The following is a 57671-nucleotide window of genomic DNA, read 5'->3' as shown; positions in this document are numbered from 1 at the left end:
CATGCTGATGACGGGCATCGTGGGGCTTTACGTGGGCCGCATCCATGCCGAGGTGAAACGCCGCCCGCTCTACGTGGTGCAGACGCGCGCTGGCTTCGACCGCAACGACGCGGCGGCCGCACCCGCGATCCACGCCGTCAACGAGTGACCGAGCTTTTCGACGACTGTCACGATCACTACCGTGACGTGGTCCCAATCCTCGATCGGCTTCTGCGGTTTGCCGCATTATAGGCGCCGCCTTGAATACCGTTTGACCTATCTTTGCGGCGTATCTCGCCGCTTGTGCACAACCGCCACATCGTCGCTGTAGACGCGCTGCCACTGGGGCAGCCGGTCGAGCATCGCTATCGCCGGTGTCCGCGGTGCGAGCAGCGTCGCGCCGATGTTGTATTCGTCGAGCAACTTGAGGAAGTCTCCGAGGTCGACCAGCGCTATGGCACGATTGTAGCGGTCGATGAAGGGTCCCCCGTACAGTTCGGCACGACCATCGATAAAGGTTGGAATGCCGGCAAAGATCAAATAGCCGCCGAAGGAATAATCGTTGAGCACATGCCCCGTCTTGGCGAGGTTGGCTTCAGCGATGGCAGTTCGAGGGGTGATGACCGGAGCCGGCAGTAGGTCACGCGCCAGCGCCGCCCCGCTCGCCACGATCAACACACCGAGCGCGGCCAGGCTCAGGCCGCGCGACGAACCGGCCGCATCGTCCCTGGTCGGGCCGCCGAACTTCCGGCCCAGCGGGGCCGCCAGATAGAGCGGCGCCAGCACGGCCAGCAGATCCGCATTGCGTACTTGTGCTAGCGAGAAATGGAGCAAGCCGATCACCACCAGGGCCCGCACGACCGGCAGCGTCACGCCGCCGCGCGCGAGCGCAAAGATGCCGCCCAGCAGCAGCAACTCGAAGCCTCCTACGTGGCTGAAATCTTGCGGCCGCCATTCCGAGATCCAACCGAGCGCGGGGCCAAGGCCGAGTGTCGTCAGCGGCATCAGCAGCGGTTCCGGCCCGTGGGGCGTCAGGCAGGACACTGCGACTGCGAGTGCCGTGAATGGTATCCACCGCAGGATCACATGCCGCCATTCGCTACGCTTCTCGCGCAGCAGCGCCTCGATCACCGCAGGGCCAATCAACCCAAGCGCCAGCACCCCGCTGCCGTGCAGATTGGCCCACAAGATCAGCAGCGGCAGGGCCCAGTACGGCGGCGGCCCTTCACGATCCATGCAGCGCACCAGGGCAGCCGCCCAGGTCACCATCACCGGCAGCACCAACACGTGTGGCCGCGCCAGCATATGCGGCGCCAACAGGATGACGGCCGCGATCACCATGAGTAGCGTATGGGTTGGCGAAAGCTCGCGCAGCAGGAAGGACGTGAACAAGCCAAAGGCGAGCGCTATCGCCGCCGCGGCGACGACGACGACGCCCGGCCAGCCGGCAAGCGCGTAGGCTCCGGCATAGATGACCTCCGAGAGCCATTCGAAGGTGATCCAGGGCGCGCCGTGCCTCGAAAAGGAAAAAGGGTCGCTCGTCGGCAGGGTGCCATGCGCGATGATCCAGCGCCCGAGCTCGACATGAGAATAGCTGTCGGGATCACTGAGCAGCCGCGGTCCAAGGATCAGCAACAGGACATAGACACCAAGGCCCACCAGCCAGGGAAGCGCCGCACGCGCCGAAAACGGTTGAACCTCGCTGTGGACGATTTGGTCACTCATGGCGAGCGCAAGTTAAGGCGCAAGCGTTAAATTCCTCTTTGACACTCACCGCGCCTGGCCCTGTGCGGGCGGGCCGGTCACTCTTTGTGAACCATATTCCCGGCAGCGAAATTCGGGCTGCGGCGCTTTGACGACCATGTGAGTCCTGATACCCTTCGCACCGTCGATCGACGAACCACAGCTGCTTGAAGGATGCGGATGAGAAGCGTGATGCTCTTGGCTTTCACCCTCATCTTTGTCGGCGTCTGGTCGCAGGACGGCGCGAGAGGGCAGACTTCGGTCACCCCTCCAGTTTCCCTTGTTCCGCCCAATGCATCGCCGCCGCATGTTGGCGCCAAAAATTCCAGACCTCCGCCGGCAGCATCCATCAGAGAGGCTTCGCCGCCGGTGATCGGCGGGCTTCCATCGGCGCCGAACCCGGCCGCCGACTACGATGGCTTCAGCGCAGGCGCCGGCGACGACAATGACATCTCGAGTCAAGTAGTCCCGCCTGTGAGGTCACACACTGCAAAGCGCTCCAGGGCCGATCAGGGTCCTAAAGGCGGCGCGGCTGAGCAATTGATCGATCAAGAAGACGAGGCGTTGAAACGCAAGCTGATGATCTGCCAAAGCTGCAAGTAAGCGGTCGTAGTCCGGATGGAGCGCAGCGAAATTCGGCTCCGATCTATCCGGGTGGAATGGCCCCCGAATTGCGCTGCGCTCCATCCGGCTACGGCAGCTCGCTGCATAGCTGATCTACCGCGGCTCTCATCCGCTCGCGCTTTACCCTCTCCCCGATTCCTGATCCTCTATCCCTAATCAGCCGGATCAACCGGCCTGCCCAGGGAGAGAGACGCCATGAAGCTCGGCACCGCGATTGCGGAAATCATGAAGCGCGAGGGGATCGAGATCCTCTGCGGCTATCCCGTCAACCATTTGATCGAGCATGCGGCGAAGGCCGATATCCGCCCGGTGATGGTACGGCAGGAGCGCGTCGGCATCCACATGGCGGATGCGATCTCGCGGGTGACCTCGGGACGCAGCATCGGCGCGTTCTGCATGCAGCATGGCCCCGGTGCAGAGAACGCGATGGGCGGCGTCGCGCAATGCTACGGCGAATCCGTTCCCGTGCTGGTGCTGCCAATGGGCTATCAGCGCCGGCTTGCGCATATCGAGCCGAACTTCAGTTCCAGCGAGGCGATGAAGCCATTTTCGAAATCATCCGAGCCGATCATCCTGGCCGCCGAGGTCGCCAATATTTTTCGCCGCGCGTTCACGAAACTAAAGAACGGCCGCGGTGGTCCCGTCATCGTCGAAATTCCTGCTGACATGTGGAACGAGGAGGTGCCGGAGCCGCTGAACTACACGCCGGTGCTGCGCACCCGCTATGGCGCCGATCCCGTTCATGTGAAGGAAGCTGCCGCGCTGCTCGTCAACGCCAAGCGCCCGGTGATCTATGCCGGCCAAGGCGTGCATTACGCCCAGGCATGGGCGCAACTGAAACGGCTCGCCGAGCGGCTCGCCATTCCCGTCACCACCAGCCTCGGGGGCAAATCGTCGTTCCCGGAAACCCATCCGCTCTCGCTCGGCTCCGGCGGCCTTGCCGTGCCGCGCGCGGTGCCAAAATTCCTCGCCGAGGCCGACGTCATCCTCGGTATCGGGTGCTCCTTCACCGAAACTAATTTCGGCATCGCGATGCCGAAGGGCAAGACCATCATCCATTCGACGCTCGATCCGAACCATCTCAACAAGGACGTGGAAGCCAGGATCGGCCTAGTCGGCGATGCTGGGCTCGTGCTCGACGCGCTGCTAGAAGAGATCGGCAGGACCGTCACCGCGGATCGCGACGCATCGGCGGTCGTAGCCGAAATCGCGGCCTCGCACGAGGCGTGGCTGGCGAAATGGATGCCGAAGCTCACCAGCAATGACGCGCCCTTGAGCCCCTATCGCGTGCTGTGGGACCTGCAACACACCGTCGACGTCAGCAACACCATCATCACCCACGATGCCGGCAGCCCGCGCGACCAGCTCTCGCCGTTCTGGAAGTCGGTCGAGCCCCTCACCTATCTCGGCTGGGGCAAGACGACGCAGCTCGGCTACGGCCTTGGGCTGGCAATGGGCGCCAAGCTCGCAAAGCCCGACAAGCTCTGCATCAATGTCTGGGGCGACGCGGCGATCGGCTTCACCGGCATGGATTTCGAGACCGCAGTGCGCGAGCGCATCCCGATCATGTCGATCCTCCTGAATAATTTTTCGATGGCGATCGAATTGAAGGTGATGCCGATCTCGACCGAAAAATTTCGTTCGACCGACATTTCCGGCGACTACGCCGCGATGGCGCGCGCCTTCGGCGGCTATGGCGAGCGGGTGACGAGGCCTGAGGACATCATTCCTGCGATCAAGCGTGGCATCCAGAAGACGCGGGAAGGCGTTCCGGTGCTGCTGGAGTTCATCACCAGCAAGGAGACCGAGGTGTCGCGGCCGGGCACGTGAAGCGGGCCGTGTTTTGGCGACAAACTCACTGGGGCGGGCGCTGGCTCCGGCCGCAGGAGATGTGATAATCCGCCCTGGTGCCGCGCATGTCGCTGCATCAAGCCGGATTGCGAATGACCAGCCCTACCAACGACATCGAGGAACTCGAGCGCCTGTTACAATCGGCCTCAGCCGAAAACGCGCAGCTTCGCAGCGAGCTTGCGACTGCGCGCGATCGTCAGCGCGCCAGCGCCGGGATCTTGCGCACCATCGCGGCCTCTCCGTCCGATGCCCGGCCGGTCTTCGAGGCGATTGCGTCCAGCTCCAGGCATTTGCTCGGCGGCTTCTCCGCCACCGTGCTTCAATTCATCGGCGACGAGCTGCACCTCGTGGCGTTTACACCAACGAGCCCCGAGGCGGACGAAGGGCTCAAGGCCTCGTTCCCGCGCAAGATTGCCGACTTTCCAACCTTCGCCCTGGTGCGTGGCGGCGAGACGATCCAGTTTCCAGATAGCGAAGCTGCGGACGTCCCGGAGCTGAACCGGAGCCTTGCACGGCTGCGTGGCTTCCGCAGCGTGTTGTTCATGCCGCTGATGAACCGGGGTGCCCCGGTCGGCATGATCAGCGTCACGCGCGCCGAGCCCGGCGCGTTCGCGGCCGACCTCGTGCAGCTGCTCCAGACCTTTGCCGACCAGGCCGTGATCGCGATCGAGAATGCGCGCCTGTTCAACGAGACGCGCGAGACGCTGGAGCGCCAGACCACCAGCGCCGACATTTTGAAAGTGATGGCCGCTTCACCGTCCGACGTACAGCCGGTGTTCGACGCCATCGCCGCCAACGCCAACCGGCTGATCGGCGGCTTCTCCACCGCGGTGCTGCGCTATATCGACGGCGCCGCGCACCTTGCGGCTTTCACGCCGACCGATCCGGCCGGCGATCGCGTGCTCCAGTCCTCGTTCCCGGTGCCCTTCGCGCAGTTCCCGCCCTACCAGCTCGTGGCCCATGGTGCGGCGGCGCAATTGCCCGACACCGAGCTCGAACCGGCGGCCCGCGACATCGCGCGCGCCCGCGGCTACCGCAGCATGCTGTTCGCACCCTTGATGAGCGACGGCGAGGCCATTGGAATCATCATTGCCACGCGGCGAGCGACGGGCGCTTTCGGCGAGCATCATGTGCGGCTGCTGCAGACCTTCGCCGACCAGGCGGTGATCGCGATCAAGAATGTCAGCTTGTTCAACGCCACGAGGGAAGCGCTGGAACGGCAGACCGCGACCGCCGACATCCTCAAGGTGATCGCGGCCTCGCCCGCGGACGTGACGCCGGTGTTCCAGGCGATCTCCGACAGCGCCAAGACGCTGATCGGCGGACATTCCTCCACTGTCACCCGCGTCATCGACGGCCTGCTGCATCTGGCGGCCTTTACCACTGACGTTGAGGCCGGCAACGCGGATCTGCTCAGCTCGTTCCCCGCGCCGCTGTCGGCATCCGGCATTCACAGCCGGGTGGCGACGAGCGGAGAGTTCGCATTCCGAAGCGACATGCAGAACGAGCCCGACCTCACGGACGCCATGAGGGAACTGGCGCGGACCAGAGGTTATCGCAGCATCCTCGTGATCCCGATGCTGCGCGACGGCGTTGCGATCGGCACTATCGGCGTGACGAGGCCGGAGGCCGGTCCTTTCCCGGACAAGGCGATCGCCTTGCTCAAGACCTTTGCCGACCAGGCCGTGATCGCCATCGAGAACACGCGGCTGTTCAACGAGGTGCAGGACCGCACCAGGGAGCTCGCCAAATCGCTCGACGATTTGCGCGCCGCCCAAGACCGGCTGGTCCAGACCGAGAAGCTGGCCTCGCTCGGCCAGCTCACTGCCGGCATCGCGCACGAGATCAAGAACCCGCTCAACTTCGTCAACAATTTCGCGTCGCTCTCCGCCGAGCTGACCGACGAGCTGAACGAGGCGCTCGCGCCTGTCCCGCTCGCGGACGACGTCCGTAGCGAAGTCGACGAGCTGACCGGGCTTCTGAAGGACAACCTCGCGAAAATCGTTCAGCACGGAACGCGCGCCGATTCTATCGTCAAGAACATGCTGCTGCATTCCCGCGAGGGCGGCGGCGAGCATCGGCTGAGCGACATCAACGCGCTGGTCGAAGAGAGCCTCAACCTCGCCTATCACGGCGCCCGCGCCGAGAAGCCGCAGTTCGACGTGACGCTGAAGCGCGAGCTCGATCCCGCGGCCGGGCAAGCGGAAGTGTTTCCGCAGGAGATCACCCGGGTGCTGCTGAACTTGATCTCGAACGGTTTTTACGCGGTCGCCAAGCGCAAGGCGGATAATGGCGCCGGCGACTACGACCCGATCGTGACCGCGACGACGCGCGATCGCGGCGACAGCATCGAGATCCGCATCCGCGACAACGGCACCGGCATCCCGCACGAGGTGAAGGAGAAGATGTTCAATCCGTTCTTCACCACCAAGCCGGCCGGCGAAGGCACCGGCCTCGGATTGTCGATGAGCCACGACATCGTGGTAAAGCAGCACGGCGGCACGATCGACGTCGCGACCGAGCCCGGCGCGTTCACGGAGTTCAGGATTCTGCTGCCGCGCAAGAGCCGCTTTGCGGAGAACAACAAGGGATAGCGTTACCGGGAGGGTGTCTTGAAGGGTCTCGCGTGGTTCTTTCGGCGGCAACTGCTCTCGCTGTCCGGCGTCGGCCTCATTCTGGGCGCGCTGTTCTTCGCGGCCGCGCTCACGCCAACGCTGATCCCGCGCAGCTATCTCACGCAAGGTGCGCTTGCCGGCGGCTGCTTCGCGATCGGCTACCTCGCCGGCGTCCTGTGGCGCCGGCTGTGGCACTATCTCGAATTGCCCGAACCGTCGGCGCGCGCACGAACAATTGCGAATGCGCTGGCGGCAGTCGGCTGCCTGCTCCTCGTCATCGTCTTCCTCTGGCGCACAACCGAATGGCAGAATTCGATCCGCAGTGTGATGAAGATGGCCCCGGTCGAGACCGCGCATCCACTCAAGGTCTGCGTCATTGCCATAGTCACGTTCGCGGTGCTGCTGGCGCTGGGGCGGCTGTTTGTGCTTGTCGCCCGCTTCCTTGCCGCACGCAAACGGCGCCTCATGCCGCGGAGGATCGCGAACGTCATCGGCGTGCTCGTTGCAGGCCTGCTGTTCTGGGCGATCGCCAGCAACATCCTGGTCCGCATGGCGTTCAACGCGCTTGATTCGTCCTTCCGTGAACTCGACGCCTTGCACGAGCCCGAGCGGCCGCAGCCGACCGATCCCGGTCGAACAGGAGGCGCGGCATCGCTGGTAAATTGGAGAGAGCTCGGGCGTACCGGCCGCCGATTCATCGCCTCAGGTCCGACCGCAACAGACATCGGTGCAATCACGGGAAGGCCTGCGCAGGACCCTCTGCGCGTCTATGTGGGCCTCGGCAGCCGCGACACCGCGCAGGCGCGCGCCAGGCTTGCGCTCGACGAGCTCAAGCGGCAGCACGGCTTCGACCGCAAAATCCTGATCGTCATCACGCCGACCGGCACCGGCTGGATCGATCCGTCCGCAATCGATACCGTCGAATATCTCCACCATGGCGATGTCGCAAGCGTCGCAATGCAATACTCCTATCTCAATAGCCCGCTGTCACTGCTGTTTCAGCCAGAATACGGCGCGGAGGCTGCGCGCGCGCTGTTTGCGGAAATCTACGGCTATTGGACGACGCTGCCGAAAGAAAAACGGCCGAAGCTGTATTTGCATGGGCTTAGCCTTGGCGCCATGAACTCGGAGAAATCGGCAGAACTGTTCGAGACGATCGGCGATCCCATCGCCGGCGCGCTCTGGAGCGGGCCACCGTTCGAGAGCCGCATCTGGCGCTCGGTCACCGCGAACCGCAATCCGGGCTCGCCGGCATGGCTGCCGCAATTTCGCGACAGCCGCTTCGTGCGCTTCATGAATCAAAATGGACCGACGGTGCCGGTTGACGCGCCCTGGGGTCCGATGCGGATCGTCTATCTGCAATATGCCAGTGACGCGATCACGTTCTTCGCCTACCGCGACGCCTATCGGGCCCCGGCCTGGATGAGCGCACCGCGTGGGCCGGACGTGTCGCCGGAACTGCGCTGGTATCCCATCGTCACGATGCTGCAGCTCGCCCTCGACATGGCGGTCGCAAACGGCACGCCGATGGGCTTTGGCCATGTCTACGCGCCCGAGCATTACGTCGATGCCTGGGTCGCGGTCACCGAAGTCCGTGATTGGTCCGCCGACGCACTGGCGCGGCTTAAAGAGCAGCTTGCGGCGAAGGCGCGGAAGACGAGTGAGGGCGACGCCGGAGACGATCCCTACGACGATCGCGGTGGCTAGGTGGCTAATCCCTACTCCGCCATCTCGACCTGCTGGGCGACGGTGGGGCCGGCCAGCGGCCGCTCTTCCATCATGATCAGGCAGAGGGCGGCGCCGGTCATCAGCGCCGTCGCGGCGCCGAAAACGTAGCGGAACGCGTGGCGCATGTCGTCGGCCGGGATTGCGACGCTCCCCGCGACGTGATGCTCGCCAGCGAGCGGAATGTCGGCACCGAGCGCGATGAGCAGGATGGCCGCGAACGCCGCGACCGTGAACGAGGACATCAGCGAGCGGAAGAAGTTCAATGCGCCGGTGATGGTGCCCACCTGTGGACGCGAGACCGAATTCTGCACCGAGACCACGCAGACCGGAAAGGTGGTGCCGAGGCCAAGCGCAAACGCAGCCATCAGCGTCAGCAGTGCCCATAGCGGCAGCGTCGTCAAGGTGAGGCCGAGGCCGCACAGCGCAGCCCAGGACGTGCCGACGATGGCGACGCGCTTGTAGTGCTTGGCACGCGCCATGGTGCGGCCAGCGACGGCCGCACCGATGGTCGAGACTGCCGCGAGTGGAATCAGCGCAAGGCCCGCTTCGCTGGCGCTGAGGTGATAGACCGCCTCGTAATAGAGCGGGAGCTGCACCGTGAGGCCCGTGATCGCACCGAGCGCGCAACCGCCGGCAGCCAGCCCGAACGGGACAACCGATCCTCCTAGCAGCGGCAGCGGCAGGAACGGCTCGTCCGCACGACGCGCATGCCACACGAAGGTGACCGCGAGCGCGACGGCGCCGCCCACCATCGCAAGCACGGTCGGCGAGAGCCACGGGAAGCGCGTGCCGCCCCAGGTCAGCACCAGCATGAAGACGACGGCGGAGGCCATCAACAACACGCCGCCGAGCCAGTCGACCTTGCGCTTGCGGTGGAACACCGGGATCTTCTTCATCCTCGGCAGCAGCAGCGCGATCGCCGCGGCCGCGAGCGGCACATTGATCCAGAAGATCATCGACCAGTGCAGATGCTCGGCGAACACGCCGCCGATGACCGGGCCGAGAATGCCGCCCACCATCCAGACGCTGGAGAAATAGGCCTGGTACTGGCCGCGCTCGCGTGGGCTCACGACGTCGGAGATCACGGTCTGCACGACAGGCATGATGCCGCCGCCACCCAGTCCCTGAAGACCGCGCGCAAGAATCAGCATCGGCAGGTTCGGCGCGATCGCGCACAGCACGGAGCCCGCGACGAACAGGCTGAGCGAGATGATGATCATGACGCGGCGGCCGTAGATGTCGCTCAGCGACCCGAACACCGGCGCAACCGCGGTCGAGGCGAGCAGATAGGCGGTGATGACCCAGGAGAGATTGGAGACGTCGTGGAACTGGCGTCCGATGGTCGGAAGCGCGGTGGCGACGATGGTCTGATCGAGCGCAGCCAAAAACATCGTCAGCATCAGGCTGATGACGATGGTGCGGACTTCGTCCTGTGACAGCGGCGCCGGCGGCGCCAGTGACGGAGCGTCATCAACGCTCAAGACCTCGGACGGCAGGCGGGACAATTCCTCGGCGATGTCGTCGGGCAATGTCTGGATGTCGGCAGAACTGCTCTGCCGCTCGAACTTGTTCATCTCGATCGGAAGCCATGAGGCGGCGCAACGCCGCGAAGGATTCGTTCTATGCAGCCCAGTGTAGACAGCAAAGTTCTTCTCAGGCAGGCACCGCGGCGCATGGGTGCATCCCACCTCACGGTCTTCCCGAAGACGTGATCCGAATCCCCGCCGGATCAGTCCTTCGGACGTCGCTTCAGGCGCGCCCGCTTCGGCAGTTGCGCCGGCCATTGCACGATGTGGTTCTCGAGCTCGTCGTCCGGGATCTGCTCCTCGCTGCCCTCGACCCGGCCGCGTACGGAGACGCCGGCCTCATGCACCGTGTTCGGATCGCCTGACACGAGCGGATGCCACCAATAGAGGTCGCGCCCTTCGGCAACGAGCTTGTAGCCGCAGCTCGGCGGCAGCCAGTTCAGGGTGCGGACATTGGCGGGGGTCAGGCGAACACAGTCAGGAACCTTGTCGGAACGATTCGGGTAGTCCTTGCAGCCGCAGGTCGCCCCATCGAGCAGCTTGCAGCCGACATGGGTGAAATAGATGTCGCCGGTGCCCTCTTCCTCGAGCTTGTTCAGGCAGCAGCGGCCGCAGCCGTCGCACAGGCTTTCCCATTCCGGCTCCGACATCTGTTCCAACGTCTTGGTTTTCCAGAAGAATCCTTCCTGGCCTGAAGGTCGTTTGGGAGCTGCGGTCATGGGCCTCAACAAAAGTTCGAAAGAGCTACGGTTCATGTCATCTAGGGCGTGCGGCCGCGGGGCTGCAAGCAACGCCAGCGTGAGGCCCGTAATGAACCGGGGTCAATTAGGCCTGTTATTCAAAATCGCGAGCGTGACCATTGGTTTATAGGCCCTGCTCGGCTAGAAGGAACAGCAAGTCCCCCGAGGCGCTAGCCGGGCGCCTTGGGTTTGCCGCAACACTCCCGCAAGACGTCTCGATGCCGCCCCGGCCGGGTGCTTGAACGCTTTCGAACCAAGCCTCAAGGGTTCTAGGTGCGCCAGATCATACCATCGCATTGGAAGCAGAAAGTCCGGAATTTCTTCCTGGACCTCGATGCGCGCATCGACTCCTCGCTGTTCTCCTCGGCCAAGGGCATCCGCGAGCTCTACGAGCGCTACTCGACCTTCATGGATCGCTTCTATGTCGGGCGGTGGAAGCGCTGGGTGTTCATCGAGCCGCTGTCGGAGGCTGCGACCATCGGACTCGGCGGCCTGGTCGTGATGCTCACGCTCGCCATTCCCGCCTTCCGCGAAACTGCGGACGAGGACTGGCTGAAGAAGTCCGACCTCGCGGTGTCCTTCCTCGACCGCTACGGCAATCCGATCGGCAGCCGCGGCATCAAGCATAACGACTCGATCCCGCTGGAAGATTTTCCGGACGTGCTGATCAAGGCGACGCTCGCGACCGAAGACCGCCGCTTCTACGAGCATTTCGGCATCGACATCGCCGGCACCGGGCGCGCGCTCGTCACCAACGCCCAGGCCGGCGGCGTCCGCCAGGGCGGCTCCTCGATCACGCAGCAGCTCGCCAAGAATTTGTTCCTGAGCAACGAGCGCACCATCGAGCGCAAGGTCAACGAAGCCTTTCTCGCGGTCTGGCTGGAATGGCGCCTGACCAAGAACGAGATTTTGAAACTGTATCTCGATCGCGCCTATATGGGCGGCGGCACCTTCGGCGTCGACGGCGCCGCGCATTTCTACTTCAACAAGTCGGCGCGTGACGTGACGCTTGCCGAAGCCGCGATGCTCGCCGGCCTGTTCAAGGCACCGACCAAATACGCGCCCCACATCAACCTGCCCGCGGCGCGCGCCCGCGCCAACGTCGTGCTCGACAACCTCGTCGATGCCGGCTTCATGACCGAGGGCCAGGTGTTCGGCGCCCGCCGCAACCCCGCCTTCGCGGTCGACCGCCGCGATGAGGCGTCGCCGAACTATTATCTCGACTACGCCTTCGACGAGATGCGCAAGCTGGTCGACACCTTCCCGAAATCCTACACCGAGCGCGTCTTCGTGGTTCGGCTTGCGATCGACGCCAATGTGCAGAAGGCGGCGGAAGACGCGGTCGAGAACCAGCTGCGCCAGTTCGGCCGCGATTATCACGCGACCCAGGCCGCGACCGTCGTCTCCGATCTCGACGGCGGCATCCGCGCCATGGTCGGCGGCCGCGACTACGGCGCCAGCCAGTTCAACCGCGCCGCCGACGCCTATCGCCAGCCGGGCTCGTCGTTCAAGCCTTATGTCTACACCACCGCGCTCCTCAACGGCTTCACGCCGAATTCGATCGTGGTCGACGGCCCGGTCTGCATCGGCAATTGGTGCCCGCAGAACTATGGCCATTCTTATTCCGGCGCGGTGACGCTGACGCAGGCGATCACGCGCTCGATCAACGTGGTGCCTGTCAAACTGTCGATCGCGATCGGCCAGAAGGAGCAGCCGAAGGCGCCGAACCCGGCCAAGATCGGCCGCGCCAAGATCGTCGAGGTCGCCCGCCGCTTCGGCCTCAAGGCACCGCTGCCTGACACCCCGTCGCTGCCGATCGGCTCGGACGAAGTCACCGTGCTCGAGCATGCCGTCGCCTATGCGACGTTCCCGAACCGCGGCAAGGCCGTGACGCCGCATTCCGTGCTGGAAGTGCGCACCGGCGCCGGCGATCCGGTCTGGCGCTGGGACCGCGACGGTCCGAAGCCGCGGCAGGCGATCCCCGCCTCCGTCGCCGCCGACATGGCCGGCATGATGAGCCACGTGGTCAGCGAAGGCACTGCGCGCCGTGCAGCCCTCGACGGCATTCCGACCGCGGGCAAGACCGGCACCACGAATGCTTATCGCGACGCCTGGTTCGTCGGCTACACCGGCAACTTCACCTGCGCGGTCTGGTACGGCAATGACGACTATTCGCCGACCAACCGCATGACCGGCGGCTCGCTGCCGGCGCAGACCTGGCACGACATCATGCTCGCAGCGCATCAGGGCGTCGAGGTCCGGGAAATCCCCGGCGTCGGCATGGGCCAGAAACTGCCGCGGGAGCCAATCGCCAACGCGCAAGCCAACGCGTCACCGAAGGTGCTGGAGACCAAGCCCGGTCCGCCGCCGGTGCTGACCAAGCGCGGCGCCGACGTCCTTGTTCGTGTCGAGAAGCTTTTGGATGACGCCGCCAAGACCGCGACCAAATCAACCAGCAACGACCCCAAGGCGGCCAAGCCCGCCTCGGCGACGAGCGCGCTCGCCTTCCCGCAGAACTATGCGGAAGAGAATGCGAACGCATCCGTCCCGCGCAAGAACTGATCGAAACAAGTGCGGCTGATCCTGATCACATTGACGGCCCTTCTGCTCGCAACCGTCGTGGGCGTCGGCGCGACCTGGATGACGACGACGCGCGGCACCGAGATCGGCGCGCTGACCATCGGCCCCTGGACCGCGCGCCCGCGCACCGGCACTGCCGACGTCGATCCCTATTCGCGCGCCACCATCGTGCGCAACGGCGAGCTGCCGATCGGTACCGGCGACGGCGTCGCCTTCACCGCAACCGCCGACGACAAGAAGAAGGGGCTGGACGGCCGCTGCGATGTCGTGGTCTCCGGGGTGACGCCGCCGGCGCGGTTCTGGACGCTGACGCTGTACGACCGCAAGGGTCATCTGGTCGCCAATTCGCTGCAGCGCTACGGCTTCACCAGCCAGGAGATTGTGCGCCAGTCCGACGGCTCGTTCGAGATCCACATCGCCTCGCGCTCGCGCGCCGGCAACTGGCTGCCGACCGGCGGCATCGAGCGCTATGCGCTGATGCTGCGGCTCTACGACACCCCGGTCGGCGTTGCCACGCGCACCCAGCGCGATGCGCCGATGCCCACGATCACGACGGTGGGCTGCTCATGATCCGGCTGCTGTTCACCATCGTCACCGGCGTGGTGCTAGGCCTCGTGGTCCATCTGGTCAGCGTGCTGGCGCTGCCGCGGATCGCGACCCAGGACGCCTATTCGCGGCTGACGCCGATGACCAAGCTCAACGCCGTCACGCAGCTTCCCCTCGCCGATCCCAACACCTCGCCGATGCCGTTCATGGACCCAGCCTTTGCGCTCGCGATCTGCCGCTACGACCTGTCGAACGGACCGATCAAGCTGACCGTGCCCGTCAGCCAAGCCTACACCTCGGTGTCGTTCTACACCCGCAACGAAATCGCCTACTACGCCATCAACGACCGCTCGGCCGGCAAGAAGGTGATCGAGCTCGACCTGATGACCGAGCCGCAGCACAACGAGCTGCCCGAGGACGAAGAGATCACCGCCGCCGACCGCCTGATCATCGATTCCCCTGCTACCACCGGTCTGATCGTGATGAAGGCCTTGGCCCCCGAGCCCGGCCTGATGCAGCAGGCGCAGGCAACCCTCGCTGCCGCAAGCTGCGGACCGCAGACCGAGCAGCCGGCCAAGGCCGAGGCGCCGCGCGGACGGCGCTGACGCGCAGCGCTTCGGCACCGCAAAAATAAAAACTGAAAAACAACCCCATGCACAGTAGCGCGGGCACTGAAATCATTTGCAATTCTGAGCTCGTGCCGAGCACCCGGTCTCGGACTAAGCCGGCAGTGCAGACCGCCGCGCCGTTCAGCTTTGACACGTCGGGCAAAACACTGGCAGAATGGCACTATCGAGAATTCGTAGAACCCGCGCGGAGAAATCCGCCGCGGGTTTTTTCATGCCGGGGCAGCTCCAAGGTGATGTCAGCCATTGACCCGAACCGGACATTGAAGCGTTCGCTCATGGCCCTCGAACGATAATTATGTCGTCGGCCGAAAATGCATAGCCCCGGAAGGCGGTTGTCCTCCATCATTGCTGCGGCCCGCGGGCATGGCCGCAGCGCTGCCTCCTCAACGTTGCGGTTTTTTTCCGAAGCGCAGGAGTTCGGTATGACCATTCCTCGACGAGGCTCAAAGATGGTTCTGATTGCGCATGTCCTTCGTGAAACCAAAGCGCACCCCGTATTAATCCAATCCTCGGCTGGCTCGGTCGACGGGATTGAACTGCGAGTAATTGCGCCGAATCCGATGGCTTAGTCCTACTTGGAGTGCTGGCAGTGGATTCTTCGTTCGGTGCATTGGACGCATTCGCGTTTGTCGTATTCGCTGTTCTGATCTTTGTTGGCGTCCTAATCGTCGTCAATCTAGGCAAACTTCCAGGCCAGCTCGCTCGCAAATGGAATCACCCCCAGGCCAGCGCGATCAATGCCATGAGCTGGGTCGGGATCGCGACTGGTGGGTTGCTGTGGCCGGTAGCTTTCGTATGGGCGTTCACGAAGCCGTTCGGACTGAGGTCTGGAAGGAACACCCCTGAGCTGGGTAACGTCGAAAGTGACGCCGTGGCAGCCTCACGGCAGCACTCGGTGGAGAGGGAGACACGACCGTGATCGCAATCCTGATCATCGTCTACGTTGCACTCGTTCTCGTACTGTTCAAGGTCCTGCGCCTCAAGCCCACGGCCTATCTGATTGCAGGCTTGATCGTCGCAGGTGTGTTCATGATCGGCGGCGTCGTGGTGGTCTGGACGCAGTCGGCGCCGATTACGGACAAGATGGTGACCAGCCAGTACGTGGTGCAGCTCGTCCCTTACGTCAAAGGGCAAGTCAAGGTGATCCACGCCGAGGCAAATCAACGAGTGAAGAAAGGTGACTTGCTGCTGGAAATCGATCCGGCGCCGTACAAGTACACGGTGAACCAGGTCGAGGCGCAGTTGGCTGCATCGAAGGCCAACGTAAGGCAAGCCGAAGCTGCGCTCGCGACCGCAAAGACGGCCATACCGAATGCGCAGGCCAGTCTCTTAAAAGCGAAGGCTGCTGACGAACTTGCAAAGACCCAGGAGCAAATCGCCCTCAACATTCAGCGCGCGGACAAAGCGGCCATTAGTCAGCTTAACGTAGCCAAGGCAACGCAGGAACGTCAGGAGGCGGAAGCCGCCGTTCAACAGGCCGAAGCGGCCCTTGCGCAAGCGGAGGCTTCTGCGCAACAGGCCGAAGCCGTTGTGCAAACGGCTCAAAGCAACGTTCCGGCCGTTGAAGCGCAACTCGATGACGCGCGGTTCAACTTGGCCCAGTGCAAGATGACGGCGCCAGGCGATGGATATGTTACCAATTGGCAGGTGCAGATCGGAACCATGCTTGTGCCGATGCCGCTTGCTGCAGCCGGAACATTCGTCAACGTGTCCGATACGGCCGTAGCCGCCGTGTTTCCGCAGAATTGGCTCTCGAATGTCGAGCCCGGCGATGACGTGGAAATGGTGCTCAACCCGTATCCGGGTCGCCTGTTCCTTGGAAAAGTGGACTACGTGATTCCGGCAACTGGGGGAGGTCAATTCACAACCAGCGGCACAATACCGAACGCAGCGCGGATCGGATCTGACGGGCTTTATGCAGTGCGGATCAATTTCAGCGACGATGCCATAGCCCGCAAGCTGTCGCTTGGGTCAGGCGGATCAGCGGCGATCTATACGCAGAAGGGCAAGGCCACGCACGTCATTTCGAAGGTCACGATCCGAATGAAGAAGTGGCTGCTGTACGTCATGCCCTCTGTGGAAAAGCCGCCGTCCTGACGTGCAATACAACAACAAGAGATACACACGAGTCTGGCCGACGCGTGGGGAGAGAAAATCTTGGTGACTCAGCATCAGGCAACGTTTGGGCGGCCGCACGATGCCGGCGCTATTGCTGGCTGGTCAATTCATGGGTTGCTTGTGGCTGCGCTTCTCCTGCCAACCGTCGCATGTACGATTGGGCCGGATTTTACAGCGCCTGTCGCTCCGCTTGCCGAAAAATTTCGTGGCGCAGGCAATCGCGCGGTTAAATCCGGCCCGCTCGAGTATGAACCCTGGTGGGAAGGCTTTCGCGATCCGACGCTCAATCAGCTAATAAAAATTGCGTATAACCAAAATCTGACGCTGGAGAGCGCGGGGACCAAGGTGCTGCAAGCACGTGCCGTGCTGGGAATAGCCATCGGCATAACCTATCCGCAGGTCCAACAGGGAGTGGGGTCGGTCATTTACAATCGGACCAGTGCCGCGACGCCGCTGGCCGGTCCAAATGCGACGCCACAGTACTTCTGGACCGATGGCCTGGCCGCACAGGCGGCTTGGGAGTTGGACTTCTGGGGCAAGTTTCGCCGTGGAGTCGAATCCGCCGATGCCGTGTACCTGGCGTCGATTGCGACTTATGACGGCGTTCTGGTGTCGCTTCTAGCCGATGTTACCGCAACTTATATCGGTATACGCACAATAGAGCAGTTGATCGGGATCGCACGGGCCAATGTCCGCAGGCAGGAACAGGCGCTTAGTATCGCAAAGGCGAAGTTCTCGGGCGGCGGAACTTCGGAGCTTGATGTTTTCCAGGCGACAAATGTCCTCGAGCAGACCCGTGCGGCAATACCCCAATTGACGATACAATTGCAGCAGGGACAAAATGCGCTCTGCGTCCTGCTCGGCGTTCCGCCGCAGTCGCTCGGCATGATGCTTTCACGCTCGATCGGCCGGATACCGTTGCCGCCCGCCTCCGTCGTTGTCGGTATACCCGCGGATCTGTTGCGCCGGAGACCGGACGTCCGAGCAGCAGAGCTTGCCGCCTTGGCACAGAGCGCGCAGATTGGAATCGCCACGACGCAACTCTATCCGGCAATCAGTATTACGGGCACGTTCGGCGGCTCGGCGAGCACCGCCAATGGCCATAATCTAGGCCAGGTCGTCAGTTGGAAGGGCGTGGCGTATGCTGCGGGCCCATCGTTTCAATGGAATCTTCTGAACTACGGGCAAATCACCAACAACATCCGTTTGCAGGATGCCAAGCTGCAGCAATTGCTGATCGACTATCAGAACACCGCGTTGAGCGCCCAGCAGGAGGTGGACAACGGTCTTGCGACATATCTACAATCGCGAAACCAGGCCGCGTATCTGCGTCGCAGCGTTGAAGCGGCAAAGGGAGCCCTCAAAATCGCACTTGAGCAATACGAGCAGGGCGGGACATCATTTACCACCGTACTGACGGCGGAACAGAATCTCCTTCAGGCACAGAACAGCCTGGCCGGCGCTTCGGCCAACGTTCCGCTTGGACTGACCGCGGTGTTTCGGGCGCTCGGTGGCGGATGGCAGATACGGGAAGGTGGCAACTTCGTCACCGCCGCAACCCTTGAACGGATGCGTGCACGGACGGACTGGGGAAATTTGCTCCCGCCGGCAAACGAGCAACAACCGCTGGCGCCGGGTCTGCCTGGTCCTCAGGATATCGGGCCGACGATCCGGCCTCCCGAATGGTGATGGGCCTGTGAACCGCGCGGCGGCCGTGTCGTGGGGATTGCGTCAGCAGCCAGGAAGATGGATGCGATGCGAAAACACCTGTCCCGCTCCCGCTGGCCTGCCATTTCTGTCCGATGCGCGACACTCCAGACTTCGCCGTGTTTTTCAACCCAGAAAGGACCCAGAGCCATGACCTCTAGCAATCGAACGTTTGCCGTCGCCTTCGTGCTGCTTGCATTGCTTCTCTCATTAGGTTCGGGAACGCCCTACGCGCGCGACGCCGATCTCGCCTCTTTCACCTTCGCGGCGGCACACACCGCTAAACAGCAATGCCTAAACATCTGTCGTGCGCGATATCGCGACTGCCTGTCCTTGAAGCAAATACCTTCCTTCGAGTGTCGCGGCATATACCAGGATTGCAACCGTTTCACTTGTTATGCTGTGCAGGGATGACCGACGTGCCTGTGACTCAGCGAGCCAGCGGCGGGCACCAGCGCTCAGTTCACTATTCCCCCGACCTTGCTCACCGACAATGATCGCGTGACTATGGAGGCGCCACTTCCGATCATGGCCCACTGAATGTGATCATTATCACAATACAGAAGCTTGCCTTTTGGCAGGCTCCCTCTACGCTGCGGACATGCTATTCGGGGCTGCGATGGGCATCTTTCGGCTGTTTTCGTTGGTTTTTGTTATCTTGCTGGCTTGTGGTTCAGCGCATGCTGAGCGGCGCGTTGCGCTGGTGATCGGCAACTCCAAGAGCGTGCCTAGACTCGGCAACCCGGTGAACGACGCGACCCTGGTCGGTGGCATGTTCAAAAAGGCCGGTTTCGACTGGGTGGACATCAAGACCGATCTCAATATTGCCGAGATGCGCAAAGCCCTGCGCGAGTTTGGTGGACCGTGCGCAAGATCGAGCGCCAGTTCCGGATCGAGTGATTTGAACGCGACCAAACCTTCTTCCGCCCGTAGTGGGCAGATCGACGCAATCAGCAGGGCCGTCGCAACCGACAGGCATTGAACATTCTTGGCAATCTCCGGCGTAGGTGACCAAACGCCTATTTGATCTCACCATATGTCAGATCATCGAACAGGGTCACGCTATCCGCCTTGGTCCACAGGCCGATCATGCCCGCACGCGCAATCGTGGCGTCCTCTACCTCGAACAACGGCTGTCCGTCATAGGTCACCTTGAACCGACTTCCCGCGAAGTCGCAGCGCAGCACGTGCCATTGCCCGGATGACACCGGCGCGCTGACGCCATACCCGCCTCTGCGACCCACGATCTCAAGTGACCTTCGAACGCCATTGATCGTCTTGTACAGCACGACATTGTCCTCCAGCGCGTTGGCGCGGACCACATAATAATTATCGGCATCCTTCGCCCGCCAGATGACTCCCGCTGCGCGATCCTCGGACCCGGCGACGGCCTTGAATTTCACCTCAACGAAGCCGTCGCGGATGTTGGTATCGCGCTTGATGGCGAGGGGAAACGTCGCCCGTCCGGATTGCTTGAGAACGTTCGGCTTGCTTGGCGCCGTGGACTCGGCCTCGACGGTCCATTTCGGTCCTCCCTTGCCGGTCATCGTGAAAGTCCACCCGTCAGGCGAAGTTCCGGCAGCAGCATTGTCGAAATTCAGGGTCTCGGCCACCGCGTTCCCTCCCCCTAACAAAGCCAGCATAAATGCCAGTGCAAGCCTTCCCATGCCTCAGCTCTTCGTGCTCGCCGTCTTGTCGAGCGCCGCACGGAGACCTTCAGCAAGCTTGACGGCATCGTCGTTCGCCCAGAAATGCATGAAGAAGAGCCGCGGCTGCTCATCCAGCATGTGGCTGTGCAGTGCCGTCACCTCGATGCCGTGCGTCCGAAGCGCCAGGATGACCGGGTTTACCTCGTCGCTGGTCAGCACGAAGTCGCCGGTGATGGCCGCCTTGCCTTCGCCAACCGGCTGGAAATTGATACCGATTGCGACGCCCATCGCGGCGACGGGGGTCAACAACATGCCGTCTTCCGTTATCGGGTCGCGCCGCTTCACGTTGAACTGGTAGACGCCGCCATTCGCTTTCCCGTTCACTCCGATGATCCGGTCGAGCTTCGCCGTGTCGAGGTCGACGGCAGGTGGCGGGTTCGCCGGCGCCGCGACCGTCAGCGGGGTCTTGCTTTCGGCGAGCGCATCGCGGATCGCGGAGGCCAGCTTGACGGGATCGCCATGGCCGGCGACGTGCATGTAGAACGTTGCCGGGCTCGCACGCAGCAGATGATTGTGCACGGCGGTGATTTCGAGGCCGCTCGCGATCATCTTCGCCATCACTGGATTGATCTCGGTCTCAAGCAGCACAAGGTCGCCCATGACCATTGCGCCGCCATGCGCAGGCTTGAATGCGACCCAGCCGCCCAGCGCCAACGCCGGCTTGATCGTGACGCCGTCCAACGTCACGGAGAGATCGCTGCGGGGAAAGCCGTAACGGCGGACGTCGTCCGAGACGGCAGGCTTGCGGCCCAGGGTCTCGTCCACCTTCTGCCATTCGGCATCTTGGGCGTATGCCCGGATGAAGGGGCCGAAACCAAATGCAAGAAGGCAGATGCCAATGCCGACCATGGCCCAGATGATTCTTTTCATCGTGCTACTCCTCGCCTTCAGTTTCGCTCTTTGATTTGGCCGCTGCTGTCGACGACGAGCGTCACAGCCTTACCGTTCCTCGCCGCCTTTGCGGTGATGCCTTCGGCCGTCGACTTGACGTCGCTCACCTGCGAGTAGCCTGCCGCCTGGATCTTGGCGATCAGCTCCTCCTGGGTCAGGGCGTGGACCGGCGACAGCCCGCCCGCGAGCGCCAACAGCAGGACCGTGTGAAAAATTGTGCACCTTCGCATGTTCATTCTCCTGGTTGTGTCCCTGCCCCAGGTGAAGTCCGTTCACGAGCTTGTCCCTATCTGGCGCCCAAGGGGCGCGGCAGGACGCCGGCATCGACGCGCATGTCGACGAGCGTCGGCGCGGCCAACGTGCCGACAGGTCGAGACAATCTGTGGGATGAAATCCGGATGTATGATGACATGCTGCGCCCTTGCTGATCAGGACGCGATTCTTGGGCATGTCGCCTCGCGAGGAGATCGCACTTCCCCGTCCCGCAAATAGAAAGCCTCGAGCGCGAAGCTGTCAACCGTCATGTGTTCGGGCGTCACGAAGAGTTCACTGTCCGAGCGGAACCGCGCCGACCACCGTCTTGAAACTTGCGGATGGCCTCATTAATGTCGCTCACGAGGGGACGAAGCAGACTCCCCGTGAGGCCTCGGTCCAAGCTCTGCGCAGCACGCCATTCGTGGAGCTTGCGCATGGATACCGAACGACACCCTTCTCACCAACATACCGTCGCCATCCTCTCACGCGGAGACGCTGCCGCGCGGCAGGATGCGACGGCGCAAAACAGCCGCTTCGTCCGGGTCTTCGAAGCACTTGCCGCCGTCGGCATCGAAGCCCGGCCGGTGATCTACGACGAAAGCATTGCCGAGGAGGTCCGCGATCAATTGCTCGCGACCAGCGGCGTTCTCGTCTGGGTCGATCCGATCCATCAGGGCAAGACGCGTGCTGAGCTTGATCCCCTGCTCCGTGATGTTGCGGCGCGGGGATCGTGGGTGAGCGCGCATCCGGACGTCATCCTGAAAATGGGCGTCAAGGACGTGCTCTTCCGCACGCGTCACCTCGGCTGGGGCGCCGACACGCATCGCTATGACACCGCGGCATCCTTCCGCGCCGAATTCCCGTCGCGCCTCCTTGCGCACGGCCCGCGCGTGCTGAAGCAAAATCGCGGCAACGGCGGCCAGGGCATCTGGAAGGTCGAGGCTCTCTCGAACGCGGACGCCATGGTTCGGGTGCTCCATGCGCAGCGCGGCAGCCAGCCCGAGGACGTGCCGCTCGACGCCTTCCTCGCCCGATGCGAGCCGTATTTCGGCTGGGGCGGCTGTATCATCGACCAGGCGTTTCAGCCTCGCCTGCCCGATGGAATGATCCGCTGCTACATGAGCGGGTCGAAGGTCGCGGGCTTCGGGCACCAACTGATCAAGGCCTTGATCGCGCCGCCGCCGGAAGGTGCGACCTCGCCCGAGGCCCAGCCGGGCCCGCGAGTCATGCACGGACCCGATGCTCCGCAATTCCAGGTGCTGCGAAGGATGATGGAGGACGAGTGGACCCCGGGAATGATGAAGACGCTGGACATCGACGACGGCTCGCTCCCGGTCATCTGGGACGCGGACTTCCTGTACGGTCCGAAAGATGCGGCCGGTGCCGACACCTACGTCCTGTGCGAGATCAACGCGAGCTCATGCTTTGCGATCCCCGAGGAGGCCCCGGCGGCGATCGCGCGAACGGCAAAACATCGGCTCTCGCGGACGCAAAGGGCTGGTTCGGCCAAATAGAAACGCCGGGGCGAGCGGCGTCATCTCGCGCTGCGGCTCAGGGACGGTCGCGCCCGCGCCCAGAGCAGCGCCAGTGGACCCACCGCGATCCCGGCCGAGAGGACAATGAACGCCAGCAGCCAGCCGTTGGCGCTTTGCGGGCCGCCGGCTGCGTCGAGCGCGGCGCCGGTTCCCCAGGCGCCGACAGCCGACAGGCCGAAGCCAACGGTGGAGTGCAAGGCCAGGGTCGCGCCGCGATGTTCGGACACTGCCGCGGCCGACATGCCGGCGGTCAATGCGCCGGAATCGGCCGGCACCGTCAGGCCATAGATCATCAGCAGCAGCGCGAGCAGCCATGCCGGGGCGGTCGCGTTCAGCCCGATGACCAGCGCAACACAAGCCGATGCAATCATCACAATCGTGATTGCCCGATGACGCCCGAACTTCAGCGCAGCCTCGTTGCCGAGGATGCTGGCGGGCATCGAGATCACCGCGAAGCAGAAGCTCAGCACAACGGGGCTCAACCAGGAAGGCGCGCCTTGATGTGAGATGACGAAGGTCCAGAACCCGACCAGCCAGGTGCGAATGCCGTAGAGCTCGAAGCAATGGGCGCCGTAACCGAATATGTATCCGAGCGCCTCGCGATTGGCGAAGACGGGCGCGAAGTTCAAAAGACGTCCCGTCTTCGGCGCGGGGCGCTGCTCCTGCATCAGAAGGCACGCGACAACCATCGCAATGGGACCGAAGCCAGTCACGAGGAAGGCGGTCCGCCACCCCCATTCGTCAGCGATGATCTGCGCCACCAGGAACGAGAGGCCGACACCAACTGAAAAGCTCGACGTGTACAGAGTGACGGCCCGTGAAGTGTCGCCGGCGGGAAGCCGGTCCGTCAGCGCCTTCAGGCCCGGCATGTAGGCGCCCGCAAATCCAAGTCCAGCAAGGGACCAGATCGCAGTCGCGGACCAAAACCCTTGCGCGAAGATTCCGAACGCCAAGGTCGCCAGCCCGCTGAGGATCGAGCCGCAGAGCAGGACGAGTCGCGCATCGATCCGGTCGGTCAACGTCGTCAACACGGGCACCGCGAGCATGTAGCCGAACGCATAACCGCTTGCCATCAGCCCGCCTTCGGCGGCGGAAAGCCCCCAAGCCGGCATCAAATGCTGCGCAAGGTTCGCGGATAGCGTCACATGCGGCAGCAGATTGCCGACCTGGCCGATGCACATCACCGCGATCAGCGACCGACCGCTCAAGTTACGAATGCTGTCCTCCCGCCCCCAAGCCGAAACGGCGCACGAACCACGGTGGGAGAATCTCCTGCTTCATCTGCAAGAACCAAATTCATGAACAAGCGCACCCCGAAGCGCCGGCCTTCTTCGCCGTTTCATCGGCCGCGCAACAGGCCGTTGGTTCCTGCTTCGCCGGCCCACCGCAGCATCCTGATGCCGCTTCAGTGGACTCGACGCCGCCGCGCGTGCAGACGCCGGTCTCCGGCAGCACGAGTTCCACCCTTGCGGCGGCTTCCTTGTCGCCGGCGAGATCGGCCGCAATCGAGCGGACCTGTTCATACCCTGTCATCATGAGAAAGGTCGGCGCGCGGCCATACGACTTCATGCCCGCCATGTAGAAGCCCGGCTCATCGTGCGAGAGCTCGCGCGCGCCGTGCGGGCGCACCGTGCCGCAGCTGTGCTCGTTGGGATCGATGAGCGGCGCCAGGGCGACCGGCGCCTCAATGGCGGGATCGAGCCGCAGGCGCAATTCGGACAGGAACGAAAAATCGGGACGAAAGCCCGTCGAGACGATCAGCTCGTCCACGATCACACTTCGCGCGCCGGCGCCGGCCGCGATCTCGAGGCAACCTTCGGATTCCGAGAGATGCGTGACGCCGAATTCGGATTCGACCTTGATCTTCCCGGAGGCAACAAGCGCAGCGAAGGCGCTGCCGAGCTGTCCGCGTGCAGCAAGCTTGTCATTCCGGCCGCCGCCAAAAGCCTTGGCGGGATCGGCGCCGCGCAACAGCCAGATAGCTTGCGTCCCCGGCACCTCGTCGGCGAGTTGCGCGAGATCGATCAGCGTGCCCACCGCGGAATGGCCGGCGCCGAGCACGGCAACGGTCTTCCCGGCATATCTGGCGCGATCGGCGCTCCGCAGATCCGGCATGCCGTAGGCGATGTGGCCGGCGCATTCAGGCTCGCCGATCGCCGGCAAGCCGTTGCGGCCCGCCGGATTGGGCGAGAACCATGTGCCTGATGTATCGATCACGGCATCCGCGCGCAGCACTTCCGGACCTTTGCCGTTCTGATAGCGGATTTCGAAAGGCTCCTGCTCTCTTCCCCTGGTCTTCACCTTGTCGAAACCGACGCGGCTGATGGCCGAGACGCGACTGGATGTCCGGATCACCTCGCGCAGTGGCGTTCGCGTCGCAAGTGGCATCAAATATCGATCAAGCAGTTCGCCACCGGTCGGATAGGCGCTTGGGTCCGGCGAATTCCATCCGGTCGGCGTCAGCAGGCGCGCCGCGGCCTTGTCGACATTGTACTCCCACGGGGAGAAGAGCTGGACATGCTGCCATTGACGCACCGCGTGCGCGGCTTCGGGCCCGGCCTCCAATACGACGGGCGACATGCCGCGTTCGAGCACGTGCGCGGCCGCAGCCAGGCCGACGGGCCCTGCCCCGATGACTGCAACCGTTTTTCCACCGCTCATTTCACTTCTCCCATCATTCTAGAAGCATCGAATAACTGAGACCAAAAAATCACGCCGCCGTTTTGGCATTCTTGCATTCGGTTTCGTCGGCACAGCATTCGGACACCAGGAAGTCCACCAAGCCACGCATGCCGTCGTAGTTTGCATGACAGACCAGGGTCGTGGATTCCCGAACCTGACTGATGAGCCCGACTGCGACCAGAGACTTGATGTGATGGGACAGCGTCGATGCGGGGATCTTCAGCTTGTCCTGCAAGCGACCAACGGGCATGCCCGATCGTCCAGCCCGGACCAGGGCCCGGTAAATCTGAAGCCGTGTCCGGTTGCCCAAGGCTTCCAGGCGTGCTGCTGCGTCGTCAATCTTCATGAGCGCCAACATGCGCCGATCGCCAGTTGCTGTCAACGATATTTCTAGAATGTTCGAAATATAACTTCGATCAATCTGTGTGGAGCGGCACGGATTTACGGATTGACTTCCTCCAATATTTCCATAAATCTGGATATATGGAAACCGAAGAAGCCGTTCTTGCGCTCGCAGCCCTCTCGCAGTCGACCCGTCTGGAGGCCTTCCGGACGCTCGTCAGGCACGAGCCCGACGGCCTTCCGGCCGGCGATCTCGCCCGCCTGCTGGAAGTCCCGCCGAACACGCTGTCGGCCCATCTGTCGATCCTGACACGCGCGCGCCTTGTCACCTCCGAGCGACACAGCCGCTCGATCGTGTACCGCGCCAACCTCGCCGAATTCCGGGACGTTGCGGTCTTCCTGCTGCGGGATTGCTGCGGCGGGCGGCCGGAAGTTTGCGAGCCGGTCGTCGATAGCCTTCAAGCCTGCTGCTCGCCAAAACGAAAGGAGCGAAGCCGTGCCTGACCAGATGTTCAATGTGCTGTTCCTGTGCACCGGCAATTCGGCGCGCTCGAGCTTCGCCGAGTCGATCCTCCGCAAGGACGGTGCCGGCCGGTTTCGGGCGTTCTCCGCCGGCAGCAGGCCGAAAGCCGCGGTGCATCCGCTGGCGCTGCGCGATGTGGCGTAGCCCATGGGACTCTTCGAACGATACCTTACTCTCTGGGTTGCGCTTTGCATCGTGGCGGGCGTAGCGCTGGGACATGTCTTGCCAGGCTTCTTTGCTGCGGTCGCGACCGCTGAGGTTGCCAAGGTCAACCTGCCGGTTGCGGCGCTCATCTGGCTCATGATCGTGCCGATGTTGCTGAAGATTGATTTCGGCTCATTGGGCCAAGTCCGTGAGCATTGGCGCGGCGTGGGCGTTACCCTTTTCATCAACTGGGCCGTAAAGCCATTCTCGATGGCACTGCTGGGCTCGTTGTTCATCGGCCATGTGTTCGCACCGATGCTGCCGGCGGGCCAGATCTCGTCCTACATCGCGGGCCTGATCCTGCTGGCCGCCGCGCCTTGCACCGCCATGGTGTTCGTATGGTCCAACCTGTGCGAAGGGGAGCCTCACTACACTTTGAGCCAAGTCGCGCTCAACGACGTGATCATGGTTTTCCTGTTCGCACCGCTCGTGGGACTGCTGCTCGGGGTGGCCTCCATCAGCGTCCCTTGGGGTACGTTGCTCCTGTCGGTCTTGCTATACATCGTGGTCCCCGTGATCGTCGCGCAAGTGTGGCGAAGGGTGTTGCTGCAAAAGGGGGGAGCTGCATTCGCCCGCAGCCTGCGGACGCTGCAACCTCTTTCGCTCGTTGCGCTTCTGGCGACGTTAGTTCTCCTATTCGGCTTTCAGGGAGAGCAGATCGTCAGGCAGCCGGGCGTGATCGCGATCCTCGCGGTGCCGATCCTCGTCCAGGTTTATTTCAATGCGGGCCTGGCGTATTGGCTCAGCCAGCGGTTTGGCGTGGCCTGGTGCGTCGCCGCTCCAGCAGCGCTGATCGGCGCGAGCAACTTCTTCGAGTTGGCAGTCGCTGCCGCGATCAGCTTGTTCGGTCTGGACTCCGGCGCAGCGCTTGCAACTGTGGTCGGCGTTCTTGTCGAAGTACCGGTGATGCTATCCGTCGTCCGCATCGTGAAGGCGACCAGAGGCTGGTACGAGGCAGGCGCTGGCAAGGCGGCCACTGCGGTTGAGGTCCGGCAATGACGACACTGTCTATTCGCTGTGCCGATGTGCGCGAGCCCGCAACTGTCGTGGAGGCCCGATCGTGAGCGTCAGGATCTATCACAACCCCGCCTGCGGCACCTCGCGCAACACCCTGGCGATGATCCGGCAGAGCGGCGCCGAGCCCGTCGTCATCGAATATCTGAAGACGCCGCCATCCCGCAAAAAGCTGGTCGAGCTGATCAAGGCCCTGGGCATCTCCGCTCGCGCGCTGCTGCGGGAGAAAGGCACGCCCTATCGCGATCTCGGCCTCGACGACCCGAAATGGACGGACGACGAGCTGATCGACCAGATGCTCGCGCACCCCATCCTGATCAACCGTCCGATCGTGGTGACGCCCAGGGGCACACGGTTGTGCCGGCCTTCGGAAGCCGTCATCGATCTCCTGGACAATCCCGTCGGCCGGTTCGTGAAGGAGGATGGCGAGGTGGTCGAGGCCAAGTAGGTTCGCGAGAAATTCTAGCCCTTCGAGACGACCGCGCGGCCGTACGGCGGCTGGGCCGCGACCGGCGGGTTGACGGTCTGGGCGGCGAGTTCGCCAATCAGGCGGTCGGCATCGGCGGCCATGCCGTCGGGCGCCTGGATCACCAGCCGCTCCAGACCCCAGCGATAGGACGAGACGCGCTGCTCGAGGCATTGCTGCACCCACTGGATGATCAGCGAATTCTCCTGCATGCGCTCGACCGCGTCCTCCTTCTCCTTCGGCGAGAGGCTGGAGACGCGCGCCATGCTGGCGTTGCGCTTCTTGTCGAGGTCGATGACGCGGATCGCAGAGCCGAAGAACGGCTCGAAGCGGGTGATGTCGTTGCGCACGTCCTCGATCAGCTGCGCATAGCGCGAGGAATGCGAACGGTGCGGCTCGTCGATCAGCGTGCGTCCGTACATGGTGCGGTCGAACACGATCTTTTGCCGCCAGGGCGAGGGCAGCGCTTTGTAGTCGCCGAACACGCTCTTCCAGGCGGGCCGCGACAGTGGCGGCTCGATCAGGGGATAGGCGAGGTCGCGAAGCTGGCGCTCTTCGTCGGTGAGCTGGAATTGCGACGGCTTCAGGCCGACGCTGGAGGTGACTTCAGCGCCCAGCCAGCGATGCATGTCGTCGCTGCGCATGTCGGCGCGGGTCCGGCCGAAATCACCGCCACTACAGGCGGCGAGCGTAGCGCCCAGCGATACGAGCAGGATGGCCGTTACGACGGGCCGGATCTGGCGGAGGTTTTCCGGCATTGCAAAAGGCCGGATGTTAGCGGCGACGACGACGGCGCCCCGGCGCTGTGCCCTGCTCCGGCCCGTGATCGCCGCTGCGCTCGTCGCTCTCGCGCTCGATGCGGATCACGGGGAGAATCAGAATCGTTCCCATATCCGCGCGCGGAACCACGTCACCCGACGCGCCCGCCCGGCGACCGGCCGGAAATTCGATAATGGTCCCCATGATCAGCTCTCTATCAATTGCCGCGCGACCCGGCGCGCTCATGCAACATGCATTCATTAAGATCAGTTCATGGTTAACGGGGTGTAAACGTGCCGGCCGGACCGTAACCGCACGGGCCGGACCTTCCGTCCCCTTGCGGCACGGGAACGCTTCAAAACGCGCGTTGGGCTTCACGCCTCGTTTTCCTTAACGAGCCTTTAAAGGAGCCCGCGATAGGCTGGCTGCCAGTATCTTTTCCAGGTCGCGTATCTCTCCATGACCAAGTCGCTGTTTCCAGGATTCGACGGGCTGATGTCCCTCTCCCGTCGCGAAGGCGTCGATGTTCGTCCGACGCTGCTGCGCGTGCTGACCGACCTCTATGTTCAGTCGAGCACCCACAGCGACGACGAGCAGCGCCAGTTCGTCGAGCTTGCCATGCGGTTGATCGACCAGGTCGACGACGCGACGCGCGCGGCCGTCAAGGCGCGGCTTGCGATCTATCCCTCGACGCCCGCCCCGATCATGCAGAAGCTCGGACTGTCGGCCGCGCAGGAGGGCCGCAGGGTTCCGCTTGCGCGCGAAATTCCGGCACCCCCGCCTGCCCCCTCCCCGGTTCGCACGCCAACCGAGGCCGAGCAGCGCATGGCCTCGAACATGGCGATGCAGCCAAAGGACGCGGCCGAGATCCACGACATGTTCTTCCGCGCCGGCACCTCCGAGCGCGCGCTGATCCTGCACAATCTGGCGCAGACCCCGCTGAAGGCCGCGCCGCGGATTCCGACCGTGCGTGCCAAGCGCGCGATCCAGATCCTGGAGATGGCGGCGATCGCGGGCGATGTCGAGAATTTCACCTCCGAGCTCGGCGACAGCCTGATCCTGCCCTCGCGCGTCGCAGCCCAGATCGTCGACGATGCAAGCGGCGAAGCGCTCGCTGTCGCGGCGCGCGCGCTCGACATGCCGAGCCCGGTCTTCCAGCGCATCTTGCTGTTCTTCAAGCCGGAGATCGGCAACTCCGTGACCGACGTGTACCGGCTGTCGCGGCTCTACGATCGCCTCAGCGATCGCTCGGCGCTGGTGTTGCTGGCCGCCTGGCGCGGCTCGACACTCGCCGTCACCCGCGCGAAGTACCAGCCGTCGCTGCATGACAGCGATCGTCAGCGCGCGCGTGCGGGCGCAAGCCAGACGCGCCCGGGCGTGCAGCCCGGCTCCGCGCCTGCGGTGCGGACGGGCACCGACGGGTCGGATCGTTAGGCCTTCGCCAGCTCGAGGAAATGCCGCCCGGCGCGGTCTTCGGTCTCGACGATCCAGACGTCCTGATCGAAGCGGATTTCCTTGGTCAGCCGTTCCTCGATGGTGTGCTCAGGCAAGGGCTGCGGCGCAACCGGCACGAAGAAGCGATCGGCCGGCCGGCCATCGTCATAGACGGTCTGCGGCGCCGGTGCGTAGAGCATCGCATTGCCGTCGAGCAGCGACACCTTCACGAACACCGCGCCCGCCTCCTCGGCCCCGCGACGGCGCACCGCGCCGAACACGCCCTCGGTCTGGCACCGGCGCAGATAGGCTGAGACCCAGATGTTTGATTTTAATCGCATGGGCGCACGATAGGCCAGGGCTGCAATGAGCACCAGCCTTCGGGCTTCGGACCCTGCGAAGCCTGATGCTTATTCGACGGGGTGGCCGATCGCGGCGCCGAGCTCGCGCAGCAGGCGGTCGGACACCTGACCGGTGACCTGCATCTTGTGCTCGCGCTCGAATTTCTGGATCGCGGACTGGGTCTCGCCGCTCATCGCGCCCGTGACCTTCAAATTCCCGTAGCCGTATTCGGACAGCGCGCGCTGCACACCGGCGATACGCCGCCCAGCCGGGCTCTGCTGCACCGGAATCGGCGCCGGCGGACGCGCGATGGCGACGGATGGCGGCACCGACGCCGTTTGCTTGACCAGATTGGTCATGGGATCGCCCGAGCGCGGCGTCGATGCGGTCGCCTCAACCGGCTTCTCCGGCGCCTTCTCCGCAGGTCTGGGCTCGGCACGAAACTCCGTCGCTCTTGGCTCGAGCGGCGAGGTATCGGCGCCGACGGGACGCGGACGCGGCAACGGGTTCGACAACGGCAGGGATGACGACGCAGGAAGATTGATCACGGTGCCGAACATCGGCGCCGGATGCCGGCCGGTCTGGAGGAACAGAGCATTGGCAACGATCGCGCTGATGGCGGCAACGGCGACGAGACCGGCCAGCGTATCCTTCGGGCTGTGCAGCAGCACGCGCACCACGAGATTGCGTTCGGTCTCGACGTCGATCACCGCGGCCTTGGCGCCACGGCGGCGCGGAGCGGCTTCGTCCTTGGCAGACTTCTTAGGCACTTTTCTTCACCAGAGCGGGTTGGTCCTGAATTTGGTCGTGAGATTCCTGACGCGGCACCGGCGTCAGCGTCGCGATCTTGCTCTCGCTCGCCTCAGACGTCTTTTGATCGGAAGACGTCTTTTGATCAGAAGTCTTGGCCTGGGGCGGCGTGTAGACGAGCGGCAGCTTGACGGTGACGGCGGTGCCCTCGCCAAGCCTGCTTTGTACCGTCAATTCGCCGAGATGCAACGCCACGAGGCTCTTCACGATCGAAAGTCCGAGGCCGGTTCCTTCGTGACGGCGCTGATAAGTCTTGCCGGCCTGGAAGAACGGCGCGCCGACGCGCTTGAGATCGTCAGGCGCGATGCCGATTCCGGTGTCGCTGATGCCTAGCGCAAGCTGCGAGCCCGACACCGCGGCTGTTACGGTGACCTGACCGCCGCGCTCGGTGAATTTGATGGCGTTGGCGACGAGGTTGAGCACGATCTGCTTGAAGGCGCGCGGATCGCCGGTCATGAAAGGCAGGTCCTGCGGCGCATCGGTGACGAGATCGACGCCGTTCTCCCGCGCCTTCAGCGCCAGCAGATTGCAGCAATGCATCAGCGATGCACGCGGCGCGAACGGCTCGGAGGCAATCTCGAAATTGCCCGATTCCATCTTGGACATGTCCAGGATGCCGTTGACGACCGAGAGCAGATGCTGGCCGGAATCGTTGATGAGCTGGGCGTATTCCCTGCGCTGGGCCGCGCCCAGCATCAAGGTCTGCTCCTGCGCGATCATTTCGGAGAAGCCGATGATTGCGTTGAGCGGCGTGCGCAGTTCGTGGCTCATGGTGGCGAGGAAGCGCGTCTTGGCGGCGTCGGCCTCCTCGGCGGCGCTGCGCGCCCGATCGAGTGCCTGCTCGGAAAGCTTGCGGTCGGTGACATCGCGCATCACGGCGACGACATCGGCCTCGCGCGTGGCATCACGGCCCGCATCCTGATCGAGCGGGCGACAGCGCAACTCGACCCAGATGAAATCAATTTGGCCACGCTCCGAGCCGACAGGCTCCCGGCGCAACCGGAACTCGACACTGCGTACGTCGCCGCGCGCGGCATCGGACAGCGCCGTCAGATACGCCGGACGATCGGCGACATGGACCCGGTCGAACAGGCCGTGGCCGAGCAGTTGAGCGACGGGCACACCGAGCATGGCTTCCACCGCCGGCGAGATGAACTGCACCGCGCCGTTGCGCCGATGCCGCGAGATGACGTCGCTCATGTTCCGCGCCAGCAGGCGGTAACGCTCTTCCTCACGCAACAGCAGCGCAAAGCTGGTGCGCGCGAGCGATTCCGCCCCGAAGGCGAGGCCTGCGGCATAGAGGGTCGCCGAGGCGACGCCGAACGCCATCAGCACGCCGCGCTCCGCGGCGCTGGTGTCGCCAATCGGCAGCCAGCCGAGCTGGCTGACAAGGATGAGGATGCCGGCGCAGGACAGTGCAAGCAGCGAGGCAAAGGCCGCGACACGGCGCGAGGCCGACAACGCAGCTTCGAGGGGAACCACGACCAGCCAGATCGCGGCGAATGATTCGATGCCGCCGGTCGTAACCGCAACCGCCATGATCAGGCCAGCGAGCGCCAGCGACGACAGCACATGCGCGCCTTCATAGCGCCCGGTGCGCGACAGGAACCAGGACAACAGGATCGGCGCGATCAGCCAGGCGAAGGCGGCGACCTCGATCGCGCTCGGCGCGCCGCGCATGGCGAGATAGACCGGGAATGCGGCAAAGGCGGCCAGGCTGCCGAGCAGACGCGGCGCCATGAAGGCACGATGGCGTGCTCGCGTCAGCGCGTCGTAACGCGCGGAGGGATGCAGCAGCGCATCGAGACAATCGCGGATGATACTCAAAACTGTCACGGATCTCGCGCTTCGGCTTACTCGTCGAGAAGACGTGCCGGAACGCCTCTCCTTATCGTGAGGTCACCGTGTCAGAGCGACCTTAAACGAACACTAAGGCGATGCGGCGTGCCGCCGGACACCGTGTCATCGCGGGGCTTTTTAGACGATTTGACGACGTCATCGGCAAGAATGGTGAACGCAGGGTTTCACCGTGATCCGCATGGTTTCGAAATGGTGGATGGGCGTGCCGGCAGAATCACGGGCGTGGGCGTCAATCGAAAATTTACGAGACCCTCGATTTCGAAGATTTTTGCGTAAATTTTCTGCGAATTAAGCGGAAGGCAATCACTTGCGATTTATCGAGAGTTGCTAGGTCCGACATCCGCGGAGATGCCGCGGCGGGATCTAACATACAGGTCGCAAGATGCGCTTTCTGCTTCGCATCACATTCTGGCTCGGGCTGGTGCTGGTGCTCCTGCCGCGGGACAAGACGCCCGAATCGGACAAGCTGCCGCAGATCGGCGCCGCCGACGCGGTGCAGGCTGCGACCGCGGCCGTCTCCGACATGACCCAGTTCTGCAAGCGCCAGCCCGCGGCCTGCGAGGTCGGCGGACAGGCCGCGACCATCATCGGCCAGCGCGCACAGGACGGCGCGCGCAAGATCTACCAGATCATCAACGACAAGAAGGAGCAGCTCGAGAAGCCCGACAAGAAGGCGCCCGACCACACCGGCTCGATCGCGCTGGCCGGCGAAGGCGACACTGCTACGAGCGAAGCGCCGCGCGACACCCTATCCCAGGACGACCTTGCGCTGGAATGGCGCGGCCCGCCGCCTGCGCCAGCGAATTAGCCCCCAAACCCTATCGATTTCACGGCCTAGCGTCCCTATATTGGCCTGAACGGGAACACGGGCCAGCATGACGACGATCGACGAAATCAGGGACAATTTCGAGATTCTGGACGAGTGGGACGACCGCTACCGGTACGTCATCGAGCTCGGCCGTACCCTGGAACCGATGTCCGAGGCTGAGCATTCGGCCGAGAACAAGGTGAACGGCTGTGTCAGCCAGGTCTGGCTCCAGAAGCTGATCGATCATCGCCATGGCGGCGCGCCGATCCTGAAATATCGCGGCGACAGTGACGCCCACATCGTGCGCGGGCTGGTCGCGATCGTGCTGTCGCTTTACTCCGGCCGCACGCCGCAGGAGATTCTTGCAACTGACGCCATTGCCGTGTTCGACGAGTTCGGCTTTCGCGATCATCTGACGCCACAGCGTTCCAACGGCCTGCGCTCGATGGTCGAGCGTATCAAGACCGACGCGAAAGAAGCGCTCGCGGAAGCGTCCTGAGGACCCTCATGGTGAGGAGCGCGGAACGCGCGTCTCGAACCATGACGGCCCCGCTCTCGCCCGCGGCCGTCCTTCGAGACGCCCGCTTTGCGGGCTCCTCAGGATGAGGGCCGAGTGAGCTGATGTAACAGCGGCTCTACTTCCGCTTCCGCTGCTGCTGCCCCAGTCCCATCTGCTTCGCAAGCTGCGAGCGGGCCACCGCATAGTTCGGCGCGACCATGGGATAGTCGGCAGGCAGGCCCCATTTCTCGCGGTATTGCTCCGGCGTCATGTTGTACTGGGTGCGCAGATGGCGCTTTAGCGACTTGAAGCGCTTGCCGTCTTCCAGACAGACCAGATAATCCGGCGCGATCGACTTCTTCAGCGAGACCGCCGGCTTCGCCGGCTCGAGCGGCGCTGTCTCGGTGCGGCCTGACGACACCCGCACCAGGGCACCGTGCACCTGGCTGATCAGGTTCGGAATCTCAGCCGCAGGCGTCGGATTGTTGCTGAGATAGGCCGACACGATGCTCGCCGTCAGCTCAATGAAATTCTTAGCCCCGGCATCCGACATGGGCCCGACCTTTCTCGACCTTGCGTCTCACGGGATTGACGACGCGGAAGTATTCCGTGTCAACAATACGTTCGGCTGAAATGAGATGACTGACGAGGCTGGACTGATTTACTGGCGGTGCGACAAGAATAGCCACGCTTTACTTGCCTGCAGCAGATCTCAGGACCGCTGGTCGAGATGGGCGCGCAGCTCGTCGATCGAGGCAAAGCGCATCATGCCCTCGGGCATCTGCGCTTCGATCGAGCCGTCGGAATAGAGCGAATAGCCCATGCCATCGACGATGCCGGATTTGAGCACGGTCACGGGCGCCTGCTCGACCGCTGGAGCCGGCTCGGGTGCAGGTGGAGGAGCAGCCTCCGCGAAGGTCGACGGCGAGCGCGGCGGCGGGCGCCGCGAGGCGGCCGGCGGCTCCTGAGGCCTCATACGGTCCGGCTTCGGCCAGGCGTCGTCAAAGCTCGCAGGCGGACCATCCGGTGCGTCAGGCGCCGCCGGCGGCTCCGCATGCGGCAGCGGCGGCACGCCCTCGCCGCCCTTCGCCTCCGCGCGCTCGCGCTCCTTGCGGGAGGTCGAGGCGAACATCAGGTTACGCCGGCGCGGCGGTTCCGCAGCCTCAGGCAGGACCGGAACTTCCGGTTCCGGCGACGGCTCGATGCGCGGACGCTCCCGCGCGGCCGCTTCGTTCTGCCACGGCGGCGGCCCTGAGGCAGGCAATGGCGGCGTCGGCTCGATCTTCGCTGCGCCCACCGGCTCGGGCGCGGGCGTTCCTGGCATCCCGGGGCCCGGCAGGACGGGCCTGACCCGAACATCGGACGGTGCGACTGATCCAGTCAGCCGGCGCGCGATGCCCTTCAGTTCCGCGACGACGACGTAAAGGCCGGCCAGTAACATCCCGGAGCAGACGCCGATCGAGCCGGAGATTATGAGGGTGCTGCCGAGACTGAATTCCCTGACGGTAAAGCCAAACAGGATCGCAAGGAGGCCCGCCAGAACGGCGAAAATCCCCGCGATCAACAATACCAACGCCATCGAACTCACCCCCGGTCGCGCAGCCATACGCGACACCCGTCACGCCACGATATCGTCATACCGTGTTCCACGCCAACGTCGAATTGAAGCCTCTGTTCCTGAAGGGAAGGATATCAGGCACTTATTCACATTCCCTTCAGCTACGGTTCGCTAGTTCTAAGTAGCTCCCAAGTTGGTCGGATTTGCTGCGTCGCATCAGGAATTTAGCCATAATGCCCAATTACTTGGTAATGGAACTGCGCTATAGGGATTCCGGGGAGCAGGCCCGCGCGCACCAGCAGGGCCAAGCGGGGATTCCGGGTCACCAATAGCCATGACATCCATCACGACTTCGGCGATCGATACGCCTCTGCGGCGCTCGGTTGAACGGACTTGCGACGATCTCGCCATGCTGGTGCTGGCTGCGGTCGCCGTCATTGCAGGCTTGACCTTCCGCGACTACGGGCTCGGCTGGGACGACTACACCCACGCTGAATATGCCGACCTGTTGCTCCGCATGTTCGGTTCCGGTTTCAAGGACACCGCGGCACTCTCCTTCGCCAACCTCTATATGTATGGCGGCGGCTTCGACATGGTCGCGGCCCTCCTGCACAAGGTGATTCCGCTCGAGCTGTTCGAGACGCGCCGTTTGGTCGGCGCCGTCGTCGGCGTGATCGGGCTTGCGGTGACGTGGCGGCTCGGCCGCCGCATCGGCGGCCCCCTTGCGGGACTTGCCTCGCTCCTGCTGCTCGCACTCTGCCCGATCTTCTACGGCCACATGTTCATGAATCCGAAGGATGCGCCCTTCGCGGTGGCCATGATCATCCTGATGCTGGGTCTGGTCCGCCTCGCCGAAGAATATCCGCAGCCTTCGCCGCGCACGATCCTGATCGTCGGCCTTGGCGCCGGCCTCTCGCTCGGCACCCGCATCCTTGGCGGCCTTGCGCTGGTCTATGCCGTGATCGGCTTCATGCCGCTGTTCTTGGAGGAACTGCGTAGCGAGGGTCTGCGCGAATCGGTCCGCCGCTTCGCTCATGTCGTCTATTTGTTGCTGCCCGGCCTCGTGCTCGGCTACCTCGTGATGGGGCTGATCTGGCCGTGGTCGATCATGGAGCCCGGCAATCCCTTCGAGGCGCTGACCTACTTCTCGCACTTCTTCGAGAAGCCCTGGAAGGAGATGTTCGACGGCGCGATCGTGTCCGTGCCCGACATGCCCTGGTCCTATCTGCCGACGCTGTTCGCGCTTCAACTGCCCGAAGTGATGCTGGTGCTGATGTTCGGCGCCGTGATCGGCACCTTCGCGATGCTGCCGCGCCGCGAGATTCCAGCACGCCGCAAGACCATCCTCTTGATGCTGACGCTCGCCGCGACCCTGCCACTCGCGATCGCGATGGTGAAGCGACCGGCGCTGTACAACGGCATCCGCCATTTCGTCTTCGTGATCCCGCCGATGGCGGTGCTCGGCGGCGTCGCCTTTGGCTGGGCCATCGAGCGCCTGCGCGCCAATCACCGCACCTGGCAGCCGGTCGTGCTCGCCACGTTCTGCTTTGGCCTTGCGCTCTCGCTCGCCGAGATGATCCGGCTGCATCCGTATCAATACACCCACTTCAACCACATCGCCGGCACCGTGCGCGGCGCCGACGATCGCTTCATGCTGGATTATTGGGGCCTCGCGCTGAAGCAGGCCTCCGACGAATTGCGTGAGCAGCTCGTCGAACGCCAGGAAGTGCCGCCGCGCAACCGCAAATGGAAGGTCGCCGTGTGCGGCCCGCAGCGCCCCGCCCAGGTCGCGCTCGGCCCCGACTTCACCATCGGCTGGGATTCCCATGCCGCCGATTTCGCCATGACGCTCGGTGAGTTCTACTGCAAGGGCCTCACCGCGCCCGTGCTGGTCGAGATCAAACGCGACGACGTGGTGTTCGCCCGCGTCTACGACATCCGCGGCAGCAGCATTTCCAGCCTGCTCTCGATCCCGGCGCCGTAATAATTTTCTCCATGCGGGCCACGCCTAACTGCCGCGCTTTCAGCGCCTTGCCGCCGGCCGTCACCAAGACTACGCTCCCGCTCCGCAACAACGATGTTCGGAGGGATAACCCATGTCGCCAGCGGAAGCGCGTCTGAAGGAAGTGCCCTCGAACATGACGGAGGCCGAGTGGCAGCAACGGGTCAATCTCGCCGCCTGCTATCGGCTTGTCTCGCTCTACGGCTGGGACGATCTGGTCGACACCCACATCTCCGCGCGCGTACCCGGCCCGGAGCATCATTTTCTCATCAATCCCTACGGGCTGATGTTCGACGAGATCACGGCGTCGAGCCTCGTCAAGGTCGATCTGCACGGCAACCAGCTCTCCGAGAGCGAGTACAGCATCAACCCGGCCGGCTTCACCATCCATTCGGCGATCCACGAGGTGCGCGAGGACGCGATCTGCGTGCTGCATCTCCACACCCTCGACGGCACCGCGGTGTCGAGCAGCGCCGAAGGCCTGCTGCCGCTGAACCAGACCGCCCAGCTCGTCACCCACGACCTCGCCTATCACGACTATGAAGGCATCGCGCTCGACCATGACGAGCGGCCGCGGCTCCAGAAAGATCTCGGCGACCACAACCACATGCTGCTGCGCAACCACGGCACGATGACGGTCGGCCGCTCGGTCGCCTCGGCCTTCGAGCGCATGTATCACCTCGAGCGCGCCTGCTCGATGCAGGTGCGTACGCGCGCGCTGGGCACGCCGGTCTATCCGGTCGACGACGTCGCAATCGACAAGAACACCGAGCTGCTCGCCAACCGCGACCGCGCCGAGCTGCGCGCTACCAACCTGGTGTGGCCGCCGCTGCTCCGCAAGCTCGACCGCGAGCTTCCGGGCTACCGGTCTTGAAATTTTCCAGATTTGGTGTAAGGTAGCGGTCAACTAACCTCTACACCTTTTCGAATAAAACGCCGTCCAATTCCGGGCGGCGTTTTTATTTGGTGCGGCCTCCTCTGCTCGTCATTGCGAGGAGCGCTTGCGACGAAGCAATCCAGAGTCGCCCGGTGGAGGGATTCTGGATTGCTTCGCTTCGCCGCTTCGCTCGCAATGACGAGCGAGATAGAGTTTTCGCCCTACTTCACTTCCGCGAGCGCGGCGAGGATGCGGGCCCAGGAGCGGATGCCTTTCTGGAAGCTGCGCAGGTCGTACTTCTCGTTCGGCGAGTGGATATTGTCGTCGTCCAGGCCGAAGCCGACGAGCAGCGAGTCGAGGCCCAGCGTGCGCTTGAAATCGGCGACGATCGGGATCGAGGCGCCCGATCCCATCAGCACGGTCTCCTTGCCCCATTCCTCGGTCAGCGCGGTCTTGGCCGCGGCGAGCGGCTTCATGTTCCAGTCGAGCGCAATCGCAGGCCCGGCGGAATGGTCGCCGAATTCAACTCTGCAATCTCCCGGAATCCGCGCCGACACATACTCGCGGAAAGCCTTGCGGATCTTCGCGGGATCCTGGCCTTCGACCAATCGGAACGACACCTTTGCCGATGCGTGTGACGGAATCACCGTCTTGGAGCCCTCGCCGATATAGCCGCCCCAGATGCCGTTGACGTCGCAGGTCGGACGCGTGGAAGCCTGCTCGACCAGGAGCCGGCCCTTCTCGCCGGCCGGTATCGATAGCCCGACTGGCTTGAGGAACGTCTCCGGCGTGAAGTCGAGCTTCTTCCACTGCGCGAGAATGTCCGGCGGTGCATCCTTCACCCCGTCATAGAAGCCGGGGATGGTGATGCGGTTGTCGTCGTCGAACAGGCTGCCCAGAATTTTGGTCAGCACCCGGATCGGGTTCATCGCCGTACCGCCGAACACGCCTGAATGCAGGTCGCGATTGGCGGCGGTGATCTTCAGCTCTTCGTAGAGCAGGCCGCGCAACGACGTCGTGATCGCCGGCGTGTCGCGATCCCACATGCCGGTGTCGCAGACCAGCACGTAGTCCGCCCCAAACTCGGCCTTGTTGGCTTCGATGAATGGCACGAAATTCTTCGAGCCGACCTCTTCCTCGCCTTCGATCAGGAAAGTGACGTCAATCGGCAGCGAGCCCGTCACCTTCTTCCAGGCACGGCAGGCCTCGACGAAGGTCATGACCTGGCCTTTGTCGTCTTCGGCGCCGCGCGCGACGATGATCTTGCGGCCGTCTGCATGGTCGGTGACAACAGGCTCGAATGGCGGACGGTGCCAGAGATCGAGCGGATCGACGGGCTGCACGTCGTAGTGACCGTAGAACAGCACATGCGGCCGGCCACCGGCGACACTCTTGCCGACGACCGCGGGATGGCCGGCGGTCGGCCTCACTTCAGTCGCAACGCCGAGGCTCGCGATGTCCTTGGCCAGATGTTCGGCCGCCGCCTTGCAATCCGCCGCGAAGGCGGGATCGGCGGAGATCGACTTGATCCGCAACAGCGAGAACAGACGCTCCAGGCTGTTGTCGAAATCCTTGTCGATGTGGTCGAGCACGGATTGAAGCTGTGCATTGGCCATGGTCGTGTTCCCTGCGTTCAAGATGTCTTGGCTTTTAGCGCTGCCGCGGCCTTGGGACCAGCCGCATCCGGCGGATGGCGGATGTGCCATGCGAGGCTACCTGCGAGGACCGCCGTGGCGACGAGGTTATTGCCCCAGGCCTGAAAGACATTGGGAAACCACGGCAGCGACAGCAGCATGAGCACGCCGGCGGCGCCTAGGGCGAGCCAGGTTCCCAGGCGTACGTTCGCCCGCTCGTCGAAGGCGGCGCGATGCATCAGCACCGTCATCGGGAAGAACAGCCACATGAAGTAGTATTGCCGCGCCAGGGGCGATGCCACCGTCATCAGGCAGAACAGGATGCCGAGCTCTTCGGCGTCCGACCGCGCCGTTCGCCGCCCCTGCCGTGGCATGATCGCGACGAAGGCGAGTCCGAGCAACGCCGACAGCACCAGCACGATCCAGTTCGCCGTCCTGTAATCGACGTCAATGACATTCATCGTGCGCGGCGGCTTGTTGGCATCTTCCTGATTGTAGTTGATCGGCCGGACCAGCCGGTGCGTGACAGCAATGAGGGACTGGTTCACCCACGACCAGTTCTGCTCGTCGCGCTGGCCAAATCCCTTTTCCGAGCTCGACCCGACCATGCCCTGATACCAGGTCTTGAGCTCGGCGGCGTTGCGCTCGAAGCCGCGAATGGGTGCCGGCACGACATAGAGAAGCATGCCGGTGAAGGTAATTGTTGCAACGGCGGCCCCCCACTTCCGTCGCCAGACCAGATAGGGCAGCACCGCAATGGGAAACACCTTGATGGCGGTGGCGAGCGCGAACATGAAGCCTGCAAGCCAGGAGCGCTGATGCTGCAAGCTCCAGAAGCCGTAGAGCATCATCGCCAGCAGGACGAGGTTCGGCTGGCCGAGATCGAACATGTCGAACACGAAAGTCACGGTGACGAAAGCGGGCAGCGCCTCCAGCCAGGGGCCGGGCCTGTGGCCCGAACCGGTCATGGCGTTGGAAAACATTCCCGTGTACCACCACGCCACAATATTCAGGATCGACAGCACGGTGTAGAGCGCGACCTTGCCGAACCAGCTCGGGATCGCCAGCAGGATTGCCGGCAGCGGTGGGTAGATGAACTCGAAGTACTCATGGATGTCGTCGGGATAGAGCGGCCCACCCTGCAAGACCTGCTGCCCGGCCCAGTACCACAGCCCGTAATCCTTGGTCTTGCCATGCCCGAAGATCTCGGGACCGAGGACGTCGGCGGCCAGGATGAAGCAGCAGAGCAGGAAGAGCAGGTCGAGCGGCGCACGCAGCGACAGGGTTCGGAGTGCGCCGGGTTCGGCGAAAGATTCAGGTGAGGTCACGGTGTGGTCCAGTCATGGGCCATAGCACCTAGCAGACCGATGGACGCTTGGAGAGTCCTGTTCACCCGAATTTGTTCCCGTCGCGCATCAGGCAACTTCCCGAAAACGGCCTGATACGGCGAACGGCCTAAAACGGCGACTGCATGCCTAGCGCCGCAGCAAGCCGCCGAGCGCGCCGCGGACCAGCGTGCGGCCGATCGAGCCACCGAGCTTGCCGGCGACCGATTTGCCGATATTGGCCGCCATCCCCCCGATCACCTGGTTGGTCACCGATCGGGTCATGTCGCGCGCGATGACCTGGCCCGTCGACAGGCGGCCGCGCTTGACGTTGGTGCCGAAGATGGTGCCGACGATCGAGCCGATCTGGCCGAGGATGCCGCCGCCTCCACCGCCCGCCGCGCCTGGATCGGCAGGCGCAGCCGTGCCGGCAATGCGCTTCTGGATCATCTCGTAGGCGGACTCATCATCAACGGCGGTGTCGTATTTGCCCTTCACCGGGCTTGCATCCATGATCGCCTTCCGCTCTGCCGGCGTAATCGGTCCGATCCGGGCCGAGGGCGGCCGGATCATCACCCGCTCGACCATCGCGGGCGTGCCGTTGCCTTCGAGAAAGGACACCAGCGCCTCACCCTTGCCGAGCTCCATGATCACCTTGGCGGTGTCGAGCTTCGGGTTGGGCCGAAAAGTCTGGGCCGCGGCGGCGACCGCCTTCTGGTCGCGCGGCGTGAAGGCGCGCAGCGCGTGCTGCACCCGGTTGCCCAATTGCCCGAGCACGCGGTCGGGCACGTCGACCGGGTTTTGCGTCACGAAATAAACGCCGACGCCTTTGGAGCGGATCAGACGCACCACCTGCTCGATCTTGTCCATCAGCGCCTTGGGCGCGTCGTTGAAAAGCAGATGCGCCTCGTCGAAGAAGAATACCAGCTTCGGCTTTGGCAAATCGCCGGCCTCCGGCAGCTCCTCGAACAGTTCTGACAACATCCACAGCAGGAATGTCGCGTAAAGCCGTGGGCTCTGGAGCAGCTTGTCGGCGACGAGAATGTTGACCATGCCGCGGCCGTCGCGGTCGGTCTTCATGAAGTCTTTCAGCGTCAGCGCCGGCTCGCCAAAGAATTTGGTGCCGCCCTGGTTCTCCAGCACCAGAAGCTGGCGCTGGATGGTGCCGACGGTGGCCTTGGTGACGTTGCCAAAACCCTGCGCGGCTTTGCGAATCTCGGCGAGCGGATCCGCCGCGGCGTCCGGCCCCTTCTTGCTGCTGTCGGGCACGATGGCATCGAGTAGCGCCCGCAAATCTTTCATGTCGATCAGGACAAGGCCGTTGTCGTCGGCGACGCGGAAGGCGACGTTGAGCACGCCTTCCTGCACGTCGTTCAGGTCGAGCATGCGTGCAAGCAGCAGCGGGCCCATTTCCGTGACGGTCGCCCGCACCGGGTGTCCCTGCTCGCCGAATACGTCCCAGAACACCGTCGAGAACTGGTCCGGCTGGAATGTCAGCCCCATCTCGGTGGCGCGCTTGAGGATGAAGTCTTTGGCTTCGCCAACCTCGGAGATGCCGGAGAGGTCACCCTTGATGTCGGAGGCGAAGACCGGAACGCCGGCGCGCGCAAATCCTTCCGCCATGACTTGCAGCGTCACCGTCTTGCCGGTTCCCGTTGCACCCGTGACGAGGCCGTGGCGATTGGCGAGCGCCAGCGTCAGCCACGCCTGCTCGTCTCCCTTGCCGACGAAGATCTTGTCGTCGGTGTCGCCGAGCTCGCTGTCCTGTGCGGTCATTATTCTCTCTGATCTCTCTGCCGTGTTTCGCGTATCGAAACTCGAATGCACCAGTTCCGTACTTTAACGCATGTTGCGCGCCGATTAAAACCATTCAACGCGCTCCAAGCATGCGACATTATCGGAAACATGCGAGCAGCATCCGTCGAAAGTAGGAACGACGCATTTGCACCGCGGCATTTTTTCGCCGATTCCATCTCCGCTCTTGCATAGCTGCAACACTTGCCGCGCGTTCGAGAGTGAATCGGAACGTTGGTGGCGTTCATCGCTTGTATTTCACATCGCACCGGCTCAAGATCATTTTCGAAAACAATACCCGGCATGTGAACCGGCTGAGGGGCAGGCCATATGGACGAGCTGATCGGACGGCTGGCGACAATCGCCAGCATAGATAGTGCTGACGCTGAAAAGACGATCGGCATTATCCTGGGCTTCCTCCGCAACGAGGGGCCTTCCGACAGTGTCCAGACCCTAATCGATCATATCCCCGGTGCGGAGGCCGCAATCGAGGCGTCCAGGAGCGGCGGCGGACTGTCGCGGCTGATGGGCGGCGGCCTGATGGCCGTCGGCACGCGCCTGATGGGCCTGGGACTTGGCATGTCCGAGATTCAGAACGTCGCCCGTGAACTTTTTCGCTTCGGCCGAGACAAAATCGGAGCGGATCAGATGGGCAAGATCATCGCGGGGACACCGGGCCTCAGCCAGTTCGCCTGAAGCTTGCGCATTTCATATCGAGTATCATGACATATCCGATCTCCGAGATTGAGGGCCTGTCGACCTTTGCCGCCAACAAGTTGAAGGCGCAAGGTATCCGCACAACCGACGCGCTGCTCGAAGCGGCCTCAACCGTGAAGGGCCGCAAGGCGCTCTCCGCCAAGACCGGCATCAGCGAGCAGCTGCTGTTGGAATGGGCCAACGTCTCCGACTACATGCGTATCCCCGGCATGGGCAGGGCCAAGGTCGGACTGGTCCGCGCCGCCGGCGTCACCACCGTGCGCGAGCTCTCCTATCGGAATCCGGCAAGGCTCGCCCAGAGCATGCGCGATGCCAACGAAAAGAAAAAGCTCCTCCGCATCCTTCCTTCCGAGAAGTCGGTCGGCGACATCATCGCCAAGGCGAAGAAGCTGCCGCCGAAGATTTCGTATTGATGGTAGCTCCGTCATCCCCGCGCAACCGCGAAGCGGTTGTCGGTTGAGGTGCGAGGCACGGGACGCGACGCGTCCTGTGGAGAGCCTTGAAGGATGAACGGCCACCGCTGCCACCACTCGGAGAACGTCGGGCCGTCGCCCTTCGAGGGCCGCTGAAGAAGCGGCCAGCTCAGAATGGTGATAGAGTGGCACGTATTTGCGCTCCCCTCCCTTCTTGACTCCCCCTTCCCGACCGCGCAAAGCGACGCGCATGAATGCCTCGCTTTCCCCATCCGTCCCGGCGGCCGGTTCAGTCGGGCCTGACGTGCTGCGGACGCTTCTCGAGCGGCCGATCCCGGCGGTGATGGGCGTGCTCAACATCACCCCGGATTCCTTCTCCGACGGCGGCGAATTCATCGCGCCCGAGCAGGCAATCGCGCGGGCGCGGGCCATGATCGAGGCCGGCGTCGACATCATCGATATCGGTGCCGAGTCCACCCGGCCCTACAAGGGTGCCCGGCCGGTCACGGCGGAAGACGAACTGGTACGGCTCAAGCCGGTGCTGGCAGGCGTCGTGTCGCTCGGCGTGCCGGTCTCGATCGACAGCATGAAGGCGGAGGTGGTGGCGTTCGCGCTCGCCCAGGGCGCTGCGATCGCCAACGACGTCTGGGGCCTGCAACGCGACGCCGGCATGGCGTCGCTGGTGGCCGCCAAGGGCGTCCCCGTCATCGTCATGCACAACCGCGACAGCGTCGATCCCGCTATCGACATCATCGCGGACATGACCGTGTTCTTTCAGCGCTCGCTCGACATCGCGGCACAAGCCGGCATCGCCCGCGACAAGATCGTGCTCGATCCCGGCATCGGCTTTGGCAAGACGGCCGAGCAGAGCATGACCGCGCTGGCGCGGTTGCGTGAATTCGACATGTTCGGCCTGCCGGTCCTGGTCGGCGCCTCGCGCAAGCGCTTCATCGCTTCGGTGTCGCCGTCGGAGCCGAAAGAGCGGCTCGCCGGCTCGATCGCCGCGCATCTGATCGCCGCGCAGCGCGGCGCAAAAATCATCCGGACCCATGACGTCGCCGAGACCTTGCAGGCCCTGCGAGTGGCGCACGCAATCGAGAGCAAGCCATGACCGATACGATCTTCGTAACCGGCCTGTCGATCCATGCCCGTCACGGCGTGATGGAGCACGAGACCGAGGTCGGCCAGCGTTTTGTCATCGACCTCGAGCTTTATACGGACCTGTCGGAGCCTTCGCGCAGCGACCGGCTCGCCGACACCGTGTCCTACGCCGACGTCGTGGCGACCACGACGGCCGCGTTCAAGAACACCAATTACAAGCTGCTGGAGCGCGCGGCCGGCGCGGTGGCCGACGCCATCCTGTCGCACTTTCCGCGCATCCGTGCGGTCAAGATCACCGTGCACAAGCCGCATGCGCCGATCGCCGCGATCTTCGACGACGTCGGCATCATGCTGACGCGCTCGCGGCAGCCCTGACATGGCAAGCGTGCTGATCGCACTCGGCGGCAATGTCGGCAATGTCCGCGCGACGGTCCAAAAGGCGATCGCCCATATCTGCGGCATGGCGCAAGCTGCGATGATCGCGCGCTCGTCGGACTATTCGACGCCGCCTTGGGGCGACGAAGACCAGGATCCCTTCATCAACGCCTGCGTCGAGATCGAGACCGATCTCGATCCGCACGCGCTGCTGTTCGTAATGCAGAAGGTCGAGCAGAAATTCGGCCGCACGCGCGACAAGGAGCGGCGCTGGGGCCCGCGCACGCTTGATCTCGACATGATCGCCTATGACGATGTGTCGTTTCAGAAGCCCGATTTGACGTTGCCGCATCCGCGCCTGTTCGAGCGCGCCTTCGTGCTGGTGCCGCTGGCCGAGATTGCGCCCGACCGCGTGATCGCCGGCATTCGTGTGCGCGACGGGCTAGCCAGCGTCTCGACGCAAGGCATTGAGCGGCTTCCGGATACCGGTTAACCAAAAACAACCGTTTGCAGGGACGGCCGGCCGTGGCAATTTCGACCGCGCACAACAAGATTTCCGGGAGCCCTTGGCCGTATGACCTCCGTGACTGACGACCTGCCGCTGGCGGCGGATTTTCCCAAGGCGACCGTCGAAGACTGGCGCAAGCTGGTCGATGGCGTGCTGAAGGGCGCGCCGTTCGAAAAGCTGGTCGGCAAGACCTATGACGGTGTCAGGATCGAACCGCTCTATCCGCGCGCCAAAGGCGTTGCGCCCGTGGTGGGGCGGCCGGCGGCGGCGCCCTGGCAGATCATGCAGCGGATCGACCATCCCGATGCAAGTGCGGCGAATGCGCAAGCTCTGACCGATCTCGAAAATGGCGCGACGGGGCTTGCGCTGGTGTTCGCCGGCGGCAATGGCGCCCACGGGTTCGGGCTGGAACCGACCGCAGACGCAGTCGCAAAGATCTTGAAGGACGTCCATCTCGATGCCGGCATCGGCCTCGAGCTTGAGATCGGTCCGCAATCGCGGATGGCGGCGATCCATCTCGCGGAATATGTGAAGGGCAACGGCATCGATCCCGGTGCCTGCGATATCCGCTTCGGGCTCGACCCGCTCGCGGCCGGCGCGGTGTGGGGCCACAGCCCTTATAGCTGGGAGGAGATCGTTCCTGCCGTCACCGGCGGCATCAAGGGTCTCGTCGCGCTCGGCTTCAAGGGGCCGTTTGCTTCGGCCGACGGACGCGTGATCCACGATGCCGGCGGCTCCGAGGCGCAGGAGCTCGCCTTTGTGCTCGCCTGCGGTGTCGCCTATTTGCGCGCGATTGAAGGCGCCGGCGTTCCGCTGGAGCAGGCGCAGGGCATGGTCTATGCGCGGCTTGCGGCGGATGCAGACCAGTTCCTCACCATGGCAAAATTCCGCGCGCTGCGGCTGCTCTGGGCGCGCATCGAGACGGCGTGCGGGCTCACGCCAAGGCCATTGTTCGTCGCCGCCGATACCGCCTGGCGCATGCTGACGCAGCGCGATCCCGATGTGAACATGCTGCGCGCGACCATGGCGACGTTTGCGGCGGGACTCGCCGGCGCCAACGCGATCACCGTGCTGCCGCACACGCTGGCGCTGGGTCTGCCCGATCCGTTCGCGCGGCGCGTGGCCCGCAACACGCAAGCCGTGCTGCTGGAAGAAAGCAATCTCGCCAAGGTCAGCGATCCCGCGGCGGGCGCAGGCGGCATCGAGACGCTGACGGCGCAGCTCTGCGACGCGGCCTGGGCACTGTTCCAGGAGAGCGAGAAAGCCGGCGGCACTTTTGCCGCGCTTCAGCAAGGCGTGTTCCAGAGCAAGGTCGCGGCCGCGCGAAAAGCGCGTGAGGCCAACATCGCAAAGCGCCGCGACGTGTTGACCGGCGCCAGCGAGTTCCCGAACCTGCATGAGCGCGAGACGGCGGTGCTGAACGCGACGCCGGTCGCGCTCGCGCCCTACGGCGAGCAAAAATACAAGTTCGACGCGCTGTCGCCGATCCGGCTTGCGGAACCGTTCGAGGCGCTGCGCGACAAATCGGACGCGGCGTTGAAGGCGCGCGGCGCGCGGCCAAAAGTGTTTCTGGCCAATCTCGGCACGCCCGCCGATTTCACGGCGCGGGCGACCTTTGCCAAAAGCTTGTTCGAGACCGGCGGCATCCAGGCCGTCGACAGCGAGGGCTTTGCCGATCCTTCCCAGTTAGCTGCCGCGTTCAAGGCCTCCGGCGCCGAGTGCGCCTGCCTTTGTTCCAGTGACAAGGTCTATGCGGAACACGCCGAAGCCACGGCAAAGGCCCTGCAAACCGCAGGTAGCAGACTTATCTATCTGGCAGGCCGCCCGACGGATACCGAGGCGGCGCTGCGTGCCGCCGGCGTCACGGGCTTCGTCTTCGCCGGTGGCGATGCGCTTGCGACATTGCAGGACGCCTATCGACGGATGGAGCAGCCATGACGGAAGCAGGCAAACCCGTTCTCACCGGCGGCTGCCAATGCGGCGCGGTCCGCTTTGCGTTGACGGAAGCACCCAACAAGGTTTCGATCTGCCACTGCCGGATGTGCCAGAAGGCCAGCGGCGCGCCGTTCGCCTCCTTTGCCGACATCAACAAGCCGGACTTTGCCTGGACCAAGGGGAAGCCGTCGTTCTTCCGCTCCTCATCCATCGCCGAACGTGGCTATTGCGCCGCCTGCGGCACGCCGCTGAGTTTTGGCCGCATCGACGGCGACCGGATCGAGATCATGACCGGCGCCTTCGATCGCCCCGACCAGATCGTACCGACGCGGCAGTATGGCACCGAATCCCGCCTAGGCTGGGTCGTCGGCATCTCCAATTTGCCGAGCCAGACCACGCAGCAGAATTACGGACCGGAGAAGATGGCGACCATCGTCAGCCATCAGCATCCGGACCATGATTGAGCGCCTATGATATGGTTGAAACCATGAGCCGCATTCCGAACTTCGCAGACATCGCCTTCGAGCGGACCACAAGCGCCGCGCCATCAGGTAGCGCCGAGCCGTGGCTGACGCCCGAGGGCATTCTGGTGAAACCTGCCTATGGCGAGGCCGATCTCGCCGGACTTGATTTCCTCGAGACCTATCCGGGCATCGCGCCCTATCTGCGCGGCCCCTACCCGACCATGTATGTCAACCAGCCCTGGACCGTCAGGCAATATGCCGGCTTCTCCACGGCGGAGGATTCCAACGCATTCTACCGCCGCAACCTCGCGGCCGGACAGAAGGGTCTTTCGGTCGCCTTCGATCTCGCCACCCATCGCGGCTATGACAGCGATCATCCGCGCGTCGGCGGCGACGTCGGCATGGCCGGCGTTGCGATCGATTCCATCTACGACATGCGCACGCTGTTTGCGGGGATTCCGCTCGACCAGATGAGCGTGTCCATGACCATGAACGGCGCGGTGCTGCCGATCCTCGCGCTCTACGTCGCCGCCGCGGGCGAACAGGGCGTGGCGCCGGAAAAGCTCTCAGGGACAATTCAGAACGACATTCTGAAAGAGTTCATGGTGCGCAACACCTATATCTATCCGCCTGCGCCCTCGATGCGGATCATCTCGGACATTTTTGCATACACCTCGCAGAAAATGCCGAAATACAATTCGATCTCGATCTCCGGTTATCACATGCAGGAGGCTGGCGCGACGCAGGACCTCGAGCTCGCCTATACGCTGGCCGACGGCGTCGAATATCTTCGCGCCGGCCTGGCGGCGGGCCTCGACGTCGACCGCTTCGCGCCGCGGCTGTCGTTCTTCTGGGCGACCGGCATGAACTTCTTCATGGAAGTCGCCAAGATGCGCGCCGCGCGGCTGCTCTGGGCGAAGCTGCTCAAGCCGTTCAATCCGAAAGACCCGCGTTCGCTCTCGCTGCGCACGCATTGCCAGACATCGGGCTGGTCGCTGACCGCGCAGGACGTCTTCAACAACGTGATGCGCACGACGGTGGAGGCGATGGCGGCAACGCAAGGCCATACCCAGTCGCTGCACACCAACGCGCTCGACGAGGCGCTGGCGCTGCCGACCGACTTTTCGGCACGCATCGCCCGCAACACCCAGCTGTTCCTGCAGCAGGAGAGCGGCACCACCCGCATCATCGATCCCTGGGGCGGTTCGTATTATGTCGAGCGCCTCACACGTGATCTCGCCGCCAAGGCGTGGAGCCATATCCAGGAGGTCGAGGAGCTCGGCGGCATGGCGAAAGCCATCGAGGCCGGCGTGCCGAAACTGCGCATCGAGGAGGCCTCGGCCAAGACCCAGGCCCGGATCGACGCCGGCAAGCAGGCCGTGATCGGCGTCAACAAGTACAAGCCGACGGACGAAGCCCCGATCGACATTCTCAAGGTCGACAACACCAATGTCCGCCGGCTCCAGATCGACAAGCTGACGCGGCTGAAATCCGAACGCGACCAGAAGGACGTCGACGCCGCCCTCGCAGCACTCACGCGCTCGGCCGGCGAAGGCAAGGGCAATCTGCTCGCGCTCGCCATCGACGCCGCGCGCGCGAAGGCGACCGTCGGCGAGATTTCGGACGCGATGGAAAAGGTGTTCGGCCGGCACCGCGCCGAGATCAAGTCGATCACCGGCGTCTACAAGCGGGAGGCGTCCAGCATGGGTAACCGGGCCGAGAAGGTTCAGGCGCTGATCGACGCCTTCGAGGAAGCCGAAGGCCGCCGCCCACGCATCCTGGTCGCAAAAATCGGCCAGGACGGTCACGACCGCGGCCAGAAGGTGATCGCGTCGGCCTTCGCCGACATCGGCTTCGACGTCGACATCGGGCCGCTATTTGCGACCGCCGACGAAGCCGCACGGCAGGCAGTCGAGAACGACGTGCACATCCTCGGCGTCTCCTCCCTCGCCGCCGCCCACCTCACGGCGGTACCGGAATTGAAGGCCGCGCTGAAGAAGCAGGGCCGCGACGACATCATGATCATCGTCGGCGGCGTGGTGCCGCCACAGGATTACGACGCGCTCTATGCGGCCGGCGCCGAAGCGATCTTCCCGCCGGGCACGGTGATCGCGGACGCGGCCGAGGAGCTGATCCGCAAGCTGAACGCCCGGCTCGGACATAGCGAGGCGGCGGAGTAGCGTCGCCGTCGATCTCAGGCAAGAAGGACATTGCGTGATATTTTCCGCGCCAACGTTCACGCACACACTGGCTGTGATCGCAGCTTGCGGCGCGTTGTTGGGTCCCTCTCTCGCCGCCGACCCCAAACCCGACGCCGTCATCAAAAACAAGAGCATCGAGGCGCGCGTCTTCCTCGACGACAAGATCAAGCTGCCCCGACGCTGGCGGCGGATTGTCTCGCTGAGGGCAAAAAGTGGCTCGACAAGAACGCGGCTGAAGCTGCCGCCTCGCGCAAAGAGGATCCGCAGTTCTTTAAGGACGGCGGCTGGGACTTTGAGCGCAAATATGCGATCCGCTCCGTCGTCGCCGAGCGCTATGTCAGCATTCTCCGCAACGACTACATGGATACCCACGGCGCCCATCCCAATTCGGACGTGAACACGATCCTGTGGGACAAGGCAGAGAACAAGCGCATCTCGATCCGCCCGTTCTTCACCGAGACCGCCGACAACGGCCCAACCATGAAGGCGATGGTGAAGGCCGTGATCGCCTCGCTGAAGTTCGAGAAGAAGAAGCGCGATACCAGCGAGACCGCGACCGATGAATGGTTCAAAAGCGTGGAGCCGAGCCTGCTCAAGATCGGCGCTGTGACGCTCGCGCCTTCGACCGATGCGGGCAAGAGTTCCGGGCTCACCTTCCACTACCCGCCCTATGCAGTCGGACCCTACGCCGAGGGCGAATATGTCGCATTCGCGCCGTGGGAAACGCTGAAGCCTTATCTCACCGCGGAAGGCACCCGTATGTTCGGCGGCGCGCGGCCGAAGGCCGACGTGGAAGAGCCGCAGTGACCATCGTTTGAGCAGCGCCGCATTGCTCACAACGCGCTGGTAGCGCTACCTTGCAGCGGCGCTGCAAAGCCGACTAGAATGCCGCCATTGACAAGAGCGCCCGGTATCACGGGCGCCGCTGGGAGGCATTGATGTCCAAGATTACGCGCCGCACCTTTGCGGCTTCATCTGCCGTGGTTGCAGCATCCGCTGCATTCGGCCTTAGACCCGCTCTCGCACAGGCCTATCCGGCGCGGCCGGTCACCCTGATCGTGCCCTGGGGCGCGGGCGGCGGCACCGACGCGACTGCGCGGATTGTCGCAGCACTTCTGGAAAAGGATCTCGGCCAACCCTTCAACGTCGTCAATCGCACCGGCGGGTCCGGCGTCGTCGGCCATACCGCGATCGCGACCGCGCAGCCCGATGGCTACACCATCGGCATGCTCACGGTCGAAATCTCGATGATGCACTGGCAGGGACTGACCGAACTGGCGCCGAAGAGCTACACCCCGCTGGCGCTGATGAACGAGGACCCGCCGGGCATCCAGGTCTCCTCGTCCTCGCCCTACAAGACGGTGAAGGAGCTCGCCGAGGCGATCAAGGCGGCCCCTCCCGGCAAGTTCAAGGCCTCGGGCACCGGCCAGGGCGGCATCTGGCATCTCGCGCTGGTCGGCTGGATGCAGGCGATGGGCCTGCCCGCCAACCAGGTCGCCTGGGTGCCGTCGAACGGTGCCGCCCCCGCGATGCAGGATCTCGCCGCCGGCGGCCTCGACCTCACCACCTGCTCGGTGCCGGAAGCCCGCGCCATCATCGAGGCCGGCAAGGCCAGGAGCCTTGCCATCATGGCGCCGGCGCGCAATCCGATCTTCAAGGACGTGCCGACGCTGAAGGAGGCGATGGGCATCGACTACGCGACCGGCGCCTGGCGCGGGATCGGCGCGCCAAAGAACCTGCCGCCGGAGATCGCGACGAAGCTCACCGCGGCGCTGAAGAAGGTTTATGACTCCGCCGAGTTCAAGGACTTCATGAGCAATCGCGGCTTCGGCACGGTGTGGGGCGATGCCGGCCAGTTCGGCAGCTTCATGGACAAGGGCGACGCCCAGATGGGCGAGGCGATGAAGGCGGCGGGTCTGAGCAAGGCGTGATCCGGCATCCGGCACCGGGATGATGCCGGGATTGTACGCGCTGATCGCCTCTCCCCGCGCGCGGGAAGAGGGAGAACTTCTTTCATAGGACTCCTCCCATGCGTCTTCCCGACTCGGTCACGGGATCGTTTCTCGTCGTGCTCGGCGCAGCTTCTGCCTATGGCGGCTGGCTGCTGCCGCCGGTGCCGGGGCAGCCGGTCGGCCCCAACGTGTTTCCGCTCGTGATCGGCATCGGCCTTGCGCTGTGCGGGCTCGCGATCGTGTTCGGCATCGGTCACACCTTCGAGGAGGAGGAAGAGCTGATCCCGCTCGAGGACGGCCAAGCCGCCGCAGCAGCGCCGCCGCAGGGCAAGTTCTACAGCCTGCGCGCGCTGCTGCCGCCGGCGCTGCTGCTGTTCTACGTGGTCGCGGCCGACCGGCTCGGCTTCATCATCACCGCGGCGATCATGGTCTATGTCACCTCGACTGCGTTAGGGGCGAAGTGGAAGCTGGCGCTGCCGCTCGCCGCGCTGTCGCCCTTCGCCATCCATCTCATCTTCGGCAAGCTGCTGCGCGTGCCGCTTCCCGCCGGCCTGCTGCCGACGCCCTGGTGAATTCATGCTGAAAACCCTGATTGAAGCGTTCGCACTGATCTCCACCTGGGAGGTCATCATCGCGATGTTCGCAGCCTCCGTGTACGGGCTCGTGATCGGCTCGCTGCCGGGCCTGTCGGCGACGATGGCAACCGCCCTGCTCGTCCCCGTCACCTTCTATCTCTCGCCGATCGCGGCGATCGCGACCATCGTCGCCGCGTCCTCGATGGCGATCTTCTCCGGCGATATCCCCGGCGCGCTGCTGCGCATCCCGGGCACGCCAGCCTCCGCAGCCTATGCGGACGAGGCCTACGCCATGACGCGCAAGGGACAGGCCGAGCTCGCGCTCGGGGCCGGCGTGTGGTTCTCCGCGGTCGGCGGCATCGCCGGCGTGCTGTCGCTGATGATCCTGGCGCCGCCACTGGCCGAGATCGCGCTGTCGTTCTCGACCTTCGAATATTTCTGGCTGGCGTTGCTCGGCCTGATGTGCGCGACGCTGGTGGCGCGATCCTCGCCCGTGAAGGCGATCGCGGGCATGTTCCTTGGCCTGCTGGTCTCCTGCATCGGCATCGAAAATCCCGGCGGCGTGCCGCGCTTCACCTTCGGCCTCACCGATCTGTTCGGCGGCATCGAGCCGATCCCGGCACTGGTCGGCGTGTTCGCGGTGGCGCAGGTGATGCGCGCGATGCTGACGCCGGAGCCGCCGCCGCTGCCGCGGCGCAAATTCGGAAGCATCATGGCCGGCCAGTGGAAACTGACCAAGCAATACCATTGGCAGATGACGCGCGGAAACATCGTCGGCATCATCATCGGCGTACTGCCTGGCGCCGGCGCCGACATGGCCGCCTGGGTCTCCTATGCGATGTCCAAGCGCTTCTCCAAGGAGCCGGAAAAATTCGGCACCGGCCATGTCGAAGGACTGGTCGAGGCCGGCGCCAGCAACAACGCCAGCATCGCCTCGGGCTGGGTGCCCTCGCTGCTGTTCGGCATTCCCGGCGACACCATCGCCGCGATCGCGATCGGCGTGCTCTACATGAAGGGGCTCAACCCCGGGCCGACGCTTTTCACCGAGAAAGCGTCGAGCATGTACGCGATCTACCTGATGTTCATCATCGCGAACATTTTGATGATCCCGCTGGGCATCGCCATGATCCGGATCGCCGCCTACATCCTGCTGGCACCGCGCTCCGCAATCATGCCGATCATCATGCTGTGCTGCGCTGTCGGCTCGTTCGCGATCGGCAACAACATGTTCGGCGTCGTCACCGTCGCCGCCTTCGGCATCATCGGTTATGTGATGGAGGCCAACGGCTATCCCGTCGCCGCGATGGTGCTCGGCATCGTCATGGGCACCATGGTCGAGCAGGCTTTCGTGACCTCGCTGATCAAGTCCGACGGCAGCATCCTGCCGTTCTTCGAGCGCCCCGTCGCCGCCATCCTCGCCGCCATGGCGATCGGGGCGCTGCTGTGGCCGGTGATGGTCTGGGCGTGGCGGAAGCTGAAACCGGTACGGACGGGAGTGGCGGCGACATCCCGGTGATATCGGGCGAGCAACCCTCGCCTGCCCCGCCGGGGCGTTGTAAAGCAGGGCATGACTGAGAAGAAGGCCTCGCTGGACATCAAAACCCTCGCCCGCGATTTGCGCGTCGGCAGCCGCGCGGCGCTAGCGCGGGCCATCACGCTGGTCGAGAGCCGGCGCAACGACCATCAGGCGCTGGCGCGTGAACTGGTGCAGATGCTCCTGCCCGACACCGGCAAGGCGGTCCGCGTCGGCATCACCGGCTCGCCCGGGGTCGGCAAGTCCACTACCATCGATGCGCTCGGAACCCATCTGATCGAACAGGGCCACAAGGTCGCGGTGCTCGCTGTCGATCCGTCCTCGGCGCGCAGCGGCGGCTCGATCCTCGGCGACAAAACGCGGATGGCGCAGCTCTCGGCCTCCGACCACGCCTTCATCCGGCCCTCGCCATCCTCGGGTACCCTCGGCGGCGTCGCCGCCAAGACGCGCGAGGCGATGCTGCTGTGCGAGGCAGCCGGCTTCGACGTCGTGCTGGTCGAGACCGTCGGCATCGGCCAATCCGAGACCGCGGTCTGCGACATGACCGATTTCTTCCTCGCTTTGATGCTGCCCGGCGGCGGCGATGAGTTGCAAGGCATCAAGAAAGGCCTGGTCGAGCTCGCCGACATGATCGCGATCAACAAGGCCGACGGCGACAATCTCAAGCGCGCCAACATCACCGCCGCCGATTATCGCGGCGCGCTGCATATCCTGACGCCGCGCTCCGAGCACTGGCATCCGCCGGTCGAAACCTATTCGGCACTGACCGGAGATGGCATTGCAAAACTCTGGCAGAAGGTCCTCGATCACCGCAAGGCGATGAACGCATCCGGCGAGTTCGCCGCGCGACGGCGCGAGCAGCAGGTGAAATGGATGTGGTCGATGCTGGAGCAGCGTATGCTGGCACGGCTGCGCAGCGAAGCGTCGGTGCGGACGAAGGTTCGGAAGATCGAGACCGAGGTGGCCAATGGCCATCTCACGCCGGCGCTCGCCGCCGAGCAGATTTTGGAGTTGCTGCAATGAGCGACAAGCTCCGCATTCTCCTCACCGGCTTCGGCCCCTTCCCCGGCGCGCCCTACAACCCGACGCAGCCGCTGGTCGCCCGGCTGGCGCAATTGCGCCGTCCCGCACTCGACGATGCCGCGATCTTCAGCCACATCTTCCCGGTCACTTATGCCGCGGTGGACCAGCAATTGCCGGAGGTTTTAGCGAAAGAAAAGCCGGATGCGATGCTGATGTTCGGCCTCGCCGCACGTACGCCCTATCTGCGCATCGAGAGCCGTGCGCGCAACGCCGTCACCATGCTCTGGCCCGACGCCGCCAACACCCGATCGAGCAAGCGCGGCATCGCCGCCAATGCGGACGCGACGATTTTCGGTCCACACACGGCAAGGCTGCTGCGCGCCGCGCGCCTCACCGGTATCGACGCCCGCCCCTCGCGCGATGCCGGCGCCTATCTCTGCAACTATCTGAGCTGGCGCGCGATCGAGAACGTCAAGGGCGGCGGGCCGCGGCTGGCAGCATTCGTCCATATTCCCCTGCTGGCGCGCAGTGGCGCCGTGCGCCGCAAGGGCGCGCCGCGGATCACGCTGGAGGAACTGGTCGATGCCGGCGAGGCGATGCTGATGGAGATGGTGCAGTTGGCACGAAAGGGGCGGAACACGACTGCGTAAACATTTAACCCTACCGCGAACAATCCTCACGCCACCAGCCGCCCTGCGCTACCTAACCATCGCGGACCCCCGCGTCCGCCGGAGGACGCGTCATGGACCTCAATCGTCGCCATCTCATCGGAGCTTCGACCGCAGGCATCGCCGGCGCGCTGGCCATGCCGGCCGATGCTGCGCGCGCGGCGCCGGTGACGTCGCTGCTCGGCCGCGATGCCACGCAGTATGATGTGCGACCCGGCAGCAGCGAGGATCAGACCCGTGCGCTCCAGCGTGCGATCGATGAGGCCGCGCGGGCGCAAACGCCGCTGGCGCTGCCACCCGGCGTCTACCGCACGGGACTGTTGCGCTTGCCGAATGGCGCGCAACTGATCGGCGTGCGCGGCGCGACCAAGCTCATCTTCACTGGCGGAGCCTCGGCGATCCAGAGCGACCGCTCCGATTCGATCGGCCTCACCGGCATCACCTTCGATGGCGGCGGCATTCCGCTGCCGGCACGACGTGGGCTGATCCACGTGCT

Annotated in this window: 53 protein-coding genes and 3 pseudogenes (2 of these 56 only partly in view); 37 read left to right on the top strand and 19 right to left on the bottom strand. The window is 64.1% G+C overall.

Annotated elements, in window-relative coordinates; all coding sequences use genetic code 11:
• A protein-coding gene (locus IVA74_RS29285) for a glycosyltransferase family 2 protein (protein WP_247349949.1) crosses the window boundary here: on the top strand, positions 1-148 show its end. Its footprint begins 848 nt before the window's first position; 148 of the gene's 996 nt are visible here — the last part of the coding sequence; the start codon falls outside the window, past its left edge; its stop codon occupies positions 146-148.
• A gap of 107 nt (positions 149-255) precedes the next feature.
• Here IVA74_RS29285 and IVA74_RS29280 read toward each other — a convergent pair whose 3' ends face one another.
• On the bottom strand, positions 256-1638 hold the full coding sequence (locus IVA74_RS29280; RefSeq protein ID WP_247349948.1) for a hypothetical protein: 1383 nt from the start codon (positions 1636-1638) through the stop codon (positions 256-258).
• A 264-nt stretch (positions 1639-1902) separates the two neighbouring features.
• Between IVA74_RS29280 and IVA74_RS29275 the strand changes: the two genes are divergently transcribed.
• The 4 genes from IVA74_RS29275 (at position 1903) to IVA74_RS29260 (ending at position 8519) form a co-directional block, all read left to right on the top strand.
• Entirely contained in the window at positions 1903-2325 is a 423-nt protein-coding gene (locus IVA74_RS29275; protein ID WP_247349947.1) for a hypothetical protein, read from the top strand.
• A gap of 195 nt (positions 2326-2520) precedes the next feature.
• Positions 2521-4176 carry a thiamine pyrophosphate-requiring protein gene (locus IVA74_RS29270; RefSeq protein WP_256467646.1) on the top strand — a complete coding sequence of 552 codons (1656 nt, stop codon included), beginning with the start codon at positions 2521-2523 and terminating at the stop codon, positions 4174-4176.
• Between the two features lie 113 nt (positions 4177-4289).
• Positions 4290-6791 (top strand): GAF domain-containing protein, encoded by a 2502-nt coding sequence (locus IVA74_RS29265; RefSeq protein WP_247349945.1) that lies wholly within the window; start codon positions 4290-4292, stop codon positions 6789-6791.
• An 18-nt stretch (positions 6792-6809) separates the two neighbouring features.
• Positions 6810-8519, top strand: coding sequence for an alpha/beta-hydrolase family protein (locus tag IVA74_RS29260; RefSeq protein WP_247349944.1), 1710 nt, complete (start codon positions 6810-6812; stop codon positions 8517-8519).
• 11 nt (positions 8520-8530) lie between these two features.
• Here IVA74_RS29260 and IVA74_RS29255 read toward each other — a convergent pair whose 3' ends face one another.
• Positions 8531-10114 carry an MDR family MFS transporter gene (locus IVA74_RS29255; RefSeq protein WP_247349942.1) on the bottom strand — a complete coding sequence of 528 codons (1584 nt, stop codon included), beginning with the start codon at positions 10112-10114 and terminating at the stop codon, positions 8531-8533.
• A 155-nt stretch (positions 10115-10269) separates the two neighbouring features.
• A complete protein-coding gene (locus IVA74_RS29250) occupies positions 10270-10785 on the bottom strand; it encodes a YcgN family cysteine cluster protein (RefSeq protein WP_247349940.1) in 516 nt (171 codons plus the stop codon).
• A 294-nt stretch (positions 10786-11079) separates the two neighbouring features.
• On the opposite strand from IVA74_RS29250, the gene IVA74_RS29245 reads away from it, so the two are divergent.
• The 7 genes and pseudogenes from IVA74_RS29245 to IVA74_RS29215 all read left to right on the top strand — a co-directional run.
• Entirely contained in the window at positions 11080-13368 is a 2289-nt protein-coding gene (locus IVA74_RS29245) for a PBP1A family penicillin-binding protein (RefSeq protein ID WP_247349938.1), read from the top strand.
• Between the two features lie 9 nt (positions 13369-13377).
• A complete protein-coding gene (locus IVA74_RS29240; protein WP_247349936.1) occupies positions 13378-13956 on the top strand; it encodes a DUF1214 domain-containing protein in 579 nt (192 codons plus the stop codon).
• The gene (locus IVA74_RS29235; protein WP_247349934.1) at positions 13953-14537 is read left to right on the top strand and encodes a DUF1254 domain-containing protein; all 585 of its coding nucleotides are present in this window, start codon (positions 13953-13955) and stop codon (positions 14535-14537) included. The genes IVA74_RS29240 and IVA74_RS29235 overlap by 4 nt, the downstream gene beginning before the upstream one ends.
• 356 nt (positions 14538-14893) lie before the next feature.
• A complete protein-coding gene (locus tag IVA74_RS29230) occupies positions 14894-15130 on the top strand; it encodes a hypothetical protein (protein ID WP_247349932.1) in 237 nt (78 codons plus the stop codon).
• 346 nt (positions 15131-15476) lie between these two features.
• The gene (locus tag IVA74_RS29225; protein ID WP_247349930.1) at positions 15477-16658 is read left to right on the top strand and encodes a biotin/lipoyl-binding protein; all 1182 of its coding nucleotides are present in this window, start codon (positions 15477-15479) and stop codon (positions 16656-16658) included.
• Positions 16659-16721: 63 nt separating this feature from the next.
• Positions 16722-18368: an efflux transporter outer membrane subunit gene (locus tag IVA74_RS29220; RefSeq protein ID WP_247350260.1), complete on the top strand. Its 1647-nt coding sequence runs from the start codon at positions 16722-16724 to the stop codon at positions 18366-18368.
• A gap of 637 nt (positions 18369-19005) precedes the next feature.
• A pseudogene (locus IVA74_RS29215) lies at positions 19006-19248 on the top strand (caspase family protein); the annotation flags it as partial.
• A 157-nt stretch (positions 19249-19405) separates the two neighbouring features.
• Here the strand turns inward: IVA74_RS29215 and IVA74_RS29210 are convergent.
• The 3 genes from IVA74_RS29210 to IVA74_RS29200 are packed head-to-tail and all read right to left on the bottom strand — an operon-like array spanning position 19406 to position 21216.
• Entirely contained in the window at positions 19406-19999 is a 594-nt protein-coding gene (locus IVA74_RS29210; protein ID WP_247349928.1) for a hypothetical protein, read from the bottom strand.
• A 57-nt stretch (positions 20000-20056) separates the two neighbouring features.
• On the bottom strand, positions 20057-20965 hold the full coding sequence (locus IVA74_RS29205; RefSeq protein ID WP_247349926.1) for a DUF1259 domain-containing protein: 909 nt from the start codon (positions 20963-20965) through the stop codon (positions 20057-20059).
• Positions 20966-20982: 17 nt separating this feature from the next.
• Positions 20983-21216, bottom strand: a complete 234-nt coding sequence (locus IVA74_RS29200) for a hypothetical protein (RefSeq protein ID WP_247349925.1) — start codon at positions 21214-21216, stop codon at positions 20983-20985.
• Between the two features lie 459 nt (positions 21217-21675).
• Here IVA74_RS29200 and IVA74_RS29195 point away from each other — a divergent pair, with 459 nt between their 5' ends.
• A complete protein-coding gene (locus tag IVA74_RS29195; RefSeq protein ID WP_247349924.1) occupies positions 21676-22755 on the top strand; it encodes a Cj0069 family protein in 1080 nt (359 codons plus the stop codon).
• Between the two features lie 20 nt (positions 22756-22775).
• Here IVA74_RS29195 and IVA74_RS29190 read toward each other — a convergent pair whose 3' ends face one another.
• From IVA74_RS29190 to IVA74_RS29180, 3 genes are all read right to left on the bottom strand, one after another.
• The gene (locus IVA74_RS29190; RefSeq protein ID WP_247350257.1) at positions 22776-23957 is read right to left on the bottom strand and encodes an MFS transporter; all 1182 of its coding nucleotides are present in this window, start codon (positions 23955-23957) and stop codon (positions 22776-22778) included.
• A gap of 115 nt (positions 23958-24072) precedes the next feature.
• A complete protein-coding gene (locus IVA74_RS29185; protein ID WP_247349923.1) occupies positions 24073-25437 on the bottom strand; it encodes an NAD(P)-binding domain-containing protein in 1365 nt (454 codons plus the stop codon).
• Positions 25438-25486: 49 nt separating this feature from the next.
• A complete protein-coding gene (locus IVA74_RS29180) occupies positions 25487-25804 on the bottom strand; it encodes a helix-turn-helix domain-containing protein (protein WP_247350255.1) in 318 nt (105 codons plus the stop codon).
• A gap of 137 nt (positions 25805-25941) precedes the next feature.
• Here IVA74_RS29180 and IVA74_RS29175 point away from each other — a divergent pair, with 137 nt between their 5' ends.
• From IVA74_RS29175 to arsC, 4 genes and pseudogenes are all read left to right on the top strand, one after another.
• On the top strand, positions 25942-26304 hold the full coding sequence (locus IVA74_RS29175) for a metalloregulator ArsR/SmtB family transcription factor (protein ID WP_247349922.1): 363 nt from the start codon (positions 25942-25944) through the stop codon (positions 26302-26304).
• Positions 26297-26452: pseudogene (locus tag IVA74_RS29170) on the top strand (arsenate reductase ArsC); the annotation flags it as partial. The gene IVA74_RS29175 and the pseudogene IVA74_RS29170, both read left to right, overlap by 8 nt.
• Positions 26453-26470: 18 nt before the next feature.
• Positions 26471-27526, top strand: coding sequence for an ACR3 family arsenite efflux transporter (arsB, locus tag IVA74_RS29165; RefSeq protein WP_247349921.1), 1056 nt, complete (start codon positions 26471-26473; stop codon positions 27524-27526).
• Between the two features lie 61 nt (positions 27527-27587).
• On the top strand, positions 27588-27989 hold the full coding sequence (gene arsC, locus IVA74_RS29160; RefSeq protein ID WP_247349920.1) for an arsenate reductase (glutaredoxin): 402 nt from the start codon (positions 27588-27590) through the stop codon (positions 27987-27989).
• A 14-nt stretch (positions 27990-28003) separates the two neighbouring features.
• Here arsC and IVA74_RS29155 read toward each other — a convergent pair whose 3' ends face one another.
• Positions 28004-28765 carry a hypothetical protein gene (locus IVA74_RS29155; protein WP_247349919.1) on the bottom strand — a complete coding sequence of 254 codons (762 nt, stop codon included), beginning with the start codon at positions 28763-28765 and terminating at the stop codon, positions 28004-28006.
• A gap of 16 nt (positions 28766-28781) precedes the next feature.
• A complete protein-coding gene (locus tag IVA74_RS29150; RefSeq protein ID WP_247350253.1) occupies positions 28782-28970 on the bottom strand; it encodes a hypothetical protein in 189 nt (62 codons plus the stop codon).
• A gap of 255 nt (positions 28971-29225) precedes the next feature.
• Here IVA74_RS29150 and IVA74_RS29145 point away from each other — a divergent pair, with 255 nt between their 5' ends.
• Entirely contained in the window at positions 29226-30200 is a 975-nt protein-coding gene (locus IVA74_RS29145; protein WP_247349918.1) for a DUF2336 domain-containing protein, read from the top strand.
• On the opposite strand, the gene IVA74_RS29140 is transcribed toward IVA74_RS29145, so the two are convergent.
• The 3 genes from IVA74_RS29140 to IVA74_RS29130 all read right to left on the bottom strand — a co-directional run bounded on the left by IVA74_RS29140 (position 30197) and on the right by IVA74_RS29130 (position 33188).
• Positions 30197-30541 carry a DUF1491 family protein gene (locus IVA74_RS29140; protein WP_247349917.1) on the bottom strand — a complete coding sequence of 115 codons (345 nt, stop codon included), beginning with the start codon at positions 30539-30541 and terminating at the stop codon, positions 30197-30199. The two genes, IVA74_RS29145 and IVA74_RS29140, sit on opposite strands and share 4 nt — an antisense overlap.
• A 69-nt stretch (positions 30542-30610) precedes the next feature.
• The gene (locus IVA74_RS29135; RefSeq protein ID WP_247349915.1) at positions 30611-31312 is read right to left on the bottom strand and encodes a peptidoglycan-binding protein; all 702 of its coding nucleotides are present in this window, start codon (positions 31310-31312) and stop codon (positions 30611-30613) included.
• Complete coding sequence (locus IVA74_RS29130; protein WP_247349914.1) at positions 31305-33188, bottom strand: ATP-binding protein; 1884 nt, start codon at positions 33186-33188, stop codon at positions 31305-31307. Before IVA74_RS29130 ends, IVA74_RS29135 begins: the two co-directional genes overlap by 8 nt.
• A gap of 406 nt (positions 33189-33594) precedes the next feature.
• On the opposite strand from IVA74_RS29130, the gene IVA74_RS29125 reads away from it, so the two are divergent.
• Positions 33595-34020 carry a DUF5330 domain-containing protein gene (locus tag IVA74_RS29125; protein ID WP_247349913.1) on the top strand — a complete coding sequence of 142 codons (426 nt, stop codon included), beginning with the start codon at positions 33595-33597 and terminating at the stop codon, positions 34018-34020.
• Positions 34021-34087: 67 nt separating this feature from the next.
• The gene (locus IVA74_RS29120; RefSeq protein WP_247349912.1) at positions 34088-34519 is read left to right on the top strand and encodes a SufE family protein; all 432 of its coding nucleotides are present in this window, start codon (positions 34088-34090) and stop codon (positions 34517-34519) included.
• Positions 34520-34655: 136 nt separating this feature from the next.
• Here the strand turns inward: IVA74_RS29120 and IVA74_RS29115 are convergent, their stop codons facing one another.
• Both IVA74_RS29115 and IVA74_RS29110 read right to left on the bottom strand, forming a co-directional pair.
• Positions 34656-35072, bottom strand: coding sequence for a MucR family transcriptional regulator (locus tag IVA74_RS29115; RefSeq protein ID WP_036005917.1), 417 nt, complete (start codon positions 35070-35072; stop codon positions 34656-34658).
• A 159-nt stretch (positions 35073-35231) separates the two neighbouring features.
• Positions 35232-36098 (bottom strand): DUF308 domain-containing protein, encoded by an 867-nt coding sequence (locus IVA74_RS29110; RefSeq protein WP_247349911.1) that lies wholly within the window; start codon positions 36096-36098, stop codon positions 35232-35234.
• Positions 36099-36411: 313 nt separating this feature from the next.
• Here IVA74_RS29110 and IVA74_RS29105 point away from each other — a divergent pair, with 313 nt between their 5' ends.
• Positions 36412-38061: a glycosyltransferase family 39 protein gene (locus tag IVA74_RS29105; protein ID WP_247349910.1), complete on the top strand. Its 1650-nt coding sequence runs from the start codon at positions 36412-36414 to the stop codon at positions 38059-38061.
• 112 nt (positions 38062-38173) lie between these two features.
• Complete coding sequence (locus IVA74_RS29100) at positions 38174-38953, top strand: class II aldolase/adducin family protein (protein WP_247349909.1); 780 nt, start codon at positions 38174-38176, stop codon at positions 38951-38953.
• Between the two features lie 224 nt (positions 38954-39177).
• Here the strand turns inward: IVA74_RS29100 and IVA74_RS29095 are convergent, their stop codons facing one another.
• From IVA74_RS29095 to IVA74_RS29085, 3 genes are all read right to left on the bottom strand, one after another.
• Positions 39178-40572: a M20/M25/M40 family metallo-hydrolase gene (locus IVA74_RS29095; protein ID WP_247349908.1), complete on the bottom strand. Its 1395-nt coding sequence runs from the start codon at positions 40570-40572 to the stop codon at positions 39178-39180.
• A gap of 17 nt (positions 40573-40589) precedes the next feature.
• Positions 40590-41918 carry a glycosyltransferase family 87 protein gene (locus IVA74_RS29090; RefSeq protein WP_247349906.1) on the bottom strand — a complete coding sequence of 443 codons (1329 nt, stop codon included), beginning with the start codon at positions 41916-41918 and terminating at the stop codon, positions 40590-40592.
• 147 nt (positions 41919-42065) lie between these two features.
• Positions 42066-43691 carry a helicase HerA-like domain-containing protein gene (locus IVA74_RS29085; RefSeq protein WP_247349905.1) on the bottom strand — a complete coding sequence of 542 codons (1626 nt, stop codon included), beginning with the start codon at positions 43689-43691 and terminating at the stop codon, positions 42066-42068.
• Positions 43692-44039: 348 nt separating this feature from the next.
• On the opposite strand from IVA74_RS29085, the gene IVA74_RS29080 reads away from it, so the two are divergent.
• From IVA74_RS29080 to IVA74_RS29010, 15 genes and pseudogenes are all read left to right on the top strand, one after another.
• On the top strand, positions 44040-44405 hold the full coding sequence (locus tag IVA74_RS29080) for a DUF2267 domain-containing protein (RefSeq protein WP_247349904.1): 366 nt from the start codon (positions 44040-44042) through the stop codon (positions 44403-44405).
• A 26-nt stretch (positions 44406-44431) separates the two neighbouring features.
• Positions 44432-44839: a DUF4332 domain-containing protein gene (locus tag IVA74_RS29075; RefSeq protein WP_211394090.1), complete on the top strand. Its 408-nt coding sequence runs from the start codon at positions 44432-44434 to the stop codon at positions 44837-44839.
• A gap of 250 nt (positions 44840-45089) precedes the next feature.
• Positions 45090-45950 carry a dihydropteroate synthase gene (folP, locus tag IVA74_RS29070; protein ID WP_247349903.1) on the top strand — a complete coding sequence of 287 codons (861 nt, stop codon included), beginning with the start codon at positions 45090-45092 and terminating at the stop codon, positions 45948-45950.
• A complete protein-coding gene (folB, locus tag IVA74_RS29065; protein ID WP_247349902.1) occupies positions 45947-46315 on the top strand; it encodes a dihydroneopterin aldolase in 369 nt (122 codons plus the stop codon). Before folP ends, folB begins: the two co-directional genes overlap by 4 nt.
• 1 nt (position 46316) lies before the next feature.
• Positions 46317-46808, top strand: coding sequence for a 2-amino-4-hydroxy-6-hydroxymethyldihydropteridine diphosphokinase (gene folK, locus IVA74_RS29060; protein ID WP_247349901.1), 492 nt, complete (start codon positions 46317-46319; stop codon positions 46806-46808).
• 81 nt (positions 46809-46889) lie between these two features.
• Positions 46890-48761: a methylmalonyl-CoA mutase family protein gene (locus IVA74_RS29055; RefSeq protein ID WP_247349900.1), complete on the top strand. Its 1872-nt coding sequence runs from the start codon at positions 46890-46892 to the stop codon at positions 48759-48761.
• The gene (locus IVA74_RS29050) at positions 48758-49222 is read left to right on the top strand and encodes a GFA family protein (protein WP_247349899.1); all 465 of its coding nucleotides are present in this window, start codon (positions 48758-48760) and stop codon (positions 49220-49222) included. Before IVA74_RS29055 ends, IVA74_RS29050 begins: the two co-directional genes overlap by 4 nt.
• Before the next feature lie 23 nt (positions 49223-49245).
• The gene (gene scpA / locus IVA74_RS29045) at positions 49246-51402 is read left to right on the top strand and encodes a methylmalonyl-CoA mutase (RefSeq protein WP_247350250.1); all 2157 of its coding nucleotides are present in this window, start codon (positions 49246-49248) and stop codon (positions 51400-51402) included.
• Positions 51403-51469: 67 nt separating this feature from the next.
• Positions 51470-52230: pseudogene (locus tag IVA74_RS29040) on the top strand (RsiV family protein).
• 131 nt (positions 52231-52361) lie between these two features.
• Positions 52362-53354, top strand: coding sequence for a tripartite tricarboxylate transporter substrate binding protein (locus IVA74_RS29035; RefSeq protein ID WP_247349898.1), 993 nt, complete (start codon positions 52362-52364; stop codon positions 53352-53354).
• Positions 53355-53452: 98 nt separating this feature from the next.
• Positions 53453-53947 carry a tripartite tricarboxylate transporter TctB family protein gene (locus IVA74_RS29030; RefSeq protein ID WP_247349896.1) on the top strand — a complete coding sequence of 165 codons (495 nt, stop codon included), beginning with the start codon at positions 53453-53455 and terminating at the stop codon, positions 53945-53947.
• Positions 53948-53951: 4 nt separating this feature from the next.
• On the top strand, positions 53952-55466 hold the full coding sequence (locus IVA74_RS29025; RefSeq protein WP_247349895.1) for a tripartite tricarboxylate transporter permease: 1515 nt from the start codon (positions 53952-53954) through the stop codon (positions 55464-55466).
• 51 nt (positions 55467-55517) lie between these two features.
• On the top strand, positions 55518-56507 hold the full coding sequence (meaB, locus tag IVA74_RS29020) for a methylmalonyl Co-A mutase-associated GTPase MeaB (protein ID WP_247349894.1): 990 nt from the start codon (positions 55518-55520) through the stop codon (positions 56505-56507).
• Entirely contained in the window at positions 56504-57157 is a 654-nt protein-coding gene (locus IVA74_RS29015) for a pyroglutamyl-peptidase I (RefSeq protein ID WP_247349893.1), read from the top strand. The genes meaB and IVA74_RS29015 overlap by 4 nt, the downstream gene beginning before the upstream one ends.
• A gap of 92 nt (positions 57158-57249) precedes the next feature.
• A protein-coding gene (locus IVA74_RS29010; RefSeq protein ID WP_247349892.1) for a TIGR03808 family TAT-translocated repetitive protein crosses the window boundary here: on the top strand, positions 57250-57671 show its 5' portion. It continues 949 nt past the right edge of the window; the window shows 422 of its 1371 coding nt (coding positions 1-422); its start codon is at positions 57250-57252; its stop codon lies beyond the right edge, outside the window.

The organism is Bradyrhizobium sp. 132 (assembly GCF_023074185.1).
Classification (GTDB): Bacteria; Pseudomonadota; Alphaproteobacteria; order Rhizobiales; family Xanthobacteraceae; genus Bradyrhizobium.
This window is presented reverse-complemented; position numbering and strand designations above follow the sequence as displayed.

Excerpts from the sequence above, each read along its gene's own strand:
- IVA74_RS29275 (WP_247349947.1), top strand. The coding sequence starts at position 1,903 with ATGAGAAGCGTGATGCTCTTGGCTTTCACCCTCATCTTTGTCGGCGTC.
- IVA74_RS29265 (WP_247349945.1), top strand. The coding sequence starts at position 4,290 with ATGACCAGCCCTACCAACGACATCGAGGAACTCGAGCGCCTGTTACAA.
- IVA74_RS29255 (WP_247349942.1), bottom strand. The coding sequence starts at position 10,114 with ATGAACAAGTTCGAGCGGCAGAGCAGTTCTGCCGACATCCAGACATTG.
- IVA74_RS29250 (WP_247349940.1), bottom strand. The coding sequence starts at position 10,785 with ATGACCGCAGCTCCCAAACGACCTTCAGGCCAGGAAGGATTCTTCTGG.
- IVA74_RS29235 (WP_247349934.1), top strand. The coding sequence starts at position 13,953 with ATGATCCGGCTGCTGTTCACCATCGTCACCGGCGTGGTGCTAGGCCTC.
- IVA74_RS29205 (WP_247349926.1), bottom strand. The coding sequence starts at position 20,965 with ATGAAAAGAATCATCTGGGCCATGGTCGGCATTGGCATCTGCCTTCTT.
- IVA74_RS29200 (WP_247349925.1), bottom strand. The coding sequence starts at position 21,216 with ATGCGAAGGTGCACAATTTTTCACACGGTCCTGCTGTTGGCGCTCGCG.
- IVA74_RS29195 (WP_247349924.1), top strand. The coding sequence starts at position 21,676 with ATGGATACCGAACGACACCCTTCTCACCAACATACCGTCGCCATCCTC.
- IVA74_RS29190 (WP_247350257.1), bottom strand. The coding sequence starts at position 23,957 with ATGTGCATCGGCCAGGTCGGCAATCTGCTGCCGCATGTGACGCTATCC.
- IVA74_RS29185 (WP_247349923.1), bottom strand. The coding sequence starts at position 25,437 with ATGAGCGGTGGAAAAACGGTTGCAGTCATCGGGGCAGGGCCCGTCGGC.
- IVA74_RS29180 (WP_247350255.1), bottom strand. The coding sequence starts at position 25,804 with ATGAAGATTGACGACGCAGCAGCACGCCTGGAAGCCTTGGGCAACCGG.
- IVA74_RS29175 (WP_247349922.1), top strand. The coding sequence starts at position 25,942 with ATGGAAACCGAAGAAGCCGTTCTTGCGCTCGCAGCCCTCTCGCAGTCG.
- arsB (WP_247349921.1), top strand. The coding sequence starts at position 26,471 with ATGGGACTCTTCGAACGATACCTTACTCTCTGGGTTGCGCTTTGCATC.
- IVA74_RS29155 (WP_247349919.1), bottom strand. The coding sequence starts at position 28,765 with ATGCCGGAAAACCTCCGCCAGATCCGGCCCGTCGTAACGGCCATCCTG.
- IVA74_RS29150 (WP_247350253.1), bottom strand. The coding sequence starts at position 28,970 with ATGGGGACCATTATCGAATTTCCGGCCGGTCGCCGGGCGGGCGCGTCG.
- IVA74_RS29145 (WP_247349918.1), top strand. The coding sequence starts at position 29,226 with ATGACCAAGTCGCTGTTTCCAGGATTCGACGGGCTGATGTCCCTCTCC.
- IVA74_RS29140 (WP_247349917.1), bottom strand. The coding sequence starts at position 30,541 with ATGCGATTAAAATCAAACATCTGGGTCTCAGCCTATCTGCGCCGGTGC.
- IVA74_RS29125 (WP_247349913.1), top strand. The coding sequence starts at position 33,595 with ATGCGCTTTCTGCTTCGCATCACATTCTGGCTCGGGCTGGTGCTGGTG.
- IVA74_RS29120 (WP_247349912.1), top strand. The coding sequence starts at position 34,088 with ATGACGACGATCGACGAAATCAGGGACAATTTCGAGATTCTGGACGAG.
- IVA74_RS29115 (WP_036005917.1), bottom strand. The coding sequence starts at position 35,072 with ATGTCGGATGCCGGGGCTAAGAATTTCATTGAGCTGACGGCGAGCATC.
- IVA74_RS29110 (WP_247349911.1), bottom strand. The coding sequence starts at position 36,098 with ATGGCGTTGGTATTGTTGATCGCGGGGATTTTCGCCGTTCTGGCGGGC.
- IVA74_RS29105 (WP_247349910.1), top strand. The coding sequence starts at position 36,412 with ATGACATCCATCACGACTTCGGCGATCGATACGCCTCTGCGGCGCTCG.
- IVA74_RS29100 (WP_247349909.1), top strand. The coding sequence starts at position 38,174 with ATGTCGCCAGCGGAAGCGCGTCTGAAGGAAGTGCCCTCGAACATGACG.
- IVA74_RS29095 (WP_247349908.1), bottom strand. The coding sequence starts at position 40,572 with ATGGCCAATGCACAGCTTCAATCCGTGCTCGACCACATCGACAAGGAT.
- IVA74_RS29085 (WP_247349905.1), bottom strand. The coding sequence starts at position 43,691 with ATGACCGCACAGGACAGCGAGCTCGGCGACACCGACGACAAGATCTTC.
- IVA74_RS29080 (WP_247349904.1), top strand. The coding sequence starts at position 44,040 with ATGGACGAGCTGATCGGACGGCTGGCGACAATCGCCAGCATAGATAGT.
- IVA74_RS29075 (WP_211394090.1), top strand. The coding sequence starts at position 44,432 with ATGACATATCCGATCTCCGAGATTGAGGGCCTGTCGACCTTTGCCGCC.
- folP (WP_247349903.1), top strand. The coding sequence starts at position 45,090 with ATGAATGCCTCGCTTTCCCCATCCGTCCCGGCGGCCGGTTCAGTCGGG.
- folB (WP_247349902.1), top strand. The coding sequence starts at position 45,947 with ATGACCGATACGATCTTCGTAACCGGCCTGTCGATCCATGCCCGTCAC.
- folK (WP_247349901.1), top strand. The coding sequence starts at position 46,317 with ATGGCAAGCGTGCTGATCGCACTCGGCGGCAATGTCGGCAATGTCCGC.
- IVA74_RS29055 (WP_247349900.1), top strand. The coding sequence starts at position 46,890 with ATGACCTCCGTGACTGACGACCTGCCGCTGGCGGCGGATTTTCCCAAG.
- IVA74_RS29050 (WP_247349899.1), top strand. The coding sequence starts at position 48,758 with ATGACGGAAGCAGGCAAACCCGTTCTCACCGGCGGCTGCCAATGCGGC.
- scpA (WP_247350250.1), top strand. The coding sequence starts at position 49,246 with ATGAGCCGCATTCCGAACTTCGCAGACATCGCCTTCGAGCGGACCACA.
- IVA74_RS29035 (WP_247349898.1), top strand. The coding sequence starts at position 52,362 with ATGTCCAAGATTACGCGCCGCACCTTTGCGGCTTCATCTGCCGTGGTT.
- IVA74_RS29030 (WP_247349896.1), top strand. The coding sequence starts at position 53,453 with ATGCGTCTTCCCGACTCGGTCACGGGATCGTTTCTCGTCGTGCTCGGC.
- IVA74_RS29025 (WP_247349895.1), top strand. The coding sequence starts at position 53,952 with ATGCTGAAAACCCTGATTGAAGCGTTCGCACTGATCTCCACCTGGGAG.
- meaB (WP_247349894.1), top strand. The coding sequence starts at position 55,518 with ATGACTGAGAAGAAGGCCTCGCTGGACATCAAAACCCTCGCCCGCGAT.
- IVA74_RS29015 (WP_247349893.1), top strand. The coding sequence starts at position 56,504 with ATGAGCGACAAGCTCCGCATTCTCCTCACCGGCTTCGGCCCCTTCCCC.